Origin of the sequence: Rhodococcus sp. IEGM1339 (genome assembly GCF_050321925.1) — a bacterium.
GTDB classification, from domain to species: domain Bacteria; phylum Actinomycetota; class Actinomycetes; order Mycobacteriales; family Mycobacteriaceae; genus Rhodococcus; species Rhodococcus pyridinivorans.
This window is the reverse complement of record NZ_JBNQFT010000006.1, coordinates 56,018-113,688: the sequence shown is the minus strand read 5'-3', so window position 1 is coordinate 113,688 and position 57,671 is coordinate 56,018. Positions and strand designations below refer to the sequence as shown.

Below are 57,671 nucleotides of genomic sequence, written 5' to 3'. Positions count from 1 at the left end.
TGACCCTTCCGTTCCTGCCGGTCCGGCAGGAAACCGGCGAACTGCAATGGCCGCAGAACGGCAGCATCGACAGTGTCGAGGCGCCGCTCGTCACCTACGCCCCGCTCACGCTGCGGGCCAGCGTGCCGTGCGCGGCAGCAGCGCAGCTCGGTTCCGACGGCGGCACCCTCGTCTCGACCATCCCGTCCGGCTCCCCCGACGCCACGGCGGAGGGCCTGGTGATCCGCGCGATACCCGGTGAGGACGGCGCTCCCGGCACCGTCGAGGCCGTCCTGCGCAACTCGGTGCTCGTCTCGGCGCCGCTCGACGAGCCGTGTACGGCCGTGACGGTCGCATCGAACTCCGAACGCACCGCCGCCGAGATCGTGGGCGCCGACCCGCCGGTGGCGATCGAGCTCGAGGGCGACGAGCGGCCGCAGATGGTCGGTGTCTTCAGCGACCTCGGCGGCCCGGCCGGCGCCTTCGAACCCGACGGTGACGACTCCACCGAGCGGTTGTCGGTGCGCGCCGAGCTCGACTCGCGGTTCACCTCGACCCCCACGGTGCTCAAGCTCCTCGCGATGATCGTGTGCGCGCTCGCGACGCTGGTCTCCCTCGTCGCTCTGCATCGACTCGACGGGATCGACGGGCGCCGCGCGCGCCGGTTCCTGCCGGCCCGCTGGTGGCGGTTCACCCTCGTGGACGCGGTGGTCGTGAGCACTCTGCTGCTCTGGCACATCATCGGCGCGAACACCTCGGACGACGGCTACATCCTCAACATGGCGCGGGTGTCCGGCGACGCCGGATACATGGCCAACTACTTCCGCTGGTTCGGTGTGCCCGAGGCGCCGTTCGGCTGGTTCTACGACGTGCTCGTCGTGTTCGCACAGGTCTCGACGTCGAGCGTGTGGATGCGCCTGCCCACGCTCATCGCGGCGATCCTGTGCTGGATGGTCATCAGCCGCGAGGTCATCCCCCGGCTCGGCGTCGCTGTCCAGCACAGCCGGGTGTCGCTGTGGACGGCCGGGCTGGTCTTCCTCGCCTTCTGGCTCCCCTACAACAACGGTCTGCGCCCGGAGCCGATCATCGCGGTCGGTGCGCTGCTGACCTGGTGCTCCGTCGAACGCGCCATCGCGACCGGGCGCATGCTGCCCGCCGCGATCGCGGTCCTCATCGCGGCCTTCTCTCTCGCCGCCGGCCCGACCGGCCTGATCGCGGTGGCCGCACTCGTCGCCGGGATGCGCCCGCTGGTGAAGGTTCTTATCGCGCGCCGGCATCTCGTCGGTGTCGTCGCGCCCCTCGCGCCGATCCTGGCGTCGGGCACCGTCGTGCTCATCGCCGTCTTCGCCGACCAGACGCTCGCGTCGGTCCTCGAAGCGACCCGCGTGCGTTCGGCCGTGGGACCGAACGTGCCGTGGTTCGACGAGCGACTGCGGTGGGACGCACTGCTCACCGTCTCCCCCGACGGTTCGCTGGCCCGCCGGTTCGGCGTGTTCGTGATGCTGTTGTGCCTGGTCGTGTGCGTCATGCTGATCCTGCGCAAGGGCCGCATCCCGGGCACCGCTATCGGACCCTCGCGCCGCATCCTCGGCATCGTCTTCGCGTCGTTGCTGCTCATGATGCTCACGCCGACGAAGTGGACACACCACTTCGGTGTGTACGCGGGCCTGGCCGCGTCGGTGGCTGCGCTCGCCGCGATCGGAGTGGGCTCGGTCGGCATCCGATCGGCCCGCAACCGGGCGCTGTTCACCGCCGGGGTGCTGTTCGTCCTGGCGATGGCCTTCACCGGTTCGAACGGCTGGTGGTACGTCTCGAGCTACGGCATCCCGTGGTGGGACAAGCCGCCGTCGATCTCCGGTTACGCCTTCTCCACGGCACTGCTCGGCCTCACGGTGCTCGCCCTGCTCCTCGCCGCGTGGTTCCACCTGCGCGAGCCGTTCACCACGCCGCGACCCGACCGCAACGGCAGGGTGCGGGCCCTGGCGTCGGCCCCGCTCACGCTGGTCGCGGCGGCGGTGGTGCTGTTCGAGGTGCTGTCGCTGCTCAAGGGCGCGGTCTCGCAGTACCCGGCCTATTCGATCGCCAAGTCGAACGCGGCGGCCCTCACAGGCAACTCCTGCGGACTCGCCGACGAGGTGCTCGTCGAGTCCGAACCGAACGCGACCATGCTTCAGCCCCTCGACGGTGATGCGGGCGAGGCCCTGGGTGCGGGCACGGCCGTCGGTTTCACCCCGAACGGCGTGGCCCTCGACCTCACCGCCGACGCGGAGACCACCACGACCGGTGGCGCCAACACCGTCGACAGCGAGGAGGGCGGCACCACCACATCCACCAGCGCCGGCACCGAGGGCGGTCGCACCAGCGACGAGGGCATCAACGGCAGCACCGTGAAGCTGCCCTTCGGCCTCGACCCGCAGACCACGCCCGTCCTCGGCAGCTACCGCTCCGGGGTGCAGCAGTCGGCCGAACTCGAGTCCGGCTGGTACGCGCTGCCGGAGCGCACCGCTGAGACACCGCTGCTGGTCGTGACCGCGGCGGGACGCATCCGCTACGTCGACCCCGACGGTGTCATCACCCCCGGTCAGGACGTGCTGCTGGAGTTCGGTTCGTCATCCGGGGACGACGTGACGCCGCTGGCCACGCTCGCCCCGATCGACATCGGCCCGTCGCCGTCCTGGCGCAACCTGCGCGTGCCGAGCGACGCGATCCCGGCCGACGCCGACGCCGTGCGGATCGTCGTCGACGACGGTGACCTCTCCCCCGACCAGTGGGTCGCGGTCACGCCGCCGCGGATGCCGCGCATGCAGACCCTGCAGGAGGTCGTCGGATCCGACGCCCCGGTCCTCATCGATTGGTCGGTGGGTCTCGCCTTCCCGTGCCAGCGACCCTTCGGGCACCGCAACGGTGTCGCCGAGGTCCCCGAGTACCGCATCCTCCCGGACCGGGTCGGGGCCGACGCGACGAACGGCTGGCAGGACGACATCGGCGGCGGACCGCTCGGCTGGATCCCGCTTCTGCTGAACGCCGAGGCCGTCCCCACCTATCTGAACCACGACTGGGATCGCGACTGGGGATCGCTCGAGCAGTACCGTCCGATCGACCCGGATGCCTCCCCCGCGGAGGTCACCACCGACGTGACGACCCGCTCCGGCCTGTGGTCGCCGGGCCGCATCCGTGACGGGGTCCCCGTCCTGCTGGAGTAAGGGCGAGTGCCGTCACACCACGTCGCCGGATACCATCGACTCCCGTGCCCGACGACGTGACGACCTCACCCGCGCCCGCTCCGACCGCCCCCCGGTCGATGGGCGAGGACCTTCGCACTCGGTACCGGACTGCGCGACTCGTCGCCGTCGTCGCCGGGTTGCTCGGCATGATCTTGGCGCTGGCCACACCGTTTCTCCCGGTCCGCGTGACCGAGGCGACGATGTCGTGGCCGCAGGACGCGGCGGCGACCGACGTCGAACTGCCGCTGATGTCGCAGGTCCCCCTCCAACTCCGCGCCACCGTGCCGTGCAGCGCCGTCGCGGAGATGCCCGGCGACGGCGGGATGCTGCTCGCGACCGCCCCCACCAACGGGCAGGACGCCGCCCTCAACGCGATGTTCGTGCGGGTCGGCGCCGAGAACGTCGACGTGCTCGACCGCAACGTGGTGGTCGCGACCGCGCCGCGCGCCGACGTCGAGTCGGGTGCGTGCAGCGAACTGCAGATCTTCTCCGACTCCGAACGCACCACCGCCGAGTTCGTCGGCCTCTCGGACGAGAACGGCAACCCGCGGTCGGGTGAGCTCACCGGCGACCTGCGGCCGCTCGTCGTGGGCGTGTTCAGCGACCTGCCGACCGCGGTTCCCGGCCTCGACGTCACCGTCGATGTCGATTCCCGGTTCACGTCGTCGCCGACGCTGGTCAAGTCCCTCGCGATGGTCCTCGCGGTGCTGTCGACGGCACTCGCGCTCGGCGCGCTGGCCAAGCTCGACGGCACGGACGGTCGCGGTCACCGCCGCTTCCTGCCGTCCCGCTGGTGGAAGTTCACCGGCGTCGACGTCGTCGTGGTCCTCACGCTCGTCGGCTGGCACTTCTTCGGCGCGAACACCTCGGACGACGGCTACCTGCTGACCATGGCCCGGGCGGCGGAGAACTCCGGCTACATGGCCAACTACTTCCGCTGGTTCGGTGTCCCCGAAGCTCCCTTCGGCTGGTACTACGACGTGCTGGCGGCGTTCGCGAAGATCTCCACGGCCAGCCCATGGATGCGCATCCCGGCACTGATCGCCGGAATCCTGTGCTGGATGGTCATCAGCCGTGAGGTGGTGCCGCGTCTCGGCCGGGCCGTGCGGCACAACCGCATCGCACTGTGGACCGGCGGACTGGTCTTCCTCGCCTTCTGGCTGCCCTACAACAACGGTCTGCGGCCCGAGCCGATCGTCGCGCTCGGTGCGCTGCTGACCTGGTGCTCGATCGAACGCGCCATCGCGACCGGTCGTCTGCTGCCCGCCGCGACGGCGGTGTTCATCGGCGCCTTCACCCTCGCCGCTGCACCGACGGGCCTGATGTGTATCGCCGCGCTCATCGCCGGCATCCGGCCGATGACGCGGATCATCGTGCGCCGCCACCGCGAGGTCGGCACCCTGCCACTGCTCGCCCCGATCGGCGCCGCCGGGATGCTCGTGCTCGTCGTGGTGTTCTCCGACCAGACCCTCGCCGCGGTCCTCGAGGCGACCCGCGTGCGCACCATCATCGGCCCCAACGAGGAGTGGTGGAACGACTTCCTCCGCTACTACTACCTGATGGTGCAGACCGTCGACGGGTCGCTGCCGCGCCGCTTCGCGTTCCTCACGATGCTGCTGTGCCTGTTCACGACGCTGTTCGTGCTGCTGCGCCGCCGCCGGATCCCCGGCGTCGCCGTGAGCCCGACCTGGCGTCTGCTCGGCATCGTCTTCGGCACGATCTTCTTCATGATGTTCAACCCCACGAAGTGGACCCACCACTTCGGGGCGTACGCAGGCATCGCCGGATCGCTCGCGACGGTCACCGCCGTCGTGGTCTCCGCGAGCGCATTGCGGTCGCGGCGCAACCGCACGATTTTCCTCGCCGGAGTGCTGTTCGTCCTGGCGGTGTCGTTCGCCGGCATCAACGGCTGGTGGTACGTCTCGAGCTATGGCGTGCCGTGGTTCGACAAGACCGTCTCGCTGAGCGGCTACCAGTCGAGCTCGCTGTTCCTGGTCCTGTTCGGTCTCGCCCTGGTGCTCGTCGCGTGGCAGTACCTCCGCGAGGGCTACGCACCGCCGCCGGAGTCGGCCGAGACGAAGAAGGGCCGGCGGATCCGCGCCCTCGCGGCTGCGCCGCTCACGGTCGTCGCCGCGGTGATGGTGCTGTTCGAGGTGCTGTCGCTGCTCAAGGGCGCGGTGTCGCAATACCCGGCGTACTCGCTCGCTCGCTCCAACATCGGGGCGGTCGCCGGGCAGACCTGCGGTCTCGCGAACGACGTGCTCGTCGAGGCCGACCCCAACGAGGGACGCCTCGAACCGATCATCGACCCCGCCGATCCGCCGGCAAACGACGACCCGCTCGCCGGTGCGGCGCCGCGCGGTTTCACTCCCGACGGCGTGCCGTCCGACCTGACCGCCGACTACGTCGAGGTCAAGCCGGGTCAGGGCAACACCGACAACCAGAGCGTCGGCCCGACCTTCGAGACGGGCGCGGGCGGCGGCACCACGGGTGGTTCCGGTGAGCAGACCGTCAACGGCAGCACCGTGCGTCTGCCCTTCGGGCTCGACCCGTCCGTCACCCCGGTGCTCGGCAGCTACCAGGAGGGTGTGCAGGAACCCGCCGCGCTCACCTCCAGCTGGTACGCCCTTCCCGGGATCACCGACGAGACGCCGCTGGTGATCATCTCCGCGGCCGGTCGCATCTGGTCGTACGACGACACCGGTGCACTGACCTACGGCCAGTCGCTGCTCGTCGAGTACGGCACCCGCCAGGCCGACGGCAGCGTCGAGGCGAAGGGCACCTACCTGCCGCGCGACATCGGCCCCGCACCGTCGTGGCGGAACCTGCGTGTGCCGCTCGCCGACCTGCCCGACGACGTCGACGCCGTCCGCATCGTCGCCAACGACCCCAACCTCACCGGCGACCAGTGGCTGGCGTTCACGCCGCCGCGCGTCCCCATCCTCGAGCGGCTCGACGCCCAGCTCGGTTCCGAGCAGCCGCTCCTGCTGGACTGGGCCGTGGGTCTGCAGTTCCCGTGCCAGCGGCCGTTCGACCACTGGGCCGGTGTGGCCGAGATGCCGAACTACCGGGTCCTCCCCGACCGTCCGCTCGCGGTGTCGTCGACCGACACCTGGCAGTCGGCCGACAACGGTGGCCCGCTCGGCTTCGCGGAGGTCCTGGCGCGACCCGAGCAGGTGCCCACCTACCTCGAGAACGACTGGGGGCGCGACTGGGGTTCGGTGGAGCGGTACGTGCGCTTCTACCCGAATGCGCAGCCGGCCGAACTGACCACCACCGAGGTGACGAGGTCCGGGTTGTGGAAACCCGCGCCGATGCGCGTCTACGAGTGACGGATGAGGCGCGAGTAACGGAAGTGACGCCGACGGGCGACACACAGGGCATGACGACCTCGAGAAAGATCGCATTCACGGCAGCCCTGGGCGCGGCGCTCGCGCTCGGTGTGGTCACCGCTCCCGCAGCGTCCGCGGAGCCTGTGGCGGCTACGACCCTGAGCCCTGTGATCGGCGCGGTCGGTGGCACCGGTTCCGCAGGGTGGGGAGGTCTCCTCGTCAACGAGGGCGTGACCGTCGGTGTGGACCCCGAGCGTCCCGGCTTCTCGCGATTCGGCAGCAGCTTCCAGTGCCCGTGCCTCGTGAACTGGACGAACGTCACCACCGGACAGCGTGGCACCGTCACCCTGCCGATCTACCCGCCCATCCCCTCCGCAGGATGGGAATACCCCTGGTTCGAGACCGGCTCCGGACGTATCGAGGCGGTCGTGACGACCACCGACATCACCTTCCTGCCGGGCCGGGGTTCCTGGACCGTGCCCTGACCCCCGGCCCGGTGGGGCGGCGTCGGATATACACGACGGGGCCTGTGCACGCACTGGTGCACAGGCCCCGTCGGCAACGGCTCTACAGCGGCAGCAGGTGATGCTTCCGCGGGTTCTTGAACACTTCCTTGTCGCGAAGAAGGTTCAGCGCCTTGCGGATCTCGAGACGGGTGGTCGACGGCTCGATCACCGCGTCGACGTATCCGCGCTCGGCCGCGATGTACGGCGTGGCCACGTGCTCGTTGTAGAAGTTGATGAGCTGCTGGCGCACCGCCGGAGCGTTCTCGCCCGCGGCCTCGATCTGCCGGCGACCGATCACCGCGACAGCCGATTCGGCACCCATCACGGCGATACGCGCGGTGGGCCACGCGAAGTTGATGTCGGCGCCGAGCTGCTTCGACCCCATCACGGCGTAACCGCCGCCGTAGGCCTTACGGACCACGACGGTCACCTTCGGGACCGACGCCTCGACATATGAGAACAAGAAGCGGCCGCCACGCTTGATGACGCCGATCTTCTCCTGCTCGACACCGGGCAGGAAGCCGGGGGTGTCGACGACGAACACGAGCGGGATGTCGTAGGCGTCGCACACGCGCACGAAGTGCGCGGCCTTGTCGGCAGCAGCCGCATCGAGGGCACCCGACAGGTACAGCGGCTGGTTCGCCACCACGCCCACCGCCCGGCCGTCGACGCGGGCGTAGCCGGTGATGATGTTCGGCGCGGTCTGTGCGCGGACCTCGAGGAACTCGCCGTCGTCGAAGATCTTCAGCAGGATGTCCTGCATGTCGTAGCCGGAGTTGTCGGCGTCGGGCATGAACGTGTCGAGTTCGAGATCGTCGGGCGTGAGCTCCGGTTCGAGACCGGGATTGATGATCGGAGGCTTCTCCTGCGCGTTGGACGGCATGTAGCTCAGGTACTGCCGCACCCACTCGAAAGCGGCCTTCTCATCCGGCGCGACGTGGTGCACGTTGCCGTACTCGGCCTGCTGACGGGCACCGCCGAGCTCCTCGAGGCTCACGTTCTCACCGGTGACCGCCTTGATGACGTCCGGGCCGGTGACGAACATGTGGGCGCCTTCGGTGGCGACCACGACGTCGGTGTTGATCGGCGCGTAGACCGCACCACCGGCGCAGTTGCCGACGATCACCGAGATCTGCGGGCACAGACCCGACAGCGGCTCGTGACGCTTGCCGATCTCGCCGTACCAGGCGAGCGAGGTGACGGCGTCCTGCACGCGGGCACCACCGGAGTCGTTGATGCCGACGACGGGGCAACCGATCTTGAGGGCGAAGTCGAGGACCGCGGCGACCTTGCGGCCGAACATCTCACCGACGCTGCCGCCGAAGACGGTCTGGTCGTGGGAGAACACCGCGACCGGGCGGCCGTCGACCGTGCCGTGCCCGACGACGACGGCGTCGCCGTACATCGCATCGTCGCGGCCCGGCATCTTCATCAGCGCGCCGATCTCGACGAAACTGCCCCTGTCGAGCAGCATGTCGATGCGCTCACGAGCGCTCGGGATGCCCTTCTTCGCGCGCTTGGCGATCGCGAGTTCGCCGGCAGGCTCCTTCGCGATCTCCAGCTTCTCGCGCAGCTCGGCCAGCTTCTGTGCCGTGGTGCTCACTTCTTCGTTCAGCTCCTCGAGGCCTCGATGTCGGCCAGCTTGCGGGTCAGGTCTTCCCCCACCTTCGAGATGTACGGCTCGTCGACGATCTGCAGGTGATCGCCGCCGACGTGCACGACCTCGAGATCCGCGACGACCTCGCCCCACCCACCGTCGGGCTGTCGGGTCCCGAAGGCCGGCTCGAGATCGATCGCGTCGTCGTGATACTTGTCGGCCATGTACAGCACGACCTTGCCGTCGTAGGGCAGCAGATCCGCGGTCTGGATGGCGCGGTTGTCGAGCCACGACGTGCGCTGGTGCTCGATGATGCCGCCGGGGATCTGCGCCCCGCTCAGCTCGAGCAGACCCATCAGGATGCCGATCTGCTCCTCGTCGCTGCCGGCCTCGGCCAGCAGGTCGTAGGGTAGCGGCGCGTCGACCCCGTAGGTCTTCTTCGCGAACGCCGAGTAACGCTGCCAGCGCTTGCGGATCTCGTCGGGCGTGTCCTCGACCTTCTCACCGGCCATGACGGTGTCGATGAGGCCGACGAGACGCACGTCCTTGCCCTCCTCGCGGAGCAGACGGGCCACCGCGTAGGCCAGGACACCGCCGAGCGACCAGCCGCACAGCACGTACGGGCCGTCGCCCTGGATCTCCTCGATGAGCGGCAGGTACGCCTGTGCGCGGGTGTCGATCGGGCCCTCGGTGCGCTCGAAACCGAACACCGGGGTGTGCGCGGGCAGGCGGCGCAGCAGCGGCTCGTACGCGACCGTCGAACCACCCGCGGGGTGGAAGACGAAGACCGGCACGGTGTCCGATCCCTCGGCGCGGGGCCGCAGGGTGCGCACGAGTCCGTCGATGCGATCGGCGGATTCGAGATGCTGACGGACGGTCTCGGCGAGCTGCTCGACGGTCGGGGCGGAGAGCACGTCGTCGACGGTGATCTCACCCTCGGCCCGCTCGGTCAGCCGTGCCGCGAGCTTCTCGGCGACATCGCGGTCGAGCTTCGGCAACGGGTTGAAGATGCCCTTGGCCGACTTGCCCGTGACCACGGCCCACGAGGCGAAGGTCAACCGTTCCGCGGCGTCGCGCGGCGGCACGTCGACACCGCTCGACTCCTGCTCGGGCTCGGCCGTCTCGGGCGCGGTCTGTGCTTCGGCTTCGGCTTCGGCTTCGGCTTCGGCTTCGGCTTCGGCTTCGGCTTCGGCGAGAATCTGCTCGGCCTCGCCCACCGCGGTGGTGTCCTCGACCTCGGGAAGATCGTCCTGCTCCGCAGCGGCGGCGCGTTCGGCTGCCTTCTCGGCGGCCTGCTGCTCGGCGAGCTGCGCGACCTCCTCGCGGTTCTCGACGGCGTATCGCAGGTACTTCGCGACGTCGCGCAGGCTCGCGTCCTTGACCGCCGACAGCTGCAGCTGCGGGATGTCGAACTCGTACTCGACGCGGTTCTTGATGCGGACCGCCATGAGCGAGTCGAGGCCCAGCTCGATGAGCGGGATCTCGGCGGGCAGATCCTCGGGCGCATAACCCATGGACTCGGCGACGATCAGCGTCAGGCGGTCGTCGAGGCTCTGCGATCCGTTGGGATCCCACTGGTCGCCGAACGACTCGACGACCTCGGGAAGCTCCTCGGCCTGCGCGGCCGGCTTCGCGGCCACCGCGACGGGCGCGGGCAGCGGCTCACCGGAGGTGACGACACCCTCGTGGACGAGCGTGAAACCGTCGCCGGTGTTCGCGTGCACCTGCAGTGACGCGCCACCCGGGTGCCGGGTGAGCGTCGTGGTGAGGGTGCCGGTCGCGGGGACGTCGGTGTGCGGGATGGACGCGGTGAGCGTGACATCGGACAGCACCTGCGAGGCCGCCGCGACGACCAGCTCGGCCGCATCGGTGACGGCGGATGCCTGCACCTCCCACACGTAGCGGCCGTCGGGCAGTGCGACCCGGGCGCCGGGCGCGCGGCCGTTGCCGGAGGTGCCGATGCTGGCGTCGACCCAGTACGGCTTGCGTAGGAAGGCGGTGCGCGGCAGGTCGGCGTAGTCGCCTTCCGGCAGCAGCGTCCTCAGATCGACGGACTGCCCGTGCACGTACAACTGCGCGAGCGCGGTCAGCACACCGAGGGACTCGTCCTCCTTGCGCTTGAGCGTCTGGATGAACTGGCCGTCCTGCCCACCGGCGTCGAAGGCCGTCGCCGCGACCGACATGAGCGTCGCGGGGTTGGCGTTGAGCTCGACGAAGGTGGTGTGCCCGTCGGACAGCGCCTGCCGGATCGCCTGCGTGAAGTACACGCTGTGGCGCATGCCCTTGGTCCAGTACTCGACGTCGTGGATGCCCTCGTGACCTGCACGGTAGAGGGTCTCCTGGTCGACCGACGAGTACAGGTCGACCTTCAGGCGGTGCGGTTCGATGCCGGCGAGCTCGGCCGCGAGCTCGCCGAGGATCGGATCGACCTGCGAGGTGTGGCTCGCACCCTTGGTCTGCAGGACCCGGGCGAACTTCTCCTCGGCCTCGGCACGCGCGACGATCGCGTTGACCTGCTCCTGCGGGCCACCGATGACGGTGTGCGTCGGCGCCGCGTAGACGCAGACCTCGAGCTGCGGGAAGTCGGGCAGCACGTCGGTGATCTCGGCGGCGCTGTACTCGACGAGCGCCATGAGTCGGATGTCGTCGCCGGTCAGGCCGGATTCGGCCTCACCCATCAGACGCGAACGCGAGCAGATGACGCGCACGGCGTCCTCGAGCGAGAGTCCGCCCGAGATGTAGGCGCCGGCGGCCTCACCCATCGAGTGGCCGACGACCGCGGCGGGCTCGGCACCGTGGTGGCGCAGCAGCGCGGCGAGACCGATCTGGATCGTGAAGATGCCGACCTGCGCCGTCTCGACGTCGTAGTCCTGCGCGTCGTCGAGGAACTTCTCCTTCATGGAGTAGCCCGACTCGTCGTAGATCAGCTCGTCGACCTCGTCGACGGCCGCCGCGAAGACAGGGTTCTCCAGGTACAGCTGCTTGGCCATTTTGCGGTGCTGGGCACCGAAGCCGGAGAGCACCCACACCGCGCCCTTGGAGGCGGGAGCGTCGGCGGTGAACACGCCCTGCGCGGGCTTGCCGGCGGCGACGGCACGCAGACCGGCGATCGCCTCACCGTGGTTGCTCGCCACGACGATCGCGCGGGACCGGCCGTGGTTGCGACGAGCGAGCGTGCGGGCGACGTCGGCGAGCGGCGTCGTGCTGCCCTTCTCGGTCTCGAGCCAGTCGGCGAGATCGGCGGCGGCACGGCGGCGACGCGACGGCATCGCAGCGGAGACGGCGAGCAGGACGGGCAGCTCGCGGGCCTGCTCGGTGGTCTCCGCGGCGGGGATCTCCTCCGGCAGGACCTCGACCTCGGCCTCGGACGCTTCGAGCCCCTCGGGGCCGGTGTACTCGCGCACGACGACGTGCGCGTTCGTGCCACCGAAACCGAAGCCGGATACACCGGCGACGGCGCGACCGGTGTAGCGCGGCCACTTCGCGCCCTCGGGGATGACCTTCAGGTGCGCGCTGTCGAACGGGATGTACGGGTTGGGCGCGGTGTAGTTGAGCGTCGGGGGCAGCTGATCGTTCTGCATCGCGAGAACGACCTTGATGAGACCGGCCGCACCCGCGGCGGACTCGAGGTGACCGAAGTTGGTCTTGGCCGAACCGAGCAGGACCGGCCTGTCGTCCTCGCGGCCACGACCGACGACGCGGCCGAGCGCGTCGGCCTCGATCGGGTCGCCGAGCACCGTGCCGGTGCCGTGCGCCTCGATGTAGTCGACACCGGACGGCAGGATCTGCGCGTCGCGGTAGGCGCGGCGCAGCACGTCGACCTGCGCTTCGGGGTTGGGAGCGGCCAGGCCGTTGGAGCGGCCGTCCTGGTTGACGGCCGAACCGGCGATCACCGCGAGGATGTCGTCGCCGTCGCGCTCGGCGTCCTCGAGACGCTTGAGCACGACGAGACCCCCGCCCTCGGCGCGGATCATGCCGTCGGCGTCGGCGGAGAACGCCTTGATGCGGCCGTCGGGTGCCATGACGCCGAGTTCGTCGAAGCCGAGGGTGCCGGCCGGGGCGAGCAGCATGTTGACGCCACCGGCGAGGGCGACGTCGGCTTCGCCGTTACGCAGCGCACGTACGGCCTGGTGCACGGCGACCAGCGACGACGAGCACGCCGTGTCGAGCGTGACCGACGGGCCGTGGAAGTCGTAGAAGTACGACACGCGGTTCGCGATGACCGCGGTGGAGGTGCCGGTGAGCGCGTAGGGATGCGCTGCGGACGGATCGCCGACCGCGAGGAGCATGTAGTCGCTCGCCGAGCTGCCGATGAACACACCGACCGAGCCGCCCTTGAGGTCGCTCGGCGGGATGTGCGCGTGCTCGAGTGCTTCCCAGGTCAGCTCCAGCGCGAGGCGCTGTTGCGGGTCGACCATCTCGACCTCGCGCGGCGACATCGCGAAGAACTCGGCGTCGAAGCCCTTGACGTCGTCGAGGTAGCCGCCCCTGGTGTTGGCGTTGCGGATCGACTCCCACACGGCGGGATCGTTCTCGAACTCCGACCAGCGGCCCTCGGGCAGATCGGAGATGCCGTCGCGTCCGGACGCGAGCAGCTCCCACATCTGTTCGGGGGTGTCGACGTGGCCCGGCAAACGGGTGGACAGACCGACGATGGCGACGTCCTTCGAACCCGCCGCGGCACCGACCGTGTACAGGGCGGAGTCGTCCTCGGCGGGTGCCTCGGGCTCACCTTCGATGATGCGCGTCGCGAGCGACGCGATCGTCGGGTGCTGGTAGGCGATCGTCGCGTTGAGGGTGACACCGAGGAGTTCCTCGATCTCACCCGCCATGGCGACGGCGTCCCGGGAGGACAGCCCGAACTCCTCCATCGGACGATCGTCCGAGATCTGGGAGACCGGCTGCCCGGTCGCGTCGGCGATCCAGTTGCGCAGCCATTCGCGCAGCTGCGCAACCGTCATTTCAGTGTCAGACATCAACCCACCACGCTACCCGGGAAAGAGGACATTCGTTCTTACACGCTGTCCGGGAAGGCCTGCTGCTGGTAACCACCACGCAGCGTTCCCTCGACATATGCGGTCTTGCACGCCCGACGCGCGATCTTTCCGCTGGACGTACGGGGGATCGAACCGGCCGGCACGAGCAGCACGTCGCGGGCGGTGACACCGTGCCGGGACGAGATCGCGGCACGTACCGCGTCGGCGATCGGCTGCGGATCGGCCTTGCCGGCGCCGGGAGCGCGCTCGGCGACGATCACGAGCTGCTCCGACGAATCGTCGGCATCGAACTGCAGGCCGGAGGCGTCGTTGTCGAACACCTCGCGCGGCAGCTGGTTGGCCGGCACCGCGAACGCCGCGACGAAGCCGGGACGCAGCGCGGAGCTGGCCTCCTGCGCCGAGAACTCGAGGTCCTGCGGGTAGTGGTTGCGGCCGTCGACGATCACGAGGTCCTTGACGCGACCGGTGATGTAGAGCTCGCCGTCGATGTAGACGCCGTAGTCGCCGGTGCGCAGCCACTTGCTGTCGTCCGGGGTGCCCTCGGCGTGGCTGCCCTCGGCCAGACGCTTGGTGATGCGGTTGTGGAAGGTGTTGTCGGTCTCTTCCTTGCGACCCCAGTAGCCGATGCCCATGTTCTCGCCGTGCAGCCAGATCTCGCCGACCTGCTCGTCGGGCATCTCGGTGCCGGTCTCGGCGTCGACGATCGCGGCCCACTGGCTGCGTGCGACGTAACCGCAGGAGACCTGCGGGATGGCGTTCTCGGCATCGGGCTCGACGCGCATGACCCGGCCCGCGTTGAGTGCGGTGCGGTCGACGTAGATGACCTTCGCCTCGTCGCTGTGACGGGTGGAGGAGACGAACAGGGTGGCCTCGGCCATGCCGTAGGACGGCTTGATCGCCGTGCGGGGCAGACCGTAGGGCCCGAATGCCTCGTTGAACTTGCGCATCGACGACGTGGTGACCGGCTCGCTGCCGTTGATCAGGCCGATGACGTTGCTCAGGTCGAGTTCTTCGCCCGGCTTGGGGACCGCGCGTGCCGCAGCGTGCTCGAACGCGAAGTTCGGGGCGGCGGCGAAGGTGCCGGCACCGTCGGAGACGGCGGCGAGCTCGCGGATCCAGCGGCTCGGCCGGGCCACGAAGGCACGCGGGCTCATGATGGTGATGTACTTGCCGCCGACCGCGGGCAGGATCACCGTGAGCAGGCCCATGTCGTGGAACAGCGGCAGCCAGGTCACGCCGCGCGACGACTCGTCGAGTTCGATGGAGTCGGCCATCTGGATGACGTTGGTGAGCACCGAGCGGTGAGTGATCTCGACGCCGGCGGGAACGCGGGTCGAGCCGGAGGTGTACTGCAGGTACGCGATGTCGTCGGTGCCGATGGGCGGCCGGTTCCAGGACTCGGCGACCGAGTCGGGGATGGCGTCGACGGCGATCACGCGGGGACGCTGCGCAGCGGGGAGCGGGCGGAAGAACTGCCGCACGCCGGCCGCGGACGAGGTGGCGGTGAGGATCGCGCTGGGGGTGCAGTCGCCGAGAACGGCGTGCAGGCGATCGGTGTGGCCGGGCTCGTCGGGATCGAACAGCGGCACGGCGATGGTGCCGGCGTAGATCGCGGCGAAGAAGGACACGACGTAGTCGAGGCCCTGCGGAGCGAGGATCGCGACGCGGTCGCCGGGAGCGGTGACCTGTTGCAGGCGCGCGGCGATGGCCTTGATGCGCACGCCGAACTGATCCCAGGTCAGCTCGTGCACCTCGCCGTCGCGTTCCCGCGAGTAGTCGATGTACCGGTAGGCGAGGTCGTCACCGTTTGAAGCGAAGTTCCCCTCGAGGTGATCGAGCAGGGTCTGCCCTTCAGGCAGCCTGATCCGCCCGTTCTCATCGATGAACTCTTCGAACCCGACGCTCAATTCCTTCTCCCTGTCGAAGCGATCCCACAACCACTCGACATGGTTGCGCCACTAACTTTTCCTCCGCGCCGGCGGATCGTCGTACCGATACCGCCCCCCACGGCTTCCGGCGGTCCGTTCCTCGAACGTGTCCATCGACCCCAGATCACGAATATGTTACAGATCGGCATCACGCGCACCCACGCAAAGTGCGGTCGCCGGGAAGAACGCTTCCCCTCGCACACGGGAAACACAAAGATACGACATGGTCGTCTTCACACACACATTCCGCGCCCGTCGAACGAGACGAGCACACGATCCGATTGTGTGCGAGGGTTTTTCGAGGCCGACACCGACCGACGGTGCAACCCGCCGCCCTCTGCTGCCCAGGATCGGCGCCCCGGTACGTACGCCCGACCGAGGCGAGAGCTCGTGACAAGGATCATTCCCGGTCGCGGGCCGTCGCTACGCCCCCGGAGGGGGCCGGCCGTTCGCCGTGCCGTCACTGGCACCATGAACCTCTTCTCCTGTGGCAGTCGTCGTGCGCCACGATCCCGGACGGCCGGGCCGCAGCCGAGGGATGAGTCTAAAGGCAGCCCGTCTTTCGAGTGTACCGGGTGGTGAGATCGGACACTACCGGCGAGTAATATGTGGGAGGGTTCACTCGGACCCGAACCTCCCCCGCGTGCAGCGACGGCCGCACCTCATTCTTCTGCGGGTTCCGGTGCGGCATCGATCTTCTCCGCCGCCCAGTTCGCGATCCACTGCGTCGCGGTCGTGCCGTTCTCGTCCACGACGTAGGTGTTGTACATCGCGTGGATCGGGTTGTTGACGTACTCGAGCAGGCGCGGAGCGGCCGACATCCAGTTGGCGGGATTCAGCGCGTTCGGTGGTGCGTCACAGATACTGTCCGTGGGCGCGCAGATTTGGATCGTGCGGTCGTCGAGCTCCCCGAAGCCACCGGGACGCGCGCCGGTCATCGTGATCCCCGGCAGCCGCAGGCCGTCGAGCGACAGTTCGGCGCCCACTCCGGCGACGGGCGCACCGATGTCGGTGCCCGAGACCCCGTCGCGGCGACCGTCGGCAACGAGTGCGACACCGAGCACCCGGTCGGCGGGGACCGGGCCGTTGCCGGCACCGATCTGCGCGGCGACGTCGCCCACGATCACGGCGCCCTGCGAGAAACCGGTGAGCACGTAGGTGGTCAGCGGGCACTCGGCCGAGCGTCGCGCGAGGATGTCGGTGGTGGCCGCGAATCCCTCACTGCGGCTGTTGTTGTAGGACTGCTGGCCGTCCGGCGGGATCGCGATGGGGTTCGAGAACTGCGCGACGTACGGCACCGTGTAGACATCGGCGCGTTGGGCATCGAAACGCTCCTGCAGCGGCCTCGTCACGTTGAGCATGAGCGAGTACGGGTTCGCGGCCGGAGCGTACGGATCGTCGCCCACCGCGGACTCCCAGGTGCCCGGCACCGCGACGACCTGCACGTCGGGGCACGAGGCCGGCTGCGACTGCGGCTCCTCCGGCCCGGGCGGGGTAGGAATCGGCGACGGGATGTCCAGCCGCCCCGCGAGCATGTACCAGAGCACCAGCACGATCGCCAGGACGAGCAGCGCCCCCACGACCACGATCCTGCGTCCGCGACGCTGCTTCGTCCTGACCATTCGTGCTGTCCCCGCGTTCCCTAGTTGCAGTACGTCTCGCCGGCGACGGCGATGTACGTGTCGGCCGTCGAGGAGGCCTGATCCTCCGACAACTCGACACCACCGGCTGCAGCATCACTACCCACGAGCGCGGTCACGAACACCTTGATCTCCTCCGGCGACCCGCCCTGCGCCTGGGCGCTGCAGATGTAGTCGGCGATGTTCACCGCGCCGGTCTCGTCGCTGGGCTCGACGCCCTCGGCGCGGAGACCGTCGAGGAAGGCCTGTGCGCCGGGCGTGGGAGCGGGTGCCGCGCCCGTGTCCTCTCCGGCATCGTCGTCTCCGGCAGCGGGCGAGGACGGAGCCGGGGACGCCTCGCTCGTCTCGGTCTCGCCCGTGGTCTCGGCCCCGGCTGCGCCGGGGGATGTCTCGGCCGCGGAGGTCGATGTCGACGCCGAGGTTTCCGTGGCGGCAGACGTCGTCGGCGTGTTCGTCGCGGTGGAGTCGTCGCTTCCGCACGCGGAGAGAACGGCCGTGGCGGTCAGTGCCGCAGCGAGGGCGCCGAGGACTCGGGTCGAGCGTGAGCGGGTCCGTGCAGGCATGTGGTGGGGTCCTCACATCCGGGATGTCGGTCGAACTTGGTCAGATGCGCCCCAGGCTACAGAGCGGCCCGTGCGGCCGGTAGGAGCGTCCCGCCTCCCCCGGTTACACGGGCCGACCCTGCTGTCGTTCGGTTACGGCTGCAGCTTCACTTCGTCGCCGTCGAGGGTGATGAAGCCGTTCTGAAAGTTCTGCTGGACACCCTTGCCGTCCACGGCCGGGAACTCGTCGCTGATCGGCAGGCCCAGACGTCCTTCGGCACCCTTCTCGGCGAGCCACGCCTCGAGGATCTTTCCGCGGACCGGCCAGGCACCGGTGAGCGGGCTCCAGTAGATGTTGCCGTGCTGGAACTCGTTGAAGCGACCGTCACGCCCTGCGGGCTGCTCGCTGGCCGTCGGGTAGCCCAGGACTCCCGTCTCGTAGCCGAGCTGGGAGTACTTGTCGAGGATCATGCCCTGCACGCCGTGGGCGCCGGTGTCCTCGCTCCAGTACATGGCGCCGATCTCGAAGCCCTGGACCGCGCCGCGGCCGTCGGGGGTCGCCGCCTCGTCGAGGATCGGGTAGCCGAGCGGTCCGCCCTCCCAGCCCTGGTTCTTCCATTCCTCGAAGATCTTTCCGCGGACCGCGTGGGCGCCGTGCTCGGGCGTCCAGTAGATCGCGCCGTTCCGGAAATGGTTGAACCGTCCGCGTCCGTCGGGTGCGACGCGTTCCTCGGTGGTCGGATAGCCGAGCTGCCCGGCCGGACCGCCGACACCCTGGTAGGCGCCGCCGATCGCACCCGCGACCGGCACCGTCGTGCCGTCGGACGAGAAGACGCGGCCGAAGCGGAAGTCCTGCACCTTGCCACCGGCGACGTCGTATTCACCGGTGAGGCAGTCGCCGAGCCAACCGTTCACGTTCGCCACATCGCCGAAGGCGCCGGTGGGGTTGCACTCGGGCTTGTCGACCTCGACCCCGAGGGTGTTGGCGAGCTGCGGCCACAGCTGGTGCAGTTCGAACTCCCAGTACTTCCACGTGTGGGTGCCCGACGGCCGGTACACGATCTGGGCGGGGATGCCCTGCTTCTCGAGCTTCGTCGCGAACGCCTGCGAGGTGAGGCGCGAGAGGATCTCGAGGCCCATGCCGGCGTAGTTGGTGCTGACCCCGGGGATGCCCGACGGATCGTCGTGGGGGCCGGTGGTGCCGCTGCCGCTCGAGACGTACAGGCTCACGCCCTCGAGCTTGTCGGCGAGCAGGTAGGGATCGTGCGACTCCCAGCCCTCGGAGCCGGGCGCACCCCACATCGCCTCGGAGTCGAAACCACCGGCGTCCTGCATCGCGTAGTGGATGGCCTCGGGCATGCCGAGGGTGGTGGTGGTGAGGATGCCGGACAACGACGCCGCGAACTGCGCGAAGCCCGGGTTGCGGGCGGGTAGGAACATCGCGGCGGTACCGCCCATCGACAGGCCGACGACGCCACGCTTGTCGGTGGTACGCCAGTCGCGTTCGAGCAGCGGAGGGAGCTCCTTCGTCAGGAAGGTCTCCCACTTGTAGTTCTGTCCGTTGTTCTGATCGATCCAGTCGGAGTAGAAGCTCGACTGGCCGCCCACCGGCAGCACGACGTTGACGTTCTTGTCGGCGAAGAATGCCTCCGCATCGGTCTCGAGCGTCCACCCGTTCTCGTCGTCGCGCGCGCGCATGCCGTCGAGCATGAACACCGACGGGAACTTCGCGTCGGGCTTGCTGTTCCAGTCGCGCGCGAGCAGCAGCTGCACCTGGATCGGCGTCCCCATCGACGGCGAGTCGATCCACAGAGCGACGCGGCGATCGGTGAGCCAATCGACAGAGCGGACGGTCGCACCGGCAGTGCTCGTCGGGCCGGACTGGGCGATGAGCGGATCGGCGGTAGCCACCGAGACGGTGGTCAGACCTGCGGCGACGGGCGCGACGAGGGCTGCGGCGATCAGTGCGAGCGCACGGGATCTTCTGCGCCGCGCACCCGCGACGCGAGCCACTCTCCTGCTCGGCCCCGTCCGTCGCTCACCGTGCTCGAGCTCAGTTCGCATCTGCATCGCTCACTTTCTGCGTTGCCGGATTTCCTGCCGAAGTGCGGCTTCGGGTGGACCGCGACGGCGGCAGTGGCAGGGCGCCCGGCTGGGTATGCCGACTCGGGATACCGGAGTCCCGGATGTTGTTTCTACACCGGCGGCGCCCGGAATCGCGGGTGCCGCGCTGTGACAGGTGAGAAAATTGTTGCAGAAAGTTACGACGCCGCCCACTCACCGGATCGGTGAGCGGGCGGCGTCGTTGCTAGCAGTGCGTACCGGAGATCAGAACGCGTTCAGCGCCTCGAGGATCTGCGGGCGTGCCTTCCACAGCTGATCCTCCCAGTACTTCCATGCGTGCGTGCCGCGCGCCGGGAAGTCGAAGGTAGCCGGGATGCCGAGCGTCGCCAGCTTGAGCTGGAACGCGCGGGTCTGGGCGAGGGACAGCGCCTCGAGCGCCATGCCGTTGGCGGTGTTGTAGTAGCCGACGAAGCCCTGCGGGTTGTCGTGCTCACCGGGCAGACCGCTGGCGGCCGAGATGTACAGCGACAGACCCTCGAGCTTCGGAGCGAAGACGAACGGGTCGTTGCGCAGCCACGCCGGGCTCCACGGCGGGCCCCACATCGAGTCGACGTTGAAGCGGCCGGCGTCGAGCATCGCCACGCGGATGGCCTCACGCATGCCGGGAGCCGACAGGTTCAGGTAGCCGGACAACGACGACGCGAACTTGAACTGGTCGCGGTGGTAGGCGGCCAGGGTCAGGGCGGCGGAACCGCCCATCGACAGGCCGAGAATGCCGTTGTTGTTGCGCGACACGCCACGGGTGGCGAGATAGTCGGGCAGCTGCTCCGTCAGGAACGTCTCCCACTTGTAGGTGATGTCCTGGCCGTTCAGGTTGGACGGCGCGTACCAGTCGGTGTAGAAGCTCGACTGTCCGCCGACCGGCATGATCAGGCTGACGTTGTCGTTCGCGAACTGCTGCAGGGCGTTCGTCTCGAACGTCCAGGCGTTCGCGTCGTCCCGAGCGCGCAGGCCGTCGAGCATGTAGAGCGCCGCGTCGCCACCGCGCGCAGCCCACTGGATCTGAACCTTGATCGGGCCCATGTCGGACTCGACGAAGACCTCTTCGAAGCCCCCTGCAGGCGCGCGGTGCGAGACCGGCGCTCCCTGCGCCGGCGCGGCGACGGCGGCGGTGGTTCCGACGAGGCCGGCAGCCACGGGGAGGACCAGAGCTGCGGCGGCGGTGCCGAGCAGTCGCCGTCGAAGGCCCTGCCTCAACCTCGGGACAAAACGCATGAACAATGCTCTCTTTCTCGTCTGCGGCGTCCGCGTTCGCGTCCCCCGGATTCCGGCGATGACGACCGCGGAAGGCCGCCCCAAGTCACACTGCGGTCAAAACTGTAAAGGACCGCGTGATCTCTGACAAACCCTGGTTTCAACAGCTCTTGGGCACCTCTTGACCTATAGGTCAAGCACGCGCTGCCGGAATGTTACCTATCCGTGATGCGTCGTGATCCTATCGAGACAGTCGAAGGGGGCCAAGTTGATCTCGGTGTCCGGCCGTCACCCCCGCGGCGGTGGCATCGGCAGGTCACAGCGCTGGATCTCGTACTTCGGCACCCGTTCGATCCGGTACGAGGCGTAGTCGAACGCGTTGCGCAGGTTCCTCTTGAACAGTGCCCACGTGAGTTCGGCGCTCGAGGAATCGATCATCTCCCGGGTCTCGGGACAGGTCAGCGCGGTCTTCGCCATCGCGACCCAGTCCTCGTCGAGATAGCCCGGCATCCACGGATGGACGTCGACCATGCCCGAATCGGCGACCACCCAGTCGGGGAACAGGATCTTGTCATGGCCGATCCGGCCGTCCTCGAGACGCTCGGTGTGCGCAGCGAGCGGGTAGGCCAGGCCCATCTGGTCGACGACCCGCACGTCCAGACCGGTGTTCATGCTGGTCATGCCCAGGTTCAGGAAGAACACCGTGTGCCCGGCACCGCCCGGTGGGATGGGCTCGGGTGGCGGCACGACGTCCCACGCGTCGAAGGAGGGGGTCGGCAGCAGCAGCCCGCCGTTCGGGGTGTTCGCGATGGCCTCGACCATGGCCCGCATACGTGGGTAGTCGAGATAGTCCTCGGCCAGGATGGGATGCAGATGCCCGGTGTTGAGGGCGTAGAAGGCGCGCTCGTCGACGATGCCGGATCGGCCCACCACGGCGCCCTCGGTCATGCCGGTCGTGTTGGCCGCGGCGGCCGTCCACACGACGGTGCCCAGCCACAGCACGGCCAACGCACCCGCGACCTGCGTCGGCCGGTTGTTGCCGAGCTCCGCCCGGTCCGGGATCCGCAGCGGGACGACGGCGACGGGCAGGAGCAGGCAGAACAGCGGCGGCAGGAGGACGCGGCCGTGCATGAAGTCGCCGCCCACACGCAGCGAGTACAGCGCGAGCAGCACACCGGAGCCGAGGAACAGCACGACGACGGCGGTCGGCGTGCGCAACAGCTTCTGCGCCCAGGTCAGCGTGGCCCGCACGTCGCGCGGATCGGGACGCGCCGCCGCTGCGGTGAGGCCCACCACCTCACGGCTGGTCGCGAGGACGAGCGCGGCGAGGACCGCGAGGACCAGCAGCGGCAGCCACAGCAGGTACGGCGAGACGAGGTTGCCGAGATATTCGAGGCCCTGCGACCACTTGGCACCACCGGCGTCCTTGGCGACCGCGGTGTTGGGATAGGGCAGTCCGTAATAGCCCATGCGCCAGATCTGGTAACCGATCGGGATCATCCCGGCGACCGCGACCATCGCGACCCGGATGCGCAGGTCGAGGCCGGGCGCGAGGAACAGCATCGCGAGTGCGAGCACCGCGACCAGCGCGAGTTCGGGTCGCACGAGCGGGCCGAGTCCGGCGACGAACGCCGTGGCGAGGATCTGCCCGGTACCCGGGAGCGATCCGTCCCCTCCCGGCGTGGGGGTCGCCCACCGGGCCATGAGCAGCCACAGCAGGCCGAGCCAGCAGATCACCAGGCAGGACTCGAGGCCCGAGGTGGCGAAGTCGCGGGCCGGGGGCACCGCGATGTAGACGAGGACACCGGCGGGCAGGAGCAGCACGGTGCCCGTGGTGGCGCGCAGTCGCCACCGGTACAGGCGTGCGGCGCCGAGCATGGCGAGGACGATCGCGCCCGTCGACAACACGAGCGCGATCGTGAGCACCACGTATTCGAGGCGGAGGCCGGTGAGCCATCCGCCCGCGTAGACGATGTACGTCCACGCGGTGGAGGTGTTGGCCTCCACACGCTCCCCCGCGTTGAACACCGGCCCGTTGCCGGCGAGGAGGTTGCGCACGGTTCGCAGGACGATGAGACCGTCGTCGGCGATCCAGCGCCGCTCCCACGCTCCCCAGAACATCAGGAACGCGGAGACGACCACACCCGCGGCGAACACACCGCCAGTGAGGCGGTCACGCCGAACGGGCCCGACCGTATTGGACGGTCCGGCCTCGGTGTCGTGGACGCCGCGCACGACGTCAGAAGAGGTAGACAGCACCGCCGACCACCAGGATCCACACCACTGCGAGCAACTGCAGCACCCGGTCCTTCAGGGCGATCTCCTCGGGTTCGCCGGCTTCACCGCCGTCGACGTCGACCGCGTAGCGCAGGATGGCGACGACGAACGGGACCATCGAGATGGCGTACCAGTTGGAACCGGCCACGTTGTCCTGTTCGAACGCCCACAGGCCGTAGCAGAGCACGACCGCCGTCGCCGCGACGGTCCACACGAACCGCAGGTAGGTCTCGGTGTAGTACTCGAGCGACTTGCGGATCTTCGCGCCGGTGCGGGTCGCGAGGCGCAACTCGGCGTACCGTTTGCCGGCCGCCATGAACAGCGACCCGAACGCCATGATCAGCAGGAACCACTGCGACAGCGGGATCTCGGCGGCCACGCCACCGGCGATGGCACGGATCAAGAAGCCCGACGAGACGATGCAGATGTCGAGCACGGCCTGGTGCTTGAGCCCGAAGCAGTACGCGAGCTGGATGCCGATGTACACCGCCATGACGACGGCGAGCTGCCAGTTCGCGATGAACGACAGCGCGATCGAGCCGACGAGCAGCACCGTCGCGAGGATGTACGCGAGTCGCACCGGGAGCACGCCGGCCGCGATGGGCCGGAACCGCTTGGTGGGGTGTGCACGGTCGGCTTCGACGTCCATCGCGTCGTTGACGAGGTAGATGCCCGAGGCGGCCATACAGAAGACGACGAAGGCGAGCGCGACGGGCAGCAGCACGTCCACCTGGGTGACCGAGCCGGCCGCCATCGGGGCCGCGAGCACCAGGACGTTCTTCACCCACTGTCGGGGACGGACCGCCTTGACGATCCCGGCGCCCAGGCTCTTGGGCGCCTCCTTGACGGGCGCCGGTTCCTCGCTCATCGATCTCCCCACTTCGTCTCTGCCCGCGCCACGACGGCCGCGGACGCCGCACCGAGTGCCGCACCCGCCAGTACATCCGTCGGATAGTGCACGCCCAGCACCAGGCGGGACAGCATCATGGGCGGCACGAGCACCGCGGGAAAGGGTAGCCCGGTGGTGCGGGCGAGTAGCACGGCCGCCGCAGTCGTGGACGTCACATGCGACGACGGGAAGCTCAGCCGGCTCGGCGTGGACACGTTGACCTGCACCGTCGGGTCCACCGGCCGCGGACGGCGCACGACCCGCTTGATGACCACGGACGCCGCGTGGGCACCGAACGCGCCGACCGCCACGCTCGCCCACGTGCGGCGACGGGGACGGTCGACGAGGGCGCCGGCGGCGCCGATCGCGATCCAGCCGAGAGCGTGCTCACCGAAGTGCGACATGCCGCGGGCGATCGTCGTCGCTGCGGGTACGGCACCGGCGGTGGCCTGGACGGTCTGCAGCACCCGCACCTCGGTGCCGGTGCTCTTCCAGTGACGTGCAGCCGCAGTGCCGGGGTCAGTTGCCGATTCCGAAGACACGCTCCCACTCCTCCTTGCTGGTCAGGGCGGGAACCGCGTCCCGGTACCGCTTCTTCATCTCGGGGAACCGGCGCGCGAGTTCGCGTCGCAGCCTGAGCGCCTCGGTGAGCAGGGCCTGGGCCTGAGCACGGTCGCGCTTACGGTAGACGACACCCCGACCGTCCGCCGTGGTGACCGTCACGCCGTCGACCTGCGAGAGCAGGAACCACCGCGCGTCGATGGTGGGCACGTTCAGCTGCGGCCGCTCGTGGTGCTCGCGGTTCTCGGGGCGCACGTTGTGCAGCACACCCTTCGCGAGACGCCTGACCTTCGCGACCGCACCCTCGGGCAGTCCGACGGCCCCGACCTCGGCGCCGGATGCCATCGGCAGTTCGGTCGACGACGGCAGCACCACGGCGTCGGGGAAGTTCTTCCGGAGCGCGTGCACCTCGCCGAGGGCACGCGGCAGCAGCTCGAACAGGTTCTCCGGACCGGCGAGGAAGTCCTCGATGGCCTTGTTCTGGATCGCGACCGTCGAGTACTCGAGACACACGAGGTGCTTGATCGTGGCCTTGATCGTGTCGAGCACCATCGGCTTGGCGTCGCCGTGCTGGTGCAGCGCGGCCACGACGAGCCGGTTGCGCAGATGGAAGTACGCCTGCCAGTCGATGGCGTCGTCCTTGTCGCTCCACGCCATGTGCCAGATCGCGGCGCCGGGCATCGTCACCGTGGGGTAGCCGGCGTCCCGTGCCCGCAGGCCGTACTCGGCGTCGTCCCATTTGATGAACAGCGGCAGGGGCTGGCCGATCTCCTCCGCGACGACACGCGGGATCATGCACATCCACCAGCCGTTGAAGTCGACGTCGATGCGTCGGTGCAGGAGCTTCGAGTTCTCCCGGTCGCGCAGCGGCTTGGTGGAGAAGTCGTGGTCGTACTCGACGTTCGGCGCGGCACCCCACATGAAGTTCGAGCGGTGGATGACCTCGCCCATGGTGTGCAGGTGGCTGCGTTCCTGCAGGTTGAGCATCTGCCCGCCGACGAGCATGGGCTTCTTCGCGAATCGCGACAGGGCGAGCGCGCGCAGGATCGAGTCGGGTTCGATCTCGATGTCGTCGTCCATGAACAGGATGTACGGGCTGGAAGTGGTCTTCAGCGCCTCGTACATGATGCGGCTGTAGCCGCCGGAGCCACCGAGGTTGCCCTGGTCGTGGATGACGAGACGGTCGCCGAAGGGTTCGGCGGCCTCCGCGAAGTCGGCCTCGTCGCGAACCTTGCGGGTGCCCTGGTCGGGGATGATGACGGCGTCGACGACGTCCATCACCAGCGGGTCGGACGCGAGCGCACGCAGCGCCTTCACGCAGTCGGCAGGGCGGTTGAAGGTCGGGATGCCCACTGCGACCGAGGCGTGTCCGGGCGCCTCGACAGGTGCGTACCAGCCGGAGGCGTGCAGCGTGACCTCGCTGTCGGTGGTGACGTCGAACCACAGCCAGCCGCCGTCCTCGAACGGCCCCAGGTCGGCTTCGATCTCGACGACCGTGTCGGACCCGCGGAACTCGCGGCCGGTGACGTGGATGCGGCTCGAGTCGGCCTTGCTGCGGTACAGGTCGATGCGGCCGTGGCCGGTGAGTTCGAGTCGCAGCACCACCGAGCCGAGCGTGCTCCAGCGACGCCAGTAGCTCGCCGGGAAGGCGTTGAAGTAGGTGCACAGCGACACCTCGGACTCGGCGCCGATCGCCAGCGTCGTTCGGCTCGTCGCGTGGGCGCGACGCGCGTTGGTGGGCGACTCCTCGAGGTAGAGCGTGCGCACGTCGAGGGGCTCGCCCGGGCGCGGCAGGATGATGCGCTGCAGCAGCGACCGGCCGAGCAGTTCGTCCTCCGTGGCGGGGGTACTCGCCGCCTCGTGCTTCGCGACGGCCGCGTGCTTGGCGGCGCTCACGAGGCGTCCCCGGCGATGGGCGCTCCCGAGTCGAAATGCGGGGCGAGGACGTTGTCGAACATCGACAGCGCGCTCGCGATCGCCATGTGCATGTCGAGGTACTGGTAGGTGCCGAGCCGGCCACCGAAGAGCACCTTGTTGTCCGCGGCTTCCTTCTTCGCGAGGGAGCGATAGGCGTTGAGTTTCTCGCGGTCCTCGGGGGTGTTGATCGGGTAGTACGGCTCGTCGTCGTTCTCGGCGAAACGCGAGTACTCACGCATGATGACCGTCTTGTCGGTCGGGTAGGTGTCGCGCTCGGGGTGGAAGTGCCGGAACTCGTGGATGCGGGTGTAGGGCACGTCGGCGTCGTTGTAGTTCATGACCGGGGTGCCCTGGAAGTCGCCGGTGGGCAGCACCTCGGTCTCGAAGTCGAGGGTGCGCCATCCGAGCCGGCCCTCGGAGTAGTCGAAGTAGCGGTCGAGCGGGCCGGTGTAGACGACGGGGGCTTCCGGGCTCGCGGCACGGACCTCATCGCGCACCTCGAACCAGTCGGTGTCGAGCCGGACCTCGATCCGCTCGTTCTCCGCCATGTTCTCCAGCCACGCCGTGTACCCGTCGACCGGCAGGCCCTCGTAGGTGTCGTTGAAGTAGCGGTTGTCGAAGGTGTAGCGGACAGGCAGCCGGGCGATGTTGCCGGCGGGCAGTTCCTTCGGGTCGGTCTGCCACTGCTTGGCCGTGTAGTCGCGGACGAACGCCTCGTACAGGGGGCGGCCGATCAGGGAGATCGCCTTCTCCTCGAGGTTCTTCGCCTCGGCGGTGTCGATCTCGGCGGCCTGCTCCTTGATGAGGGCGCGTGCCTCGTCGGGGCTGAAGTACCGGCCGAAGAACTGCGACACCAGTCCGAGACCCATCGGGAACTGGTAGGCCTGGCCCTTGTGCATCGCGAACACGCGATGCTGGTAGCCGGTGAAATCGGTGAACTGGTTCACGTAGTCCCACACCCTCTTGTTGGAGGTGTGGAACAGGTGGGCACCGTACTTGTGGATCTCGATTCCGGTTTCCGGTTCGGGCTCGGAGTATGCGTTGCCACCGAGGTGGTGGCGACGCTCGATCACGAGCACTCGCTTGCCGAGCTGCGTGGCCGCGCGCTCGGCGATCGTCAGTCCGAAGAATCCGGAGCCGACGACGATCAGGTCGTACTCACCGGTGGAGGGCTGGGGCGCTGATGCAGCAGTCACGGGAGACCAGGGTATGCGACTCCGTCGCGGAGGTGCCCTCTCGGTCCGGGCGGACCGAGAGGGCCGTCACACTCACACGTAGTAGGTGAGCGCGTCACGGACGAATTCGGCGCCCTCCCGTCCTCCGTAGTTCGCCGCGAAACGCTCGTCCTCGACGTACATGTCGGCGAGACCGAGCACGTACTCCCGCGGACTGCCCGCCGCAGTGCCGCCTCCCGGGGTGCCCGGAATCGACGACAGCCAGGCGACGTGCCGCCGCGCGAGGTCCTGCGCTTCGGGGCCCGCCGGGTCGAGACCGGCCCGGGCCGCCGCGATCCAGTCATGGTTCAGCTGCTCGACCTGCTTCATCCAGTCGTGCCTGGCGGCGTCGTCCATGCCCCGCCACCAACGATCGCCCGAGTCGTAGGCGTCCTTGCCCCACCGTTCGATGACCTCGTCCCGGTACTGCGTGTCGTCGAACCCGTCGAACACTTCGTCTGCCACGAGTTCCTCCCCTCTCTCCGTCTTCGCCAAGGTGGTGCGCACCGCCGCGATACGGCGGTCCAACTGCCGGCGCTCGTGTTCGAGCAGGTCGAGGTGGGTGCGCAGTGCGCTCGCGGTGTCGTCGTGACCGGCGAGCACGTCGCGGATGGCGGGCAGAGCCAGTCCCAGATCGCGGAGCAGCAGGATGCGCTGGAGACGCACGAGTGCGTCCTCGTCGTAGAACCGCATGCCGTTGCTGCCGGTGCGGCTCGGATGCAGCACCCCCACGTCGCCGTAGTGCCGCAGTGTGCGGCTGGTGACACCGGCGGCGCGTGCCAGTTGCTGGATCGACCATTCCCGCACGTGCCCACCTCCTTCTTTCCGGCTACGCCCAGCGTGCATCTTGACGTTGCGTCAATGTCAACCATCGTCGTCGCGGTGCCGGAACGCCACCGGCCGGCCGCCCTGTTCGGGGCGACCGGCCGGTCGAGATGTGCCGTCGGGTTACTCGGCGCTACCCGTGCTCGGGAACCAGTCCTTCAGGAAGCTCGCGTCGATGACCTGAGCACCGAGGTCCGGTGTCCACACGATCGCGCCGCCGGTGAAGATCCGGAACTTGCCGATCTCGTCGGGCAGCATCAGCTCGGGGCCGATGGGCGAGCCGAGCACGCTGTCGACGCCGCCGAGGTCCAGATAGGCCTGCTCGATGGGCGAGGTGCCGGTGCCGCTGCCGAAGGGATCGGTGCCGGTTTCGGGGCCGGGTTCGGGTGCCGGAGTGATCTCCGGGGCGTCCTCGTCGATGCCTTCCTTGACGGTGAACCAGTCGGAACGCAGTCCCAGCTTGGTCCGTGCCTCGGCGCCCGTCGTTTCGATGGTGCGGTCGGAGCCGACCACGCGGACCCGGGTCACGCGACCGCCTTCGGGTCCGAGATTGTTGCGGGAGAGCACCTCGAATGCCTGGAGGTCGCCGACGCCGAACTTGCTGCCGATCTCGGCCGCGGTGAAGGTCTTGGCCCATTCGCGGTTCGGGGCGACCTTGTCACCCTCGTCCTCGACGGGCGGGAAGGTGCCGCCGGCCGAGTAGCCGCCGGTGGAGGCGGAGAACTCGCTGCGCACGACCTCGCCGTCCTTCATCAGGACGGTTCCGCGGGTGGTGCGCACACCGTCGTCCGTGCGCGGATCCTCGACGCCCGACCCGCCGTAGACCTGACAGTCCGTGGTGTCGCAGGTCTGCCACTTCTCGTGGCGCTTCTCGGCGAGGGCGTAGGACCGCGCGGCGATGGCCTGCGCCCGCAGCGCCTCGGCACCACCGGTGTCGGCCCAGGCGGGCAGCGCCTCGGCGGGGACCACGCTGCGCAGGTAGTCCTCGACGTGGAGGCGGTTGACGGTGCGCGGGGCGGTGCCGTCGAGCACCACACCGAGGGCACCGCGGTAGGTCTTGTCGTCCGAGCACATCGTGAGGTGCTCGTTCGCGGGACGGTCCTCGGCGAGGTCGATCGGGTCCACCCACGGCAGGTCGGTGGCTGCCTGCCACAGCACGTCGCCGCTGCAGCCCTCGGTGACGACGACGTTCGCGCCGCCGTCCGGGGTGGGTGTCAGGTGCGCGGCCTCGCCGGGCGCGAGTTGCTTACCGGCGACGATCATGCCGGTGTCGGAGTAGACGTCGAGGGTGTGGTCGTCGCGCGCCATGAGACGGACCGCGATCATCGCGTCGTCGACCGTGCCGAGTTCGGTGCCGCCGTAGTAGTGGCCGATGATCCGCTCGGCGGTCCACCCCTCCTGGGCGTAGCCGTAGGCACCCCACTGCCCCATGCCACGACCGTGGCCGTGACCGAAGCCACTGAACGTGAAGGGCGTGTCGGCCGAAACCGCTTGCACGACACCTGGTGCCGCCTGGTTGCTCTGGACGAGCGCGCCCACGCCGGCTCCGACGAGCAGCGCGGGAGCGACCCCGATCGCGGCGGCACGGGCGACGGAGGGACGCCATCCGTTGCGCAGCGGCCTGCCGAGGATGATGCGCCGCCTCCGGATCTTGCCTCTGCGCCCGATGGACTGTCGTGACATGACGTTGCTCCCTCGTTGTCGCTGTAGGCGCGAACTCGTGATCCGCGATATCGGACAATTTCGACCGATCCTCAAGCTCAGGTTGAGGCTTAAGGTTTGCTGCGTCTAGTGTGACAAGAGTGACGGAGCTAGGCAACAAATGTCACAGAAGCAACACAAGAATCACGAGTTACAGAACTTTCGTGTCCGAACCGGGCCACGGAAGCGACACGTAAGGGACGATCCGAAGTCGGAACCGTCCGCTGGAGCACCAACGACAGGGAGTAGCAAACAGTGCCGCATCGCCGCCCCAAGCCGTCGATCGTCCTGGGTGCCGTCGCCGCCCTGGCCGTCGCGACGCCCTTCGCCGTCACCGGGCTGACCAGCACCGCTCCCGAGATCCGGAATGCCAACGACACCGTCGAGGCAGTGGCACCCGATATCGCGGAAGTCGTGCTCGCCTCGGTGCCCGACCTGATCATCCCGCTCGAGGAGCTCACCGGTCTCAACCTGCCGGACCTCAGCCTGAAGGAGATCGTCGACGGGCTCCCGCAGATCACGACTGCTCCCGACCCGAACGGCGGACTCGTCCAGCGCGTCGGTGCGACCGTCAAGGAACTCACCCGCGACACCCCGTTCAGCCTCGTCGCGCTCGCCGCCGAGGACGTCGCCGCCACCGACGCGCTCATCCGCGCGCAGCAGGACGACGGCAGCTGGGGTCCCTGGACCGCGACCGAGCCGATCGAGACGCGCGCCGACGACGCCACCAGCGAGGGACGCACGGGCACGGAGCCGATCTACGTCGGTGCCACCCGTGCGGTGCAGGTGCTGCTGACGCCGCGTCCCGGCCCCGAACCGAATCTCGCCGGCGCGGAGGCCCCGCCGGCACCCGAAGCCCCCGCTCCCACTCCCGAGGCACCCGCCCCGGAGGCACCGGCGCCCGAAGCTCCTGCTCCTGCAGCCCCGGCGGAGGCCCCGGTCCCCGCCGACGAGGCACCCGCGCCGGTCGCTGCACCCGCAGCCGATGCACCCGACCTCGGATACGTGCCCGCGTCCTCGTCCAAGCCGCTGCGCGAGAACCCGCTGCAGGCGGCCGCCGAAGCGGTCAGTGCCGTGCTCATCTCGCCCGGCAGCAGCGAAGCGGACGCGCGACTCGAGGACATCGCGAGCCCGCTCGGCAACTCCGGCCTGAAGGTGATCACCCGCCAGCAGTGGGGCGCCGACGAGTCGATGCGCTGCCAGACCCCGACCTACGACGACTCCCTCGGTGGCGCGACCGTGCACCACACCGCGGGCAGCAACAACTACTCGAAGGCCGAATCGGCCGAGATCGTGCGCGCGATCTACGCGTACCACGCACGCACGCTCGGCTGGTGCGACATCGGATACAACACCCTCGTCGACAAGTACGGCCAGATCTTCGAGGGTCGCGCCGGTGGTCTCGACCGCAACGTCCAGGGCGCACACGCGGGTGGATTCAACGAGAACACCCACGGCATCGCGATGATGGGCGACTTCTCGACCCAGGCCCCGCCGCAGGCCGCGGTGGAGTCGGTCGGCAAGTTCCTCGGCTGGCGTCTGGCCCGCGCGGGACTGAACCCCAAGGGCCGCACCACGATGTACTCCGAGGGCACATCGTTCACCCCCTACCCGCAGGGTGCGGCGGTGGATCTGCCGATCATCTTCGCGCACCGCGACGTGGGCAACACCAGTTGCCCGGGTGATGCCGGCTACTCGCAGATGGGCAAGATCCGCGATATCGCCGTCGCTGCGGCAAAGGGCGGTGGCGGTGGCACTGCCCCGCAGCCCTCGAACCCGTCGCCGTCGAACCCGCAACCCTCGAACCCGCAACCCTCGAACCCGTCGCCGTCCAATCCGTCGCCGTCCAATCCGTCGCCGAACGTGCCGGACATCAACGTCGGAGCGCTCGCCTCGGGCTCGGCCGGCACCGCCGAAGGTGTCGTCGACGAGCTGATCCGCCTCAGCGGTCACCCGCTGGTCCAGAAGTGGCTCGCCGAGGGCGGCGAACTCGGACGGCTCGGACAGGCGGTGACCTCGATCCTTCCCGCGGTCAAGAGCGGTTTCGAACGAGTGAATTTCGTCAACGGGGCCATCTACACGTCACCGAACGGCGGCACGTGGACGGTACTCGGCGAGATCTACAAGGCGTGGGAGAAGAACGGACTCGACGCTGGTGAGCTGGGGTTGCCCACCAGCGACGAGTACCGGGTGCCGGACGGTTGGCGTTCGGACTTCGAGTTCGGCTCGCTGATCTTCAACGAGGTCACGGGTGTCGTCACCAAGGTGCTGCGCGCCTACGACGACGCCTACGACCAGGCGATGCAGGATCAGCCGGCCGACGTCGCAGGACCCGCACCCGAGGGTGCTCCTGCGCCCGGACCCGAACCGGCACCTGCGCCGGAACCGGCACCCGAACCGGCGCCCGCGGGCTGACCCGCAGCGCACCGGTAGGAACGAGTCACCGCCACCACCGTTCGAGAACGCGGGCCACCCCGTCCTCGACGTTGGTGGCGGTGACTTCGTCTGCGACCGACTTCGCGTCCGGATGCGCGTTCTCCATCGCCACACCGTGACGCGCTACCGACAGCATCGGAATGTCGTTGGGCATGTCGCCGAAGGCCACGAGATTCTCGTGGGAGACACCCAGTAGCCGGGCCATCTCCTGGAGACCGGAAGCCTTCGTGACCCCCGCCGCGGAGATCTCGATGAGCCCGTGGGTCGTCGAATAGGTCACGTCGACCAGCCCGTGCAGTTTCGGCACGAGAGCCTCCGCCATCTCCCGGCTGGTCGCGCCGGGGAGCCGGACGAGCAACTTGATGGCGGGCTCACTGATCACCTCGTGCTCGGCGAGTTCGGTGTTGTCCGGATTCAGCCAGGCATGTTCGTAACCGGGAGCGCTGACGAACTGCGGCGTCGCCGCGTCGTGGGCCCGATCCCCCACCCGCTCCGCGGCCAGACCGCAACCGGGAAGCACCGACGAGGCCACCTCGGCGAGCCACGCCAGTTCGTCGACCTCGAGCACCGCGGCGCTGAGCACACGGTCGGTGGAACTGTCGTAGAGCACGGCACCGTTCGCGCACACCGCCATGGGCGCGTAGCCCAGCTCTTCGACGACCGGCGCGATCCAGCGCGGCGGGCGGCCGGTGGCCAGGACGAACGGAACACCGGAGTCGACCACCGCATGTACCGCGGCGCGGGTCCGATCGGACACCTTCTCGGTGTCGTCGATCAGGGTGCCGTCCACGTCCGTAGCCACCAATCCGGGACGCACCGCGTCCGTGGAAGCAGGACGCACCGCGTCCGTGATGTGGTCCCGATACGGCTCTCGACTCGACTGTGCGTTCACTCCGTCATTGTGCCGAAGTACCGCGGTCGCCGCCTGCGTCATCGTTGCCGCTACCGGCAGCACCTTCACGGGCGGCACGTTCCCGGGCCTTCCGGGCGCGACGCTCGGCGGCCGCGGCCTCGTCCAGGGCGGTCGCCTCCTCGAGGGTCGGCGCGGATCCGCCCAGGCGGCGGGGCACCCAGTAGGCACCGTCCTCGTGGATGTAACCGTCCTGGACCCGGTGAAGCATCTTCTCCATGGTCGCGTGGAGCTGCGCGGTCATCTCCGCTGCCGGCTCGAACGGATGGATGGGGGCGCCCACCTCGATGGTGATCGGGGTGTTCGTACGTCCGAGCCGCTTCGGGTGGCCCTTCGTCCACACCCGCTGCGACCCCCAGATGACCATGGGGACCACCGGGACACCGGCTTCGTTCGCCATCCGTGCCGCGCCGGACCGGAACGCCTTGAGTTCGAAGCTGCGGCTGATCGTCTCCTCCGGGAAGACACCCACGAGCTGACCGGCACGCAGCGCCTCCACGGCGAGTCGGTAGGACTCGCCGGCGTCGCCGCGGTCGACGGGGATGTGCTTCATCGCGCGCATCATGGGGCCGGAGATCTTGTGGTCGAAGACTTCCTTCTTCGCCATGAAGCGGATGTACCGCTTGGTGACCCGGGCGGGGATCCCGGCGTAGGTGAAGTCCATGTAGCCGGTGTGGTTGATCGCGATGACCGCACCACCCGTCGCCGGGATGTTCTCCGCCCCGGTGATCGCGAACTTCAGCCCTTGCGCTGCGAAGAGCGTGCGGGCGACACCGATGATGGTCCGATAGAAGGGTTCCACGCCGGTCAGCCTAGCGGGGGCCGGTGGAGGAACGACCGTGATCATCGTCGAAAGGCCACTACTGTGCGCACCCTCGCCCGAAAGCCCGACGTACTCGCATTCGCCGGCCTCGCCGTCGCCGTGGTCCTCACCGTCGCCGGTTGCGAGGGCGACGGGCAGTCCGGCATCCCGACCGAGAGCCCGGAACCGACCGCGGCGGAAACCGTCGAGGAGACCACCCCCGCCGCGACGCCCGCGGTGGTCGTCGGGGACGTCCCCGGTAATCCCGCCGCCACCGCGGCGCTGCAGGCATGGACGAACGACCTCGTCGGCGGCATCGATGTGGTGGACAAGTGCTGGACGATCGCCCCGGAACGGGCCCGGCAGATGTACGCCGACGTCGACGCGATCACCGCCGCGGTGCAGCAGCCGGGCAGGGACGGCCAGTACGCGGTGACGTGGTCGGCCGGTGGCATCGACCTGTCCGTCCTGCGCAGCGAGATCGCGTCCGGCTACGCGTGCCCGTACGTGAACCCGACCGGCGCGCCGGGCTACACCGACGAGGACGCCCGCTATGCCGTCGAACGATTCCTCGGACGGGCGATCGGCGCGCCGGTGGATCCGGACGACACCGAGGAGCGGTACCCACTGGTGTGCGAGGCGCGGGGCACGTGGGATCCCTGGGGCACCGGGAACCCCGGAGTGCCGCCGCTGGCCACCGATCCCGACGTCGTCGGTGACCTCGAATCCTTCGACGCCGCGGCCGCTTCCGTCACCCCGGTCTCGGAGGTGTACACGAATGTGACGATTCCGATCGTCGAGGCCGGTACACCCCGTGACCTGGTGGTCCTGCTCACCACGGGCAGCAACGGGTACTGCCTGGGCGCAGTGGACTGACGGGCGGCGCCTACTCTGGTAGGCGTCGGTCAGCACGTCAGGAGGGTACGAAGTGCAGATCACCAGCGTCGGACACGCCGGTTTCCACATCCAGACCGAAGCGGGGTCCATCCTGTGCGATCCGTGGGTCACGCCCGCGTACTTCGCCTCGTGGGTGCCCTTCCCGGACAACACCGGTCTCGACTGGGACGCTCTCGGCAACGTCGACTACCTGTACGTCTCGCATCTGCACAAGGATCACTTCGATCCCGACACGCTGAGCAAGCACGTCAACAAGGACGCGACCGTCCTGCTGCCCGACTATCCGGTACCGGACCTGCGTCGCGAGCTCGAGAAGCTCGGTTTCTCGAAATTCTTCGAGACCACCGACTCCGTCAAGCACCGGCTGCGGCACGGCACTATCGAGGTCGCTCCGCAGGCTCCGCTCTCGCCGGGCGATCTCGACATCATGATCATCGCGCTGCGTGCGCCGGCCGACGGACCGATCGGCGACTCGGGCCTGATCGTCTCCGACGGTGAGTCGACCGTGTTCAACATGAACGACGCGCGGCCGATCGACATGGACGTCATGCACGAGGCGTTCGGGAAGATCGACATCCACCTGCTGCAGTACTCGGGCGCCATCTGGTACCCGATGGTCTACGACATCCCGAAGAAGACCAAGGCCAACTTCGGCAGGCAGAAGCGCCAGCGCGGCATGGACCGTTGCCGCAGCTACATCGACCAGGTCGACGCGACGTGGATCGTGCCGTCGGCCGGTCCGCCGGTCTTCCTCGACGACGACCTGCGCGACCTCAACGACGACCACGGCGACGAGGGCAACATCTTCCCCGACCAGCAGGTCTTCCTCGAGCAACTGCGCATCCACGGCCGCGAGGGCGGTCTGCTCATGATCCCGGGTTCGGTGGTGGATCTGAAGGGCAGCGAGCACATGACGCTCACGCACCCGATCCCCGACGAGCAGGTCGAGGCGATCTTCACGAACAAGGCCGCCTACATCGAGGACATGGCGCAGCGCTTCGCTCCGGTGATCGCGGCGCAGAAGGCGGCCTGGGCTCCCGCCGAGGGCGAGCCGCTGCTGCCCGCACTCAAGGCGAAGTTCGAGCCGATCATGGCGCAGTCCGATCTCATCTGCGACGGCATCGGTTACCCGGTGGGTCTGGTGATGGGCGACGAGACCGTGGTGCTCGACTTCCCCAAGCGCGTCGTGCGCGAACCCATCGAGGGAGAAGGCAAGTACCGCTACGGTTTCCGTATCGCTCCCGAGCTCGTGCGCACGGTTCTGCGCGACGACGAGCCCGACTGGGTCAACACGATCTTCCTGTCCACCCGGTTCACGGCCTGGCGCATCGGCGGATACAACGAGTTCCTCTACACCTTCTTCAAGTGCCTGACCGACGAGCGCATCGCGTACGCCGACGGCTGGTTCGCCGAGGCGCACGACGACTCGGCGTCGATCGAGTTGGGCGGCTACGAGATCCAGCGTCGCTGCCCGCACCTGAAGGCCGACCTGTCGAAGTTCGGTGTCGTCGACGGCACCACGCTGACCTGCAACCTGCACGGCTGGCAGTGGGATCTCGAATCGGGCCGCTGCAAGACCTCGAAGGGTCACGAACTGCGCAGCACCAAGCTGTGATCCGCATCCGGTAGTCACCGCTCCCGTTCGGTCCCGGCGGGTCGCGCCGCGGGCAACAGCCTCGGCACGACCACGCCCAACCCGACCATCGGGAGCACCGTCACCGCGACCAGCGCCGCCATCGGCAACCACAGCGAGCCGATCGCGTAGGCGGCGAAGACCGCCACCGACAGCACCTCGCTCGTCAGGCCGACGACGGACGAGACGGTCGCGCGGGCACGACCGGACATCGTGTCCTGCAGGCGCGCCTCGGCGACGATCGCCGTGTTGTGCAGCGCGCCGTAGCCCACACCGATCGCCGTGAATCCGGCGATCCCCCCGGCGAGTGCACCACCGGCGATCAGTGCCGATCCGACGATCACGACGGCACCCATGGTGCGGCCGCTCATCGTCGCAGTCCGTCCGGCGGTCGCGGCACCGACCACCTGTCCGACGGCCGTCAGCGCGACCAGCACCGGCACGAATCCGGTCTCCGCTCCCGATTCGCGTGCGAGGAGAGCGAAGTACTCGTCGAAGGCGAGGCAGGCGAGCAGGGCGGCCGCGAGGACGACCGATCGTCGCACCACCCGGTCGGTGCGGATCTCGGACGTTCCCGCGCGCAGCGACGACATGTAGCGGACGAGGACGGTGTCGCCTCTGCCGGCGATCTCATCGGCCTCCTCCACCTTCGGTGCGGCGGGAAGCGTTCCCACGAGCGCGATGTCGACGACGGTGATCGCGACCGACACCCAGCCCACGAGCGCGTAGCCGCCGAGTTCGAACAGCGGTGCCGCCGTGAGGATCGCGACGAAGACACACGTCATCTCACCCGCGTTGGCGTATCCCATGATCGCCGCGTACCGGTGTTCGCACCCGCGCGCGGCGAGTTCGTCGTACACGAGGGCCTCGAAGGTGCCGGATTTCATCGACTCGCTGATGCCCCATAGGACGAAACCGAGCGCGAATCCCCAGTAACCGGGCCACACCAGCCACATCGTGAACGCTGCCGTGAGCAGGGCTCCGCTGCCGAACAGCAGACCGCGACGGGAGACGGTGTCGGCCCACGCACCCGACGGCACCTCGGAGACGAAGGCGACCACCGACCACAGGACGAACAGCGAGGAGATGGAACGGGTGTCGAGACCGTGATCCTCGAACAGCAACGCGTACAGGCCGTAGAGCGGCACGAACTCACGGACGGACGCGTACGCGACCACCCGCGCGGACAGCGAGGTCACCGGATCGGATCAACATCGACGGCGCATGCAACGAGAATGGCACGCCCGGCTCCACATGTCACCCCTCCGGAGGTGGGATACGGTCGGTCATCGTGAGCACGGACGAGCAACAGCAGCGGCAGCGTACCTACACGTGGGAGGACCCGGCACCGACGTCGGCGGCCAACCGCGACATGCACGGACTCGACTTCCTGCGCGGGCTGATGGACGGGACGATCCCGCACCACCCCACCTCCCGCACGCTCGGCTTCACCGTCACCGATGCCGGCGAGGGCTTCGCCGAGGTCACCCTCGAGCCGCAGGAGTTCCACGCCAACGCGGTGGGCAGCATCCACGGCGGCGTGCTCGCTACCCTCTTCGACACCGCGATGGGCTTCTGCGTGTCGAGCACCCTCGAGGCCGGGGTCGGGTACACGACCCTCGACCTGCAGGTCCGCTACGTGCGTCCGGTGCAGACCGGCAAGGGCGTCATCCGTGTGCAGGGCTTCTGCGAGCACACCGGACGTCGCACGGCGACGGCGCGCGGCGAGGCCCGTGACTCCGAGGGCCGCCTGCTCGCGACGGGTTCGACCACCTGCCTGATCCTGCGCTGAAGATCAGCCGGCGGGTTCGAGCACCTCGCGTCCCACGAACGGGACGAGAGCCTCGGGCACCTTGACCGAACCGTCGACCTGCTGGTGGTTCTCGAGCAGCGCGACGAGCCAGCGGGTGGTCGCGAGCGTGCCGTTGAGGGTCGCGGCGGTCTGCGGCTTGCCGTTCTCGTCGCGGTAGCGGATGTTGAGGCGACGCGCCTGGAAGGTCGTGCAGTTCGACGTCGACGTGAGCTCGCGGTAGCGCTCCTGCGTGGGCACCCAGGCCTCGCAGTCGAACTTGCGGGACGCCGACGACCCGAGATCGCCGGCGGCGACGTCGATGACGCGGTACGGCACGTCGATGGCGGCGAGCATGTCGCGCTCCCAGGCCAGCAGACGCTCGTGCTCCGCCGCGGCCTCCTCGGGGCGGCAGTAGACGAACATCTCGACCTTGTCGAACTGGTGCACGCGGATGATGCCGCGGGTGTCCTTGCCGTAGCTGCCCGCCTCGCGACGGAAGCACGACGACCAGCCCGCGTAGCGCTTCGGCCCCTTCGACAGGTCGAGGATCTCCCCCGAGTGGTAGCCCGCGAGCGGCACCTCGGAGGTGCCCACGAGGTAGAGGTCGTCCTCCTCGAGTCGGTACACCTCGTCGGCGTGCCGGCCGAGGAAGCCGGTGCCCTGCATCACCTCGGGGCGCACGAGCACGGGCGGAATCATCATGGTGAACCCGTTCGCGGTGGCCTTCTGGGCGGCCAGCTGCAGCAAACCCAGCTGGAGCAGCGCGCCGTAACCGGTGAGGAAGTAGAACCGGGCACCGGAGACCTTCGCGCCGCGCTCCATGTCGATGAGCCCGAGCGACTCGCCGAGCGCGAGGTGGTCCTTGGGTTCGAAGTCGAAGGTGGGCAGCTCGCCGACGGTCTCGAGCGTGACGAAGTCGTCCTCGCCGCCGGCGGGCACGCCGTCCTGCACGACGTTGGAGATCGCGAGGTGCGCGCGATCGAAGGCCTCCTGCGCGGCGTGCTGCTCGGCCTCGAGTTCCTTGACCTTCGCAGCCAGCTCCTTGGCGCCGTCGAGCAGCGCGGGGCGCTCCTCGGGAGACGCCTTGCCGACCTTCTTGCCCAGGGCCTTCTGCTCGGCGCGTGCGTTGTCGCCGGCGAGGACAGCGGCGCGACGGGAGGCGTCGGCCTCGAGCAGCACGTCGACGAGGCCCGGGTCCTCTCCCCGCATGCGCTGCGACTCGCGGACGGCGTCGGGATTCTCGCGGAGGAACTTGAGGTCGATCACGGAATCGAAGCCTACCGCTGCCAGAGTTCCAGGTAGTCGTCGCGCCCGAACATCTTCGCTGTGTCCTCCGCGGTGGGGTGCCCGTGACGCGGGTCGGCACCGGCCTCGGCGAGCACCCGCACCACTGCCTCGACGCCCTTGAAGACCGCCCCCGAGAGAGGCGACTGGCCGCGGTCGTTGAGCCGGTTCACGTCGGCTCCCCGCTCGACCAAGACCTGTACGGCCTCGGCATGACCGTGGTAGGACGCCAGCATGAGCAGCGTGTCGCCGGTCTCGTTGGTGAGGTTCACCGGTACTCCGGCGTCGACGTACGCGGTGAGGGTCTCGACGTCTCCCTGGCGGGCGGCGTCGAAGGTCTGCTTGGCGATCTCGAGAATCTCGGGATCGATCGGGTCGTCGGCCATGAGCCGAAACTACCTGCGTCCACTCGAACAGGCATGATGGAAGTGATGGCCGAAGACAACAAGCCCAAGCCCGACCGGCGCCCGCCCTCGGCGCGGTTGACCCGACGCGCCCTCGTGCTCGTTGCGGCCGGTGCCGTCCTGGCGGCGATCGCGACGTTCGTCGTCGCGGGGTTCCAGGGCGCCGGCAGCGGGGACGACAGCGCCGGCGCCAACATCAGCACGACCGGCGCGGTCGCGGGGGAAGCGTTCGGTACCGCCACCACCGGCGATTGCCTGACCTGGAGTGCTCTCGACGCGAGCGACCTCGCGAAGGTCGACTGCGCCGAGACGCATCTGTTCGAGGTGGTCGCCGACATCGACCTGAGCCTGTATCCCGGCACCGAATGGGGACCGGGATCACGCTTCCCGTCGGTCACGCGCTTCACCGAGCTGCGCGACGAGCAGTGCGCACCCGCCGCGATGGACTATCTCGACGGCCGGTTCGACCCGCACGGCAAGTTCAGCATCGGCCTCATCAACCCCGGCGAGGCGGGCTGGGCGGCCGGCGAACGCACGCTGCGGTGCGGTCTGCAGTTCTCGTCGACCACCGGCAACCTGCTCCCCATCAAGGGCCGGGTCGCCGATCAGGACCAGTCGCGGGCCTGGGACGTCGGCGTCTGCATCGGCATCAACAACGGTGTGCCTGCCGACCCGGTGGAGTGTTCCAAGCCGCACGCCTTCGAGGTCGTCGCGGTCGTCGACCTCGGTGGGCAGTTCCCGGGCGGTCTGCCGAGCATCGAAGACCAGGACGGCTATCTCGAGGAGACCTGCACGCGCCTGGTGAACGAGTACCTCGGCGACCCCGAGGCTCTGCGCAACAAGACCCTCACGTTGTTCTGGGACAACCTCGACTACGACAGCTGGCTCGCCGGCAGCCGCAAGGTGAACTGCTCGATCGGCAAGCAGGTCGAGGGGGGCGGATTCTCGTCGATCACCGGCAGCGCCAAGGGCGACATCCTCATCGACGGCCAGCCGCCCGTGCCGCCGCCGCCCGTGCCGGAAGGCCGGTCGCTGCCGACGCCGCTGCCGGGCGCCGTTCCCCTGCCGGGGTCGTGACGTGCCGGTGCACATGGAGGACGAGCACTTCGAGGAGCTCGTCTCGGAAGCGCTCGACGAGATCCCCCGCGAACTCGCGCGGGCGATCGACAACGTCGTGGTCCTCGTCGAGCCCCGCCACGAGGAAGAACCCGACCTGCTGGGTCTGTATCAGGGCGTCGCGCTGACCGAGCGCGACAGCCACTACGCGGGATCGCTACCGGACACGATCACGATCTACCGCGACGCGATCCTCGACATCTGCGAGAGCGACGACGACGTCGTGCACGAGGTACTGGTCACTGTCGTCCACGAGATCGCGCACTATTTCGGAATCGACGAAGAGCGCCTCCACCAGCTGGGCTGGGGCTGAGGCGCTCTTCGCGATCGGTACCGGGTGCTACTTGTTGCGGGCCGCGGTCGCCTTGTCGAGGCGGGGTCCCTTGGCCTTGCGCTGACCGAAGTGCGGGCTGAGCGTCGACACGACGAACATGATGACGGTTCCGACAACGACGACGGCCACGGTGAGCCACACGACGATGACGCCGAAGAGTTCCAACATGCCCGGTTACCTCCACAGTCGATGTCACTTCGAGGCAAACGGCACACGTCCGCCCCGGGGGTCACCCTACCGTCCGCGTTCCGCCGGGTGACGACCGACTCCGCCCGCGCTCCGATGGGGGACTCAGAGGGTGGTGAAGTGCTCGAGCTTCGGCGCTCCCGCCAGGAGGGGTCCGAGTTCGGTGATGGCACCCTCGCCGGCGCGGAACTTGCGGTAGGCGGCGTCGTGCTCGGCCGAGCGCCACCTCTCCACGACCACCCAACGGGCCTCGTTCTTCTGATCCACAAGGATCTCGATGCCGTCGCATCCGTCGAACTGTCGCGTCTCGTCGAGCACGCGGGTCAAGACCTTCTTCGCGTCGTCGAGGGAGTCGGCCTTGAATTCGAGTTCGATCAGAGCGGTGAGCGCCATGGGAGACCTTCCGTGATCTGCGAGGTGACTGCTCTCATCACATTTCCCCATGGATGAGAACTGCGCAATACCTCTGCGGAAACAGGACTATCGGGAGGCCGAGGCGAGAGCGGGAAGGACGTGGTGCTCGAGCAGCGGCGCGAGATCGTCGGGCAGCGGAAGGGCCGCCGGGTCGAGCCAGCGCGTCTCCGCGATCTCCGCGGCGGCGCCGGCGACCTCCACGAGCGGGTGTTCGTAGACGGTTCCTTCGAGCCGGTAACCGGGCTCGTTGGCGGCCTCGGCGTCGAAGACCCCGACGAGACGCAACGACGACAGATCCAGTTCGGCGCCCAGTTCCTCGGCGCACTCGCGCACGGCGGTCTCGGCGGGGGTCTCCCCCGGATCCGGCTTTCCTCCGGGCAGCATGAACCGCGACGTGTTCCGCTTCCGCACGGTGAGCACCTCACCGGCGGCGTTGCGGAGAACGACGGCGCTCACTCTGATCACACGGTCACGAATCGCGGGGTGCTGGTTCACCGGACCAGCTTAGGACCGGTCAGAACATGCTGTAGCCACCGTCGATGAGCGTCGTGCTGCCGGTCTGGAAGGACGACGCATCGCTCGCGAGATAGACGGCGATGCCTTCGAAATCCTCCGGGGTGCCCCACCGGCCGAGCGGCACACGGCCGATGACGTTCGAGTTGAAGACGTCGGACTCCTGCAGCGGACCGGTCATGTCGGTGGCGATCCGGCCCGGCAGCACGCTGTTGACCCGGATCCGGTGACGCGCGAACTCGACGGCACAGCCGTTCGCGAGCGCGAGCACCGCGGCCTTACTCGCCACGTACGGCCCACCGAAGTCGTCGACGAGCGCCGCGACACCGTCGGTCACGGCCTGCTCGTCGGAGACGTCGACCGTGCGGGTCGCCACACGGCCGGCGAACCTCCCGATGTCGGCCGCGGCCTTCGCGAGCTTGTCCTCGCTCCGGCCCCACAGGGTGACGTCGGCGCCGGCACGGGCGAGACCCCGGGCCATGCCGAGACCGATCCCCGCGGAAGCACCCGTGACGAGAGCGCGCTTGCCTGTGAGGTCGAAGATCGAATCCCTCTTCCCTGAAACGATTACGCGTACCCCGCAGCGATGTCGCGGCCGATGATCTCCTTCATGATCTCGGTGGTGCCACCGTAGATCGTCTGGATGCGTGCATCGACGTAGGCGCGCCCGATCGGGTACTCCATCAGATGCACGAAGCCGCGACCCTCGGTGCCGAGGAGGTTCCCGGCGGGGACGCGGGCGTCCTCGAAGACGAGCTCGGCGGTGTCCTGTGCGGCGAGACCGACCTTGTGGAGTTTGCGGCCCCTGCCGAAACCGGGGGTGTCGCGCTCGACGACGATGAGCGAGAAGCCCTTCGACCCCGCGTTCGGATCCGTGCGGCACACCACGATGACGAGATCGGAGTGGATTCCGTTGGTGATGAACGTCTTCTGTCCGCTGATCACCCACTCGTCACCCTCGCGTACGGCGGTGGTCTTCACGCCCTGCAGGTCGGATCCGGCGCCCGGTTCGGTCATGGCGATCGCGCCGATTCGTTCGCCGGTGGCGAGTGCCGGCAGCCAGCGCGCCTTCTGGTCCTCGGTGCCGAGGTGGAGGATGTACGGGATCGCGATGTCGTCCTGCAGTGCGAGTCCGGCGCCGAAGGAGGTCGTTCCGGTGCGCGCGATCTCCTCCTGCACGATGTGCCGGAAGCGGTAGTCGGTCACGCCCGAACCGCCGAACTCCTCGGGTACCCCGAGGCCGACGATGCCGGACTTGCCCGCGGCGATCCACGCCGACCGGTCGACGAGGCGCTCCTCCTCCCACCGCTCGTAGTTCGGTTCGATCTCGCGGGCGAGGAACTCGCGCACGGTCTCCCGGTACGCCTCGTGATCGTCGTCGAAATGGGTGCGTTTCATGGCTTCCTAGGCGTTCACGCGCGACATCATGCCGCTCAGACGCTCCGCGATGAGACTCTCGGCGTCGGCGACGATGCGCTCGACCAGTTCCCCCGCGGTGGGGATGTCGTGGATGATTCCCTGGACGGTACCGACCGTCCAGATGCCGGCCTCGGGATCGCCGTTCTCGTAGACGAGGCGGCCGCGGGCACCGGCGACGAGTTCGCGCACGTCCTCGAACTGTCCTCCGCGGTCGAGGATCTCGACGACCTCGCGACTGACGGTGTTGCTCGCGACGCGGGCGGTGTTGCGCAGCGGACGGAAGATGAGCTCGGTGTCGGTCTCACTCGCCGCGACGATGGCTTCCTTGATGGTGCGGTGGATCGGCGATTCCTCGGTGCACATGAAGCGGGTGCCCATGTTGATGCCGTCGGCGCCGAGCGCGAGGGCCGCGACCAGACCACGACCGTCACCGAAGCCGCCGGAGGCGATCATCGGGATGGTGATCTTCTCGGCCGCGGCGGCGATGAGCACGAGGCCGGGGACGTCGTCTTCACCGGGGTGCCCGGCGCATTCGAAACCGTCGATGCTGATGCCGTCGACACCGATGTCCTGCGCCTTGACGGCGTGCCGGACGCTGGTGCACTTGTGCAGCACCTTGATTCCGGCAGCGTGGAAGTCGGGCAGGTGCGGCGCGGGATTCGATCCGGCCGTCTCGACGATCTTCACACCGGAGTCGATGATGACCTGGCGGTACTCCTCGTAGGGCGGCGGGGTGATCGCCGGCAGGATCGTGAGGTTGACGCCGAACGGCTGGTCGGTGAGCTCGCGGGTGCGTTCGATCTCCTTAGCGAGATCCTCGGGGGTCGGCTGCGTCAGAGCGGTGATCATGCCGAGCGCGCCGGCATTGGCGACCGCTGCGACGAGTTCGGCACGGCCGACCCACTGCATCCCTCCCTGCACGATGGGATGGCGGACGCCGAAGGTTTCGGTGAAGGCGGTGGTCAGCACGGCATGGACTCCTTGCGTGGAGGTGGTTGGAAAGACTCTCAGGCGGCCGGGTGGTGACCCACGACCCGCAGTGCGATCACGATGTACCGCTGGGCAATCCGAGCGGGAGTGAGGGGACCGCCGAGCTGGTACCAGCGGACGATGGACTGGAACATCCCGAGGAGGGCGCGCACGGCCTCCTCGACGTCGTCTACGTCGAACACCTGCTGTTCGACGCCCTCGCGCACCAGGTCGAGCATCATCAGCTCGAGACGCTTGCGGGTCGCGGCGTAGGTCCGGCGGTTCTCCGGGGAAATGTGGCGCACCTCGGAATCCAGGCCCGAACGCTGTGCACGGTGGGTCATGTTCAGCACGATCGCCTCGACGGCGTTGACGAAGCGGGCGACCGTGTCGTCGCCGCCGTCCGCGACCGCGGCCGACACACGGTCGATGAGGTCGAGGACGGCGGCGTCGAGCAGCGTGACGAGAACGGCTTCCTTGTTCTCGTAGTGGTAGTACAGCGCGGGCACCGTCACGCCGACCCGGCCGGCCAGGTCGCGGACGGTGGTGCCGTGGAAGCCGTTCTCGCTGAATGCTTCCAGGGCGTGTTCGAGGATGGGGTCGAGCCCCAGAGGCTGGAACTCACGCCAGTCCGCGCACGGCACGTCCGCGTGGGGCGTGTCGGATTCCTCGGCCTCGTATGCCGGGGTCATCGACCCCCTCCTCTCACAGTCGGTGCTCGGGTCAGCGCGGAGCCATGCGGATCGCGCCGTCGAGGCGGATGACCTCGCCGTTGAGCATCGGGTTCGAGACGATGTGCGCGGCGAGGGCACCGTACTCGGACGGATCGCCGAGGCGGGCCGGGTGCGGCACCTGTGCGCCGAGCGAGGCCTGGGCCTCCTCCGGCAGCGAGCCGAGCAGCGGGGTCTTGAACAGGCCCGGTGCGATGGTGACGACGCGGATGAGCAGCGACGCGAGGTCGCGGGCGATCGGCAGCGTCATGCCGACGACACCGCCCTTGGACGCCGAGTAGGCGGCCTGTCCGATCTGGCCGTCGAAAGCGGCGACGGAAGCGGTGTTGATGATGACGCCGCGCTCGCCGTCGATCGGCTCGGTCTTCGCGATGCGCTCGGCGGCGAGACGGATGACGTTGAACGTGCCGAAGAGGTTGACGTCGACGACCTTCTTGAACGCGTCGAGCGGGAAGGCACCCTTCTTGCTGACGGTCTTGATCGCGTTGCCGATGCCGGCGCAGTTCACCGCGACACGCACGGGTCCGAGCGACTCGGCGACGTCGAGGGCCTCGGTGACGGCGGCCTCGTCGGTGACGTCGGCGGCGACGAAGCGGACGCGGTCGCCGAGTTCCTTGGCGATGGTCTCACCGTTGGACGACGGCAGATCGATGATGACGACCTGGGCACCGTCGTTCAGCAGGGCCTTGACGGTGGCGAGACCGAGGCCGGAGGCACCACCGGTGACGACGGCGACGCTGTCGTTGACGATCATTGATTACCCTTTCGAGAGTGGTTGCGGTTCGGAGATCTTCGAGACTTCGAGAAGTCAGAGACGTTCGATGATGGTGGCGTTGGCCATGCCCGCGCCCTCGCACATCGTCTGCAGGCCGTAACGACCGCCGGTGGCCTCGAGGTGGTTGACGAGGGTCGACAACAGACGGGTGCCCGACGAGCCGAGTGCGTGGCCGAGCGCGATCGCGCCACCCCACGGGTTGAGCTTGGCCGGATCGGCACCGAGTTCGTGCGCCCAGGCGAGCGGCACGGGCGCGAACGCCTCGTTGACCTCGTAGGCGTCGATGTCGTCGATGCCCAGACCCGCGCGGGCGAGCACCTTCTGCGTGGCCGGGATCGGGGCGGTGAGCATGAAGACCGGGTCGTCGCCGGCGACGGAGAACGAGTGGAAGCGGGCGCGCGGGGTCAGGCCCAGCTTGTTCGCCATCTCCTCGCTCATGATGAGCGCGGCCGACGCACCGTCGGTGAGCGGCGACGAGTTGCCGGGGGTGATGACCCACTGCGCCTCGGGGAACCTGGCGGCGTACTCCTCGGTGTAGAAGGACGGCTTCAGGCCGGCGAGGCCCTCGGCGGTGGTGGAGGCGCGCAGCGTCTCGTCGACGGTGTGCTCGACCTGCTCACCGGCTGCGTTCTCCACGGTGATCGGGACGATCTCCTTGTCGAACCGGCCGGCCTCGTGGGCGGCGGCGGCGCGCTGGTGCGACTGCGCGGAGTAGGCGTCGAGCGCGTCGCGGTCGAACTTCCACTTCGCAGCGATGAGCTCGGCCGAGATGCCCTGGTTGACCAGGCCCTCGGGGTAGCGGGCACGGATGCTCGGGCCGTGGGTGTCCTTGCCGAGGGTGGCGGTGCCCATCGGGATGCGGCTCATCGACTCGACACCGCACGCGATGACCATGTCGTAGGCACCGGCGATGATGCCCTGCGCGGCGAAGTGCGCGGCCTGCTGGCTCGATCCGCACTGGCGGTCGATGGTGGTCGCGGGCACCGACTCGGGGAAACCGGCGGCGAGGAGCGCGGTGCGTGAGATGTTGAGGGACTGCTCGCCGACCTGGGCGACGCAGCCGCCGATCACGTCGTCGACCTGCGCGGGGTCGATGTCGTTACGCTCGACGAGCGAGCGCAGGACGTGGGCGAGGAGTTCGACGGGGTGGGTGCCGGACAGGGCACCACCCGGCTTGCCCTTACCGACAGCGGTACGGACGACGTCGACGATGACAGCGTTGGTCATGACGATCCTTTCGAAAGTGCAGCGTGCGGGCCGGAGACGTTCCCAGCGGCGTACTTATCGATCGCTAAAAGCTCTACCACGGACTTAGCGCTCGGTCAATGATCTCTGAGAGCTAGCGCACGCTAAGCCACTCTGATAGTGATGGATCACGACCCGAGTCGAGGAGACGCCCGTGCGCGCAGCGCAATTGACCGAACACGCCGGCCCCGACGCCGTCCGCGTGACCGACATCCCCGAACCCGAGGCAGGCGATTCGCTCGTCCTCGTCGACCTACACGCCGCCGGCGTGCCCTTTCCCGATCTGTTGCAGACGACCGGCGGCTACCAGATGGTCCGGTGCCGTGCGTGCTCGGCGCCGAAGCAGCGGGCATCGTCCGCAGCGCACCCGAGGGCAGCGGCCTCACCGCCGGACAACGCGTCGCCGTGCTGTCCATCGACGGATCGTGGCAGCAGACCGTCGCACTGCCGCGCGAGCTGGTCTTCCCGCTGCCCGACAGCGTGTCGCTGACCGCGGGCGCCGGGATGCTCATGAACTACTTCACCGCGCACTTCGCGCTCGACGAGCGCGCCCGGTACCGGGCGGGTGAGACCGTCCTCGCCCACGGTGCGCCGGGTGGACGGGCCGTCGTTCTCGGATTCACCGGCGGCAGCATTCCCACCGTGAAGGTCAATCGCCTTCTGCTGAAGAACATTTCGGTCGTCGGCGCGGGGTGGGGCGAGTACCTCCGCACCGACCCCGGCTACCCGGCGCGGCAGTGGGCCGCACTCGAACCGCTGTTGCGCGACGGGACGCTCGTCGTCCCCGAACCCCCCTCCATCCCCTCGACGAAGCTCCGGCAGCACTGCGTTCGCTCGAGAACCGTTCCGCGACCGGCAAGGTCGCGCTCGACCTGACGTCCCGACCCTAGGAGAACAGCCATGACCGACGACCTGCCCGGTGTCGACACGACCGTCGACGACGGCGTCCTGCGCGTCACCCTGAACCGTCCCTCGCGGATGAACGCCGTGAAGACCGAGACGCTCGAGGCGATCGCCGATGCGTTCGAGAAGTACGCCGACGATACCTCCGTCCGGGTCGCGGTGCTCACCGGCGTCGGTCGCGCGTTCTGTTCCGGCGCCGACCTTTCCGGCCGTGACCTGAGCGCTCCGCCCTCCGCCGACACGATCGACGCCGCCAACCGCGCGGTTGCCGCGATCCGGGTGTTCCCCCGGCCGGTCGTCGGAGCGATCAACGGCGCGGCCGCGGGTGTCGGCGTATCGCTCGCTCTGGCATGCGATCTCACCGTCGCAAAGGAGTCGGGATACTTCCTGCTGGCCTTCACCCGGGTCGGTCTGATGCCGGACGGGGGTGCGTCCGCGCTCGTCGCCGCGTCGATCGGTCGCGCGCGGGCGCTGAAGATGGCCCTGCTGGCCGAGCGACTTCCGGCCGGTGAAGCGCTGGCCTCCGGACTCATCTCGGACGTCTACGCGGACGACGAATTCGACAGTGCGGTCGAGACTCTCGTGCATCGGCTCGCCGACGGCCCGTCGACCGCCTTCGCTTCGACGAAGAATGCGATCAACGACGCGACGCTCACCGAACTCGACCACGCCTTCGCCCGCGAGCGCGAAGGGCAGCTCGTCCTGCTCGGCAGCGCCGACTTCACCGAGGGTGTGACGGCCTTCCAGGAGAAGCGCACCGCGAACTTCCGTCGTTGAACCGTCGACGATGTCGGTGGATCCGGCCTCGCTGAGCGGGGTCGGATCCACCGAAGTCGTTTCAGACGTCGGGGATCACGCGTTCGACGGCCGCCCGCACCAGTTCGGCGACACGGTCCTCGTCGACGATCCCGGGGAGGGTGAGTCGGTCGAGCACGAGCCAGTTCAACGCAAGATAGAGCAGCACGACGGCGTTCTCACCGCCCGGCAGGCCGGAGTGCCGGTAGTTGGCGATGTTGAAATCCAGGTCGGCGCGCACCCGCTCGGTGAGCAGGGCCTGCAGTTCGGGCCGTCGGGTGGCTTCGAGGCGTAGTTCGAGGAGCGCGAGATAGCCGGCGCGGAACCGGATGAGCCGGTCGACCACCTCCGTCATCAGCTCGATCATGGATTCGCGGGTCTGCGGCGCCTGCGACTGTGCCATGACCTCGTCGGCGGGCAGGAGCCGCTCGTAGTAGCGGTGACCCACCTGGACGAGCAGGTCGTCGCGGTTGGCGAAGTAGTTCGACGCCGTCCCCGTCGGGACCCCTGCCTCCTTGTCCACCGCGCGGAAGGTCAGCCCGCGCGCACCGTCGCGCGCCAGCACCTCGATCGAGGCATCCAACAAGGCCTGCCGCCGTTCCGGATTCGTCCGAACCACTTGACACCACTCCATGTGTAGTACTATGTTCAAACCACTTCACTCATAGTACTACGAATGGTGGTCGAAGATGCGAAAGCTCGTCTACTACGTGGCAGTGACCCTCGACGGCTATATCGCCGGGCCGAACGGGGAGTACGACTTCTATCCGATCTGCGACGACATGGCTGCGGCCATGAACGCGAGATATCCGGAAGCCGTCCCCACCGCGCTCCGCGAACAGGTCGGCGTGCGGGTCGACACGCCGAACAAGGAATGGGACACGGTGATCATGGGGCGCGGTGCCTACGAACCCGGCCTCTCGCTGGGACTCACGAGCCCGTACAGCCACATGCAGCAGTACGTCGTGTCCCGCACTCTCGCGCCGGTCGACGACCCGCAGGTCCGGATCGTCGACACCGATCCGGTCGAGCTCGTCCGCACGCTGAAAGCCGAAGAGGGAATGGACATCTGGCTCTGCGGCGGCGGCAACATCGCGGGGCAGCTCGTCGACGAGATCGACCGGTTGGTGTTCAAGAGCTATCCGGTGCTCGCGGGCGACGGTATCCCGGCACTGTCGGGCAACTTCGTCCCCACCCGGTTCGACGTCACCGCACGCGAGGAGTTCAGCAACGGCACACAGGTCACCTGGTTCGACCGCCGCTGAACTTCGACCGACACCGACCCGGGCCGTCACCGACGGTCTTGAGCGCGATACCGACGTACTTCTGAGCGACGGCCTCGGGGCTGAGCGTGCCCTCCGCGTGGTACCAGCGCGGGATCGACTGGCACATGCCGAGCAGGGCACGCGTGGTCTCGGCGGGATCGTCCACGTCGAACACGCCCGCGGCGACGCCCTCCTCGACGATCTGGCGCACCAGCTGCTCGACGCCCTTGCGCACCGCACGGTAGCGCTGGCGGTTCTCGGGGCTCAGGTAGCGGGCCTCACCCTCGAGCGCGGCGAGGCGGGCCCGCAGGGTCATGCGCAGCACAATCGCCTCGATGACGTTGGACAGCCTGCGCACCGGGTCGCCGTCGGCGTCCTCGGCGGCGGCGTGGGCTCGGGAGAGCACGTCGCTGGTCGAGAGCTCGAGAAGGGCGATGAGCAGCCCTTCCTTGTTCTCGTGGTGGTAGTAGAGCGCCGGGACGGTGACGCCGACGCGGCGCGCGATCTCCCGCACCGAGGTGCCGTGGAAGCCGGTCTCGTAGAAGGCGTCGAGGGCAGCGGTGAGGATGGGACTGAGCTGCATCGGTTCGAGGATGCGCCAGTCCGGGATCGCCTCACCGTTGGTGAGGGTGTCGGCCCCGTCGCTCGAAGCACCCATGAAACCGCACCTACCTACCGATCGCTACTTCATACGGACGCCCCGAGAATACCCGTACGTTTTGCGCTCGAAGGATCGAAAGGTGGGCGGTATCACCCCATCGGGTCGTCGGCACCACCGCGCGCGGTGTCGTGGAAGGGCGCGAAGAAGGTTCCCCAGCGCGCGCACTCCCAGCCACCGCCGGCCACCGGCACCAGCTCGACCGTCTCGGTGTTGGCCAGGTGGTTGGTGATGGCGAAGCCGGACGGCACCTTCCCCAGATAGGCGGCGACGAGCCGGATCGCGGCACCGTGACTGACGACCACGACGTCACCCGAACCGGCATCGAGATAGTCGCTGCGCAGCGACTCCAGGACGGGCAGGTACCGGTCGAGCACGTCGAGCGCCGACTCACCGCCCGGGACCCGCGCCCGCAGGTCGCCGTTGTGCCACTCCTCGTAGACCTTCATGAACAACTTGTGCGACTCCTCGTCGCTGCGGTCCTCGAGCTCGCCGACCTGCACCTCGTGCACGCCCTCGCGGACGACCGTCTCGAGCGACACCACCGATGCCGCGTGCTCGGCCGTCTGCCGAGCGCGGAGCGCCTGCGACGCGACGAGCAGCGACGGCGTCTGCTCGACGAGGTTCTTCCCGAGCGTGCGGGCCTGTTCGACGCCGAGCTCGGTGAGCTCCGCGCCCGGGAGTTTCGTATCGAGCCTCCGGGCGACGTTCGCCACCGTCTGGCCGTGCCGGGCCAGGATCAATCTGCCGCTCACCGTCAGTCCTCTCCGCGCCGCAGTCGGTCGAGCCACCGCGCATCCTCGTCGTCCGACACGGGTGGGACACCGTGTTCGGACACAGCGGGCCACGATCCGAGGAACCGCACCTGCGCGAAGCGGTGCAATCCCTGCAGCGCCTCGGCGACCAGCGCGTCGTCGATGTGACCCACACAGTCCAAGTGGAAGAAGTAGGTGCCGTATTCCCTGCGGGTCGGCCGGGACTCGATACGCGACAGATCGATTCCGCGCGTGGAGAACTCGGTGATGGCGCGCACCAGCGAGCCGGGCTCGTTGGGGAGTTGCAGCACCACCGAGGTGCGGTCGACACCGGTGCGCTTCGGCACGGGCCGCGGCCGCGTGATGAGCACGAAGCGGGTGCGGGCGCCCTCGAAGTCGGCGACCTTGTCGGCGAGGACGGACAGGCCGAGCCGCTGTCCGGCGAGCGCCGTGGACACCGCCGCGTCGACCTTGCCGGACGCGACGTCCTCGGCGGCTCCCGCGTTGGAGGCCGCGGTCACGACCTCGGCGTCGGGCAGGTGGTCCTCGATCCAGCGACGCACCTGCGCTGCGGCCACCGGATAGGCACCGATAGTGCGGACACGATCGCGGGTGATCCCTTCGCGGGTGACCACCGTGAACGCGATGTCGAGTTCGACCTCGGACACGATCTGCAGGCGCGGCCCGAGCGCGAGGGCGTCCATGGTCGGCGGCACCGAACCCTCGACGGAGCTCTCGATGGGGACGACGGCACCGTCGGCCTTCCCGTCGCGCAGGAGTTGCAGGGCAGCGGGCGGGCCGGCGGCCGAGACGCGCTCGACGTCGGCGGATCCGTCGCCGAGCACGTCGAGTGCACCGAGGCTCTCGAAGCGGTCGAGGGCCATCTCGGTGAACGTTCCCGAGGGTCCGAAATAGGCGATACGTGGCACGTGTACGAGGTTACGCATCGGTCGTGACGGGAAGGCGGACTCTGCGTGAACCGCACCCGAGCGGTGGCCCGTGTCAGTCGGTGGTGAGGTCGAGCGCCTCGAGCTCCCGAACGACGGCGTCTGTGTCGTCGACCTCGACGACCAGCAGGATCTCCCGCACCGCCGCGGCGGCCTCCGGTACGAGTCGCCGGAGCCGGGCCACGTCGGGAGTCCCGAGGGCTTCGCGGACGTCGAAACCGCTCAGCGCCGCGACGGTGGCGGAGAGTAGGGCGACGACGTCGTCGGTGCCGGTCGCGCGGGCGGCGTAACCGGTGTCGGCGTGGGCGAGGACGGAGAGGAAGTCGGCGACGGCGTCGCCCCCGCGACCTGCGGTCAGGCCGGGGATGTGACCGGCCTCGGTGAGCGCGCGGGCGGCGTCGGCGAGCGCGGCGTCGGGCACGTGCGGGTAGACGACCAGCGGTGCCGGCGCGGTGATCGCGAGAACGTCCTCGAGGTCCTCGGCCGTGCAGTCGACCTGATACCGGACCGGACGCCACCCGGCGGGCGAGGGGAGTTCGGCCGAGGCGTCGAGCTCGACGACGAGTTCGCGGGTCGGTGATCCGGTGACGGCAGCGGCCGGGACGATCGGCGGGGCGAGCGTGCGGCCGGTCGCGGCGAGGGCGTCGGTGAGGCTGTCGTGCCGGTGTGTGAGCAGCGCGTCGAGCAGTCCGCGGGGCTCGTCGCGGGACGGCGGCATTCCGAGCGGAAGTGGGATCGGCACCGATCCAGGCTACCGATGGACCACTTGCGACCGCGATCACAATGACTTAGGTTTGCCTCACCTACATCGAGAAGGAGGGTTGGCATGCAGACCACCACATCCGTCATCCCCGCGCCGACCACGGCCGAACGCGTACGCACCGCCCTCATCCGCGCCGACACGACGCAGCTCGCGATCGACGGCTGCGGTCCACTCCCCACCTCGGTTCATCATCTCCTCGACGACGGGCAGGTCGCGGTGGTCGTCGCCGAGGACAGCCTCCCCGTCGCACTCGCCTGGCAGTCCGGCAGCGCAGGCATCCCCGCCATGCTCGAGCTCACCGACCACTCCCCGATCGCCCTGCGCAATCCGGTCCGGTCGCTCATCTGGCTCAGCGGCGCCCTGCGTCCCGTGGAGCATCCGCGCCGCGTCGCCGCCGAGATCGCGGAGATCCTGCCGCATCCCGAACTCCTCGACGTCGGACACCGCTCCGAACTGCTGTGCCTGACGCTCGACTCCGTCGTCGCCGCCGACACCACCGGGGCCGAGGCCGTCGACGTCGCCGACGTCCTCGACGCCGCTCCCGACCCGTTCGCCGCACTCGAGACCGGGTGGCTCCAGCACCTCGAAGAGGACCACGCCGACATCGTGCGGCAGATCGCGCGACGCATCCCGCCCGCGCACCGCGGCGGACGAATCCGACCCCTGGGCCTCGACCGCTACGGACTGCGGCTACGCGTCGAGTCCGAAGGCGACGACCACGACGTGCGGATCCCCTTCCACGAACCGGTCGACGATCCCGCCGCCCTGAGCCGCGCGCTGCGCCTGCTCGTCGGCTGCCCCTTCCGAAACGGACTGCCGCCGCGCACCTGAGCGGTACGCGGCGGCAGGGATCATCCGAACGATCAGACCTTCTGCAGGTCGATACCCTTCGTTTCCTTCATGATCAGCGCAGCGATGCCGGTCGCGACGCACAGCACCATGATGTAGACCCCGAAGACCCAGCCGATGTCCCAGCCGGTGAGCAGCTGATTCAGGTAGGGCGCGGTGCCACCGAAGACCGCCACCGAGAAGGAGTAGGCGAAGCCGATGGCCTGGGTACGCAGGCGGGTCGGGAAGCTCTCCGACAGGGTGCACGACAGGATCGCGCCCGGGATCGACACGATGAGCAGGGCGAGAGTGGTCGACACGAGCAGCGTCCACCCGGCCGACGTGATCATCGACGTCAGCGGGATCTGCAGCGCGAACATGAGAACCGCGAAGCCGCCGAGCATCGGGCGCCGGCCGATCCGGTCGGAGAGCAGACCCCAGAAGGGCAGCGACACCAGCGCGATGACCTGGGCGATGACGAGCATCCAGTAGGCGGTGTCGGCGTCCATGCCCTTCTGCGTGATCGCGTACGTCGAGACGTACGAGGTCCACGTGTAGTGCGCCGCCGTGACACCCGAGGTCATGCCGATCATCAGCAGGATCGCCCGCACGACCACCTTGCGCGGGATGCGCGGTTCGTCGACCCGGGTCTCCTGCTGGTCGAAGACCTCGCTCTCCTCCATGCTGCGTCGCAGGTAGAGGGCGAACAGTGCCAGGAAGAAGCCGAGGAGGAACGGCACGCGCCATCCCCATTCGCCCACGGCGCTCTCGGAGAGTGTCGAGGTGACCGCTCCGCCGATCGTGTACGCCAACACGGAACCACCGAAGATCGCGACGAAGGCGACGCTGCCCCACATGCCGCGGCGATGCGGCGGCGCGATCTCGCTGACGTACGAGTAGGCGGTCGCCGACTCGCCACCGTGCGCGAAGCCCTGCACCACGCGGGCGAGCAGCAGGAGCACCGACGCCCACACGCCGATCGACGAGTAGGTGGGCATGAGCCCGATGACGAGGCTGCCACCGGCCATCATGAGCATGGTCGTGACGAGCACGAACTTGCGGCCGCGCTTGTCGGCGATGCGGCCGAACACGATGCCACCGAGCGGTCGCATCAGGAATCCGACGGCGAAGACCGCGAGTGTGGACAGCAATGCCGAGACCGGATTGTCGCTGTTGAACATCGCTGCGGCGATGAACGGAGCGAACACAGCGTAGGCGCTCCACTCGTACCACTCGAGGATGTTGCCCACGGAGCTGGCGAGAAGAGACTTCTTCTTCGATGCGAGAGTCACCGAAGTTGTTGCAACAGAATTCTTCTCAGATGTTTCGATGTTCATGTCCCTACTTCCGGGTCGCAGATTCCCCTCGGCCCCCAAGGCCCCTATCCGCACCCGAGCGATCGATCGGTCGGGCGATGTGAAGTGTGATGGGTCACATGGACCGCTGTCAAATTGGACACATCACCGCGAACCGGTGGGGCGCCTCTCCGCGGCGAAAGGACCGGCCACGCAGGGTCCGGCACAATCGCTCCGGTGACGACCCTTCGCGACTGGCTGCGGCCCGCATCCCGCAACCCCGAGCCGCCCCTCGACCCCACCGAGCGCCGAGCGCTGTGGATCGAGATCACCATCGTCCTGCTCGTCACCTTCGGCCTGAGCGGGATCTCGTCGATCCTGTCGCTGGCCGAGGCGGCGCTGGCACCAGAACCGCTGTCGGATCAGACCGTCGCCCTCAACACGCCACGCTCGTCGCAGGGGTTCATCGATCTCGCCCGCCAACTCCTCGGCATCGTGCGCCTGCTCGCCTGGGGTGCCCTCGGCCTGTACCTGCTCTGGCGCAGCGGTGTCGGACCGCGACTCGCGGGCCTCGCCCGACCCGGTCTGCGCCGGGACCTGCTGCCCGGCCTGGGGCTGGCCGCCCTGATCGGACTCCCCGGACTGGTGCTGTACCTGGTGGCGCGGGCCGCCGGCCTGAACCTGACGGTCGCGCCGAGCCTGCTCGAGGACTACTGGTGGCGACTGCCCACCGAGGTGCTGTGGGCGATCGCCAACTCCGGGGCGGAGGAGATCCTGGTCGTCGCCTATCTCCTCACCCGCCTGCGGCAGCTCGGCTGGTCGGAGAATTCGTCGTTGCTCGCCTCCGCCCTGCTGCGCGGCAGCTACCACCTCTACCAGGGCGTCGGCGGCGGGTTCGGCAACGTCGTCATGGGCCTGGTCTTCGGGCGCTACTGGCAGCGCACCGGCCGGTTGTGGCCGCTCGTGATCGCCCACGCGCTCATCGACACCATCGCCTTCGTGGGCTACCAAGCACTGAGAGGCCACGTCTCCTGGCTGCCCTGAACGTAGAGTTGTCCGGGTGAACGGCGACCCTCGCGACCCTCGGAACCGGCCGCGGCCTCCGCAGGGACTTCCCCCGCAGGGCCCTCCTGCCCGGCGGGCAGTACCGCCGAA

General features: G+C 68.7%; 47 protein-coding genes and 1 pseudogene (1 of these 48 cut by a window edge). 14 read left to right on the top strand and 34 right to left on the bottom strand.

Annotation, left to right across the window (positions count from 1 at the left end; genetic code table 11):
- The 3 genes in view from ACQR3U_RS09435 to ACQR3U_RS09425 are tightly spaced (at most 50 nt apart) and all read left to right on the top strand, a layout consistent with a single transcriptional unit that may run on beyond the window.
- Positions 1 to 3,182: the 3' portion of an arabinosyltransferase domain-containing protein gene (locus tag ACQR3U_RS09435; RefSeq protein WP_230810399.1), read on the top strand. The gene continues 115 nt to the left of window position 1, outside the view; only the last 3,182 of its 3,297 coding nucleotides appear in the window; its start codon lies beyond the left edge, outside the window; it ends in the stop codon at positions 3,180 to 3,182.
- 44 nt (positions 3,183 to 3,226) lie between these two features.
- Complete coding sequence (locus ACQR3U_RS09430) at positions 3,227 to 6,535, top strand: arabinosyltransferase domain-containing protein (protein ID WP_039583415.1); 3,309 nt, start codon at positions 3,227 to 3,229, stop codon at positions 6,533 to 6,535.
- Between the two features lie 50 nt (positions 6,536 to 6,585).
- Entirely contained in the window at positions 6,586 to 7,020 is a 435-nt protein-coding gene (locus ACQR3U_RS09425; RefSeq protein WP_033097841.1) for a hypothetical protein, read from the top strand.
- Between the two features lie 82 nt (positions 7,021 to 7,102).
- On the opposite strand, the gene ACQR3U_RS09420 is transcribed toward ACQR3U_RS09425, so the two are convergent.
- The 14 genes from ACQR3U_RS09420 to ACQR3U_RS09355 form a co-directional block, all read right to left on the bottom strand.
- Complete coding sequence (locus ACQR3U_RS09420) at positions 7,103 to 8,644, bottom strand: acyl-CoA carboxylase subunit beta (protein WP_006553448.1); 1,542 nt, start codon at positions 8,642 to 8,644, stop codon at positions 7,103 to 7,105.
- Between the two features lie 8 nt (positions 8,645 to 8,652).
- Entirely contained in the window at positions 8,653 to 13,599 is a 4,947-nt protein-coding gene (pks13, locus tag ACQR3U_RS09415; RefSeq protein ID WP_230810425.1) for a polyketide synthase Pks13, read from the bottom strand.
- Between the two features lie 53 nt (positions 13,600 to 13,652).
- Entirely contained in the window at positions 13,653 to 15,542 is a 1,890-nt protein-coding gene (gene fadD32, locus ACQR3U_RS09410) for a long-chain-fatty-acid--AMP ligase FadD32 (protein WP_006553446.1), read from the bottom strand.
- Between the two features lie 683 nt (positions 15,543 to 16,225).
- Positions 16,226 to 17,185, bottom strand: coding sequence for a cutinase family protein (locus ACQR3U_RS09405; RefSeq protein ID WP_006553445.1), 960 nt, complete (start codon positions 17,183 to 17,185; stop codon positions 16,226 to 16,228).
- A gap of 20 nt (positions 17,186 to 17,205) precedes the next feature.
- On the bottom strand, positions 17,206 to 17,766 hold the full coding sequence (locus ACQR3U_RS09400) for a DUF732 domain-containing protein (protein WP_033097843.1): 561 nt from the start codon (positions 17,764 to 17,766) through the stop codon (positions 17,206 to 17,208).
- Positions 17,767 to 17,898: 132 nt separating this feature from the next.
- Entirely contained in the window at positions 17,899 to 19,815 is a 1,917-nt protein-coding gene (locus ACQR3U_RS09395; protein WP_094979591.1) for an alpha/beta hydrolase-fold protein, read from the bottom strand.
- A gap of 258 nt (positions 19,816 to 20,073) precedes the next feature.
- Positions 20,074 to 21,084, bottom strand: coding sequence for an alpha/beta hydrolase (locus tag ACQR3U_RS09390; RefSeq protein ID WP_006553442.1), 1,011 nt, complete (start codon positions 21,082 to 21,084; stop codon positions 20,074 to 20,076).
- Between the two features lie 267 nt (positions 21,085 to 21,351).
- Positions 21,352 to 23,298, bottom strand: coding sequence for a flagellar motor control protein ZomB (zomB, locus tag ACQR3U_RS09385; protein ID WP_269572344.1), 1,947 nt, complete (start codon positions 23,296 to 23,298; stop codon positions 21,352 to 21,354).
- A gap of 4 nt (positions 23,299 to 23,302) precedes the next feature.
- Positions 23,303 to 24,208, bottom strand: a complete 906-nt coding sequence (locus tag ACQR3U_RS09380) for a decaprenyl-phosphate phosphoribosyltransferase (protein WP_033097846.1) — start codon at positions 24,206 to 24,208, stop codon at positions 23,303 to 23,305.
- Positions 24,205 to 24,702, bottom strand: a complete 498-nt coding sequence (locus ACQR3U_RS09375) for a phosphatase PAP2 family protein (RefSeq protein WP_006553439.1) — start codon at positions 24,700 to 24,702, stop codon at positions 24,205 to 24,207. The genes ACQR3U_RS09380 and ACQR3U_RS09375 overlap by 4 nt, the downstream gene beginning before the upstream one ends.
- A gap of 46 nt (positions 24,703 to 24,748) precedes the next feature.
- Complete coding sequence (locus tag ACQR3U_RS09370) at positions 24,749 to 26,686, bottom strand: glycosyltransferase (protein WP_269572343.1); 1,938 nt, start codon at positions 26,684 to 26,686, stop codon at positions 24,749 to 24,751.
- Entirely contained in the window at positions 26,683 to 27,903 is a 1,221-nt protein-coding gene (gene glf, locus ACQR3U_RS09365; protein ID WP_006553437.1) for a UDP-galactopyranose mutase, read from the bottom strand. Before glf ends, ACQR3U_RS09370 begins: the two co-directional genes overlap by 4 nt.
- A 72-nt stretch (positions 27,904 to 27,975) precedes the next feature.
- On the bottom strand, positions 27,976 to 28,728 hold the full coding sequence (locus tag ACQR3U_RS09360; RefSeq protein ID WP_230810398.1) for a MerR family transcriptional regulator: 753 nt from the start codon (positions 28,726 to 28,728) through the stop codon (positions 27,976 to 27,978).
- A 141-nt stretch (positions 28,729 to 28,869) separates the two neighbouring features.
- On the bottom strand, positions 28,870 to 30,429 hold the full coding sequence (locus ACQR3U_RS09355) for a SpoIID/LytB domain-containing protein (RefSeq protein ID WP_230810397.1): 1,560 nt from the start codon (positions 30,427 to 30,429) through the stop codon (positions 28,870 to 28,872).
- 273 nt (positions 30,430 to 30,702) lie between these two features.
- On the opposite strand from ACQR3U_RS09355, the gene ACQR3U_RS09350 reads away from it, so the two are divergent.
- Positions 30,703 to 32,862: an N-acetylmuramoyl-L-alanine amidase gene (locus ACQR3U_RS09350; RefSeq protein WP_230810396.1), complete on the top strand. Its 2,160-nt coding sequence runs from the start codon at positions 30,703 to 30,705 to the stop codon at positions 32,860 to 32,862.
- Between the two features lie 25 nt (positions 32,863 to 32,887).
- Here ACQR3U_RS09350 and ACQR3U_RS09345 read toward each other — a convergent pair whose 3' ends face one another.
- Positions 32,888 to 33,817 carry a Cof-type HAD-IIB family hydrolase gene (locus ACQR3U_RS09345; protein ID WP_006553433.1) on the bottom strand — a complete coding sequence of 310 codons (930 nt, stop codon included), beginning with the start codon at positions 33,815 to 33,817 and terminating at the stop codon, positions 32,888 to 32,890.
- A complete protein-coding gene (locus tag ACQR3U_RS09340) occupies positions 33,780 to 34,595 on the bottom strand; it encodes a lysophospholipid acyltransferase family protein (protein WP_006553432.1) in 816 nt (271 codons plus the stop codon). Before ACQR3U_RS09340 ends, ACQR3U_RS09345 begins: the two co-directional genes overlap by 38 nt.
- 63 nt (positions 34,596 to 34,658) lie before the next feature.
- Here ACQR3U_RS09340 and ACQR3U_RS09335 point away from each other — a divergent pair, with 63 nt between their 5' ends.
- Positions 34,659 to 35,471 carry a hypothetical protein gene (locus tag ACQR3U_RS09335; protein WP_006553431.1) on the top strand — a complete coding sequence of 271 codons (813 nt, stop codon included), beginning with the start codon at positions 34,659 to 34,661 and terminating at the stop codon, positions 35,469 to 35,471.
- A gap of 52 nt (positions 35,472 to 35,523) precedes the next feature.
- Positions 35,524 to 37,107, top strand: coding sequence for a Rieske 2Fe-2S domain-containing protein (locus ACQR3U_RS09330; RefSeq protein ID WP_033097849.1), 1,584 nt, complete (start codon positions 35,524 to 35,526; stop codon positions 37,105 to 37,107).
- A gap of 14 nt (positions 37,108 to 37,121) precedes the next feature.
- Here the strand turns inward: ACQR3U_RS09330 and ACQR3U_RS09325 are convergent, their stop codons facing one another.
- On the bottom strand, positions 37,122 to 38,324 hold the full coding sequence (locus ACQR3U_RS09325; RefSeq protein ID WP_230810395.1) for an MFS transporter: 1,203 nt from the start codon (positions 38,322 to 38,324) through the stop codon (positions 37,122 to 37,124).
- 92 nt (positions 38,325 to 38,416) lie between these two features.
- On the opposite strand from ACQR3U_RS09325, the gene ACQR3U_RS09320 reads away from it, so the two are divergent.
- Positions 38,417 to 38,917 (top strand): PaaI family thioesterase, encoded by a 501-nt coding sequence (locus ACQR3U_RS09320; RefSeq protein WP_006553428.1) that lies wholly within the window; start codon positions 38,417 to 38,419, stop codon positions 38,915 to 38,917.
- A gap of 3 nt (positions 38,918 to 38,920) precedes the next feature.
- On the opposite strand, the gene serS is transcribed toward ACQR3U_RS09320, so the two are convergent.
- Positions 38,921 to 40,183, bottom strand: a complete 1,263-nt coding sequence (gene serS, locus ACQR3U_RS09315; RefSeq protein ID WP_064060556.1) for a serine--tRNA ligase — start codon at positions 40,181 to 40,183, stop codon at positions 38,921 to 38,923.
- 11 nt (positions 40,184 to 40,194) lie between these two features.
- The gene (locus ACQR3U_RS09310; protein ID WP_006553426.1) at positions 40,195 to 40,587 is read right to left on the bottom strand and encodes an ankyrin repeat domain-containing protein; all 393 of its coding nucleotides are present in this window, start codon (positions 40,585 to 40,587) and stop codon (positions 40,195 to 40,197) included.
- A gap of 36 nt (positions 40,588 to 40,623) precedes the next feature.
- Here ACQR3U_RS09310 and ACQR3U_RS09305 point away from each other — a divergent pair, with 36 nt between their 5' ends.
- Both ACQR3U_RS09305 and ACQR3U_RS09300 read left to right on the top strand, forming a co-directional pair.
- Entirely contained in the window at positions 40,624 to 41,682 is a 1,059-nt protein-coding gene (locus ACQR3U_RS09305) for a septum formation family protein (protein WP_037217412.1), read from the top strand.
- A gap of 13 nt (positions 41,683 to 41,695) precedes the next feature.
- On the top strand, positions 41,696 to 42,034 hold the full coding sequence (locus tag ACQR3U_RS09300) for a metallopeptidase family protein (RefSeq protein ID WP_033097890.1): 339 nt from the start codon (positions 41,696 to 41,698) through the stop codon (positions 42,032 to 42,034).
- A gap of 27 nt (positions 42,035 to 42,061) precedes the next feature.
- Here the strand turns inward: ACQR3U_RS09300 and ACQR3U_RS09295 are convergent, their stop codons facing one another.
- The 9 genes from ACQR3U_RS09295 to ACQR3U_RS09255 form a co-directional block, all read right to left on the bottom strand.
- The gene (locus ACQR3U_RS09295; RefSeq protein WP_213932792.1) at positions 42,062 to 42,223 is read right to left on the bottom strand and encodes a hypothetical protein; all 162 of its coding nucleotides are present in this window, start codon (positions 42,221 to 42,223) and stop codon (positions 42,062 to 42,064) included.
- Positions 42,224 to 42,346: 123 nt separating this feature from the next.
- Positions 42,347 to 42,634, bottom strand: a complete 288-nt coding sequence (locus ACQR3U_RS09290; RefSeq protein ID WP_230810394.1) for a putative quinol monooxygenase — start codon at positions 42,632 to 42,634, stop codon at positions 42,347 to 42,349.
- 87 nt (positions 42,635 to 42,721) lie between these two features.
- Positions 42,722 to 43,120, bottom strand: coding sequence for an NUDIX hydrolase (locus tag ACQR3U_RS09285; RefSeq protein WP_170318549.1), 399 nt, complete (start codon positions 43,118 to 43,120; stop codon positions 42,722 to 42,724).
- A gap of 49 nt (positions 43,121 to 43,169) precedes the next feature.
- Complete coding sequence (locus ACQR3U_RS09280) at positions 43,170 to 43,712, bottom strand: SDR family NAD(P)-dependent oxidoreductase (protein WP_033097891.1); 543 nt, start codon at positions 43,710 to 43,712, stop codon at positions 43,170 to 43,172.
- A 23-nt stretch (positions 43,713 to 43,735) separates the two neighbouring features.
- Positions 43,736 to 44,566 carry an acyl-CoA dehydrogenase family protein gene (locus tag ACQR3U_RS09275; RefSeq protein WP_230810393.1) on the bottom strand — a complete coding sequence of 277 codons (831 nt, stop codon included), beginning with the start codon at positions 44,564 to 44,566 and terminating at the stop codon, positions 43,736 to 43,738.
- Between the two features lie 6 nt (positions 44,567 to 44,572).
- Positions 44,573 to 45,556, bottom strand: coding sequence for an NAD(P)H-dependent flavin oxidoreductase (locus tag ACQR3U_RS09270; RefSeq protein ID WP_019290366.1), 984 nt, complete (start codon positions 45,554 to 45,556; stop codon positions 44,573 to 44,575).
- Between the two features lie 38 nt (positions 45,557 to 45,594).
- Positions 45,595 to 46,248, bottom strand: a complete 654-nt coding sequence (locus tag ACQR3U_RS09265; protein WP_230810392.1) for a TetR/AcrR family transcriptional regulator — start codon at positions 46,246 to 46,248, stop codon at positions 45,595 to 45,597.
- 31 nt (positions 46,249 to 46,279) lie between these two features.
- Positions 46,280 to 47,041 (bottom strand): 3-hydroxyacyl-CoA dehydrogenase, encoded by a 762-nt coding sequence (locus tag ACQR3U_RS09260; RefSeq protein WP_019290368.1) that lies wholly within the window; start codon positions 47,039 to 47,041, stop codon positions 46,280 to 46,282.
- A 54-nt stretch (positions 47,042 to 47,095) separates the two neighbouring features.
- Positions 47,096 to 48,289, bottom strand: a complete 1,194-nt coding sequence (locus ACQR3U_RS09255; RefSeq protein ID WP_033097853.1) for a thiolase family protein — start codon at positions 48,287 to 48,289, stop codon at positions 47,096 to 47,098.
- 172 nt (positions 48,290 to 48,461) lie between these two features.
- Here ACQR3U_RS09255 and ACQR3U_RS09250 point away from each other — a divergent pair.
- Together ACQR3U_RS09250 and ACQR3U_RS09245 are read left to right on the top strand one after the other, a co-directional pair.
- Positions 48,462 to 49,197 (top strand): annotated as a pseudogene (locus ACQR3U_RS09250) (alcohol dehydrogenase catalytic domain-containing protein).
- Positions 49,198 to 49,207: 10 nt separating this feature from the next.
- Positions 49,208 to 49,987, top strand: coding sequence for an enoyl-CoA hydratase (locus ACQR3U_RS09245; RefSeq protein WP_006553415.1), 780 nt, complete (start codon positions 49,208 to 49,210; stop codon positions 49,985 to 49,987).
- 61 nt (positions 49,988 to 50,048) lie between these two features.
- Here ACQR3U_RS09245 and ACQR3U_RS09240 read toward each other — a convergent pair whose 3' ends face one another.
- Positions 50,049 to 50,624, bottom strand: a complete 576-nt coding sequence (locus ACQR3U_RS09240) for a TetR/AcrR family transcriptional regulator (RefSeq protein ID WP_230810391.1) — start codon at positions 50,622 to 50,624, stop codon at positions 50,049 to 50,051.
- A 70-nt stretch (positions 50,625 to 50,694) separates the two neighbouring features.
- On the opposite strand from ACQR3U_RS09240, the gene ACQR3U_RS09235 reads away from it, so the two are divergent.
- Positions 50,695 to 51,270, top strand: a complete 576-nt coding sequence (locus ACQR3U_RS09235) for a dihydrofolate reductase family protein (protein WP_006553413.1) — start codon at positions 50,695 to 50,697, stop codon at positions 51,268 to 51,270.
- Here the strand turns inward: ACQR3U_RS09235 and ACQR3U_RS09230 are convergent.
- From ACQR3U_RS09230 to ACQR3U_RS09215, 4 genes are all read right to left on the bottom strand, one after another.
- Positions 51,248 to 51,928 carry a TetR/AcrR family transcriptional regulator gene (locus ACQR3U_RS09230; RefSeq protein ID WP_230810390.1) on the bottom strand — a complete coding sequence of 227 codons (681 nt, stop codon included), beginning with the start codon at positions 51,926 to 51,928 and terminating at the stop codon, positions 51,248 to 51,250. The genes ACQR3U_RS09235 and ACQR3U_RS09230 overlap by 23 nt on opposite strands.
- A gap of 92 nt (positions 51,929 to 52,020) precedes the next feature.
- On the bottom strand, positions 52,021 to 52,683 hold the full coding sequence (locus ACQR3U_RS09225) for a histidine phosphatase family protein (RefSeq protein WP_039583635.1): 663 nt from the start codon (positions 52,681 to 52,683) through the stop codon (positions 52,021 to 52,023).
- A gap of 2 nt (positions 52,684 to 52,685) precedes the next feature.
- Positions 52,686 to 53,612, bottom strand: coding sequence for a prephenate dehydratase (gene pheA, locus ACQR3U_RS09220; protein WP_006553410.1), 927 nt, complete (start codon positions 53,610 to 53,612; stop codon positions 52,686 to 52,688).
- A 73-nt stretch (positions 53,613 to 53,685) separates the two neighbouring features.
- Positions 53,686 to 54,348 (bottom strand): hypothetical protein, encoded by a 663-nt coding sequence (locus ACQR3U_RS09215; protein WP_019290373.1) that lies wholly within the window; start codon positions 54,346 to 54,348, stop codon positions 53,686 to 53,688.
- Between the two features lie 108 nt (positions 54,349 to 54,456).
- Between ACQR3U_RS09215 and ACQR3U_RS09210 the strand changes: the two genes are divergently transcribed.
- Positions 54,457 to 55,224, top strand: coding sequence for a DUF2470 domain-containing protein (locus ACQR3U_RS09210; protein WP_219129790.1), 768 nt, complete (start codon positions 54,457 to 54,459; stop codon positions 55,222 to 55,224).
- Positions 55,225 to 55,256: 32 nt separating this feature from the next.
- Here the strand turns inward: ACQR3U_RS09210 and ACQR3U_RS09205 are convergent, their stop codons facing one another.
- Positions 55,257 to 56,558, bottom strand: a complete 1,302-nt coding sequence (locus tag ACQR3U_RS09205) for an MFS transporter (RefSeq protein WP_037217341.1) — start codon at positions 56,556 to 56,558, stop codon at positions 55,257 to 55,259.
- A 195-nt stretch (positions 56,559 to 56,753) separates the two neighbouring features.
- On the opposite strand from ACQR3U_RS09205, the gene ACQR3U_RS09200 reads away from it, so the two are divergent.
- A complete protein-coding gene (locus ACQR3U_RS09200) occupies positions 56,754 to 57,560 on the top strand; it encodes a CPBP family intramembrane glutamic endopeptidase (RefSeq protein WP_006553406.1) in 807 nt (268 codons plus the stop codon).
- The last annotated feature ends 111 nt before the right edge of the window (positions 57,561 to 57,671 follow it).

Bases quoted from the DNA above. Each gene is read 5' to 3' on its own strand.
- ACQR3U_RS09300 (WP_033097890.1), top strand. From the start codon at position 41,696: ATGGAGGACGAGCACTTCGAGGAGCTCGTCTCGGAAGCGCTCGACGAG.
- ACQR3U_RS09265 (WP_230810392.1), bottom strand. From the start codon at position 46,248: ATGACCCCGGCATACGAGGCCGAGGAATCCGACACGCCCCACGCGGAC.
- ACQR3U_RS09390 (WP_006553442.1), bottom strand. From the start codon at position 21,084: ATGCGTTTTGTCCCGAGGTTGAGGCAGGGCCTTCGACGGCGACTGCTC.
- ACQR3U_RS09245 (WP_006553415.1), top strand. From the start codon at position 49,208: ATGACCGACGACCTGCCCGGTGTCGACACGACCGTCGACGACGGCGTC.
- ACQR3U_RS09355 (WP_230810397.1), bottom strand. From the start codon at position 30,429: ATGTCACGACAGTCCATCGGGCGCAGAGGCAAGATCCGGAGGCGGCGC.
- ACQR3U_RS09215 (WP_019290373.1), bottom strand. From the start codon at position 54,348: ATGCCGCCGTCCCGCGACGAGCCCCGCGGACTGCTCGACGCGCTGCTC.
- ACQR3U_RS09255 (WP_033097853.1), bottom strand. From the start codon at position 48,289: ATGACCAACGCTGTCATCGTCGACGTCGTCCGTACCGCTGTCGGTAAG.
- ACQR3U_RS09290 (WP_230810394.1), bottom strand. From the start codon at position 42,634: ATGGCGCTCACCGCTCTGATCGAACTCGAATTCAAGGCCGACTCCCTC.
- ACQR3U_RS09210 (WP_219129790.1), top strand. From the start codon at position 54,457: ATGCAGACCACCACATCCGTCATCCCCGCGCCGACCACGGCCGAACGC.
- ACQR3U_RS09205 (WP_037217341.1), bottom strand. From the start codon at position 56,558: ATGAACATCGAAACATCTGAGAAGAATTCTGTTGCAACAACTTCGGTG.
- ACQR3U_RS09230 (WP_230810390.1), bottom strand. From the start codon at position 51,928: ATGGGTGCTTCGAGCGACGGGGCCGACACCCTCACCAACGGTGAGGCG.
- ACQR3U_RS09235 (WP_006553413.1), top strand. From the start codon at position 50,695: ATGCGAAAGCTCGTCTACTACGTGGCAGTGACCCTCGACGGCTATATC.
- ACQR3U_RS09345 (WP_006553433.1), bottom strand. From the start codon at position 33,817: ATGACGCAGGCGGCGACCGCGGTACTTCGGCACAATGACGGAGTGAAC.
- ACQR3U_RS09305 (WP_037217412.1), top strand. From the start codon at position 40,624: ATGGAAGTGATGGCCGAAGACAACAAGCCCAAGCCCGACCGGCGCCCG.
- ACQR3U_RS09405 (WP_006553445.1), bottom strand. From the start codon at position 17,185: ATGGTCAGGACGAAGCAGCGTCGCGGACGCAGGATCGTGGTCGTGGGG.
- ACQR3U_RS09395 (WP_094979591.1), bottom strand. From the start codon at position 19,815: ATGCAGATGCGAACTGAGCTCGAGCACGGTGAGCGACGGACGGGGCCG.
- ACQR3U_RS09295 (WP_213932792.1), bottom strand. From the start codon at position 42,223: ATGTTGGAACTCTTCGGCGTCATCGTCGTGTGGCTCACCGTGGCCGTC.
- ACQR3U_RS09275 (WP_230810393.1), bottom strand. From the start codon at position 44,566: ATGAAACGCACCCATTTCGACGACGATCACGAGGCGTACCGGGAGACC.
- pks13 (WP_230810425.1), bottom strand. From the start codon at position 13,599: ATGACGGTTGCGCAGCTGCGCGAATGGCTGCGCAACTGGATCGCCGAC.
- ACQR3U_RS09310 (WP_006553426.1), bottom strand. From the start codon at position 40,587: ATGGCCGACGACCCGATCGATCCCGAGATTCTCGAGATCGCCAAGCAG.
- ACQR3U_RS09400 (WP_033097843.1), bottom strand. From the start codon at position 17,766: ATGCCTGCACGGACCCGCTCACGCTCGACCCGAGTCCTCGGCGCCCTC.
- ACQR3U_RS09260 (WP_019290368.1), bottom strand. From the start codon at position 47,041: ATGATCGTCAACGACAGCGTCGCCGTCGTCACCGGTGGTGCCTCCGGC.
- ACQR3U_RS09380 (WP_033097846.1), bottom strand. From the start codon at position 24,208: ATGAGCGAGGAACCGGCGCCCGTCAAGGAGGCGCCCAAGAGCCTGGGC.
- ACQR3U_RS09425 (WP_033097841.1), top strand. From the start codon at position 6,586: ATGACGACCTCGAGAAAGATCGCATTCACGGCAGCCCTGGGCGCGGCG.